This is a genomic window from Aldersonia sp. NBC_00410 (assembly GCF_026342035.1).
In the GTDB taxonomy this organism is placed as follows: domain Bacteria; phylum Actinomycetota; class Actinomycetes; order Mycobacteriales; family Mycobacteriaceae; genus Aldersonia.
In genome coordinates this window covers 455,695-513,365 of sequence record NZ_JAPENM010000001.1, presented here as the reverse complement: position 1 = coordinate 513,365, position 57,671 = coordinate 455,695, and the positions used below count along the sequence as shown (strand labels likewise).

51 protein-coding genes and 1 pseudogene (1 of these 52 running past the window's edge) are annotated in these 57,671 nt (G+C 67.0%); 25 read left to right on the top strand and 27 right to left on the bottom strand.

Annotation, left to right across the window (positions count from 1 at the left end; translation table 11 throughout):
* Nucleotides 1-385, top strand: the final stretch of a protein-coding gene (locus OG921_RS02395; RefSeq protein ID WP_266110730.1) for an Hsp70 family protein. It extends 968 nt beyond the left edge of the window; the window shows 385 of its 1,353 coding nt (coding positions 969-1,353); its start codon lies off the left edge, out of view; it ends in the stop codon at nucleotides 383-385.
* 13 nt (nucleotides 386-398) lie between these two features.
* On the opposite strand, the gene OG921_RS02390 is transcribed toward OG921_RS02395, so the two are convergent.
* Nucleotides 399-1,709 carry a YibE/F family protein gene (locus OG921_RS02390; protein WP_266110729.1) on the bottom strand — a complete coding sequence of 437 codons (1,311 nt, stop codon included), beginning with the start codon at nucleotides 1,707-1,709 and terminating at the stop codon, nucleotides 399-401.
* Nucleotides 1,710-2,145: 436 nt separating this feature from the next.
* Between OG921_RS02390 and OG921_RS02385 the strand changes: the two genes are divergently transcribed.
* On the top strand, nucleotides 2,146-3,162 hold the full coding sequence (locus OG921_RS02385) for a beta-mannosidase (protein ID WP_266111034.1): 1,017 nt from the start codon (nucleotides 2,146-2,148) through the stop codon (nucleotides 3,160-3,162).
* Between the two features lie 31 nt (nucleotides 3,163-3,193).
* On the opposite strand, the gene OG921_RS02380 is transcribed toward OG921_RS02385, so the two are convergent.
* From OG921_RS02380 to OG921_RS02350, 7 genes are all read right to left on the bottom strand, one after another.
* On the bottom strand, nucleotides 3,194-4,828 hold the full coding sequence (locus OG921_RS02380) for a glycosyltransferase family 39 protein (RefSeq protein WP_266110728.1): 1,635 nt from the start codon (nucleotides 4,826-4,828) through the stop codon (nucleotides 3,194-3,196).
* 13 nt (nucleotides 4,829-4,841) lie between these two features.
* Complete coding sequence (locus tag OG921_RS02375; protein ID WP_266110727.1) at nucleotides 4,842-6,299, bottom strand: glycosyltransferase family 2 protein; 1,458 nt, start codon at nucleotides 6,297-6,299, stop codon at nucleotides 4,842-4,844.
* The gene (locus OG921_RS02370) at nucleotides 6,296-7,741 is read right to left on the bottom strand and encodes a hypothetical protein (RefSeq protein ID WP_266110726.1); all 1,446 of its coding nucleotides are present in this window, start codon (nucleotides 7,739-7,741) and stop codon (nucleotides 6,296-6,298) included. The genes OG921_RS02375 and OG921_RS02370 overlap by 4 nt, the downstream gene beginning before the upstream one ends.
* A gap of 4 nt (nucleotides 7,742-7,745) precedes the next feature.
* Nucleotides 7,746-9,719: a cellulose biosynthesis cyclic di-GMP-binding regulatory protein BcsB gene (locus tag OG921_RS02365; RefSeq protein ID WP_266110725.1), complete on the bottom strand. Its 1,974-nt coding sequence runs from the start codon at nucleotides 9,717-9,719 to the stop codon at nucleotides 7,746-7,748.
* A 102-nt stretch (nucleotides 9,720-9,821) separates the two neighbouring features.
* Nucleotides 9,822-11,081, bottom strand: coding sequence for a pyridoxal phosphate-dependent aminotransferase (locus tag OG921_RS02360; protein WP_266111033.1), 1,260 nt, complete (start codon nucleotides 11,079-11,081; stop codon nucleotides 9,822-9,824).
* Nucleotides 11,082-11,122: 41 nt separating this feature from the next.
* A complete protein-coding gene (locus tag OG921_RS02355; RefSeq protein ID WP_266110724.1) occupies nucleotides 11,123-11,596 on the bottom strand; it encodes a DUF2231 domain-containing protein in 474 nt (157 codons plus the stop codon).
* 96 nt (nucleotides 11,597-11,692) lie between these two features.
* Nucleotides 11,693-12,631: an intradiol ring-cleavage dioxygenase gene (locus OG921_RS02350; RefSeq protein WP_266110723.1), complete on the bottom strand. Its 939-nt coding sequence runs from the start codon at nucleotides 12,629-12,631 to the stop codon at nucleotides 11,693-11,695.
* Nucleotides 12,632-12,809: 178 nt separating this feature from the next.
* On the opposite strand from OG921_RS02350, the gene OG921_RS02345 reads away from it, so the two are divergent.
* Nucleotides 12,810-14,174, top strand: a complete 1,365-nt coding sequence (locus tag OG921_RS02345) for an HNH endonuclease signature motif containing protein (protein ID WP_266110722.1) — start codon at nucleotides 12,810-12,812, stop codon at nucleotides 14,172-14,174.
* Between the two features lie 5 nt (nucleotides 14,175-14,179).
* Here the strand turns inward: OG921_RS02345 and OG921_RS02340 are convergent, their stop codons facing one another.
* From OG921_RS02340 to OG921_RS02330, 3 genes are all read right to left on the bottom strand, one after another.
* Entirely contained in the window at nucleotides 14,180-14,968 is a 789-nt protein-coding gene (locus OG921_RS02340) for an ABC transporter permease subunit (protein WP_266110721.1), read from the bottom strand.
* On the bottom strand, nucleotides 14,958-15,872 hold the full coding sequence (locus OG921_RS02335; RefSeq protein WP_266110720.1) for an ABC transporter ATP-binding protein: 915 nt from the start codon (nucleotides 15,870-15,872) through the stop codon (nucleotides 14,958-14,960). The genes OG921_RS02340 and OG921_RS02335 overlap by 11 nt, the downstream gene beginning before the upstream one ends.
* A 96-nt stretch (nucleotides 15,873-15,968) precedes the next feature.
* The gene (locus OG921_RS02330; RefSeq protein ID WP_266110719.1) at nucleotides 15,969-19,790 is read right to left on the bottom strand and encodes a heterodisulfide reductase-related iron-sulfur binding cluster; all 3,822 of its coding nucleotides are present in this window, start codon (nucleotides 19,788-19,790) and stop codon (nucleotides 15,969-15,971) included.
* 351 nt (nucleotides 19,791-20,141) lie between these two features.
* On the opposite strand from OG921_RS02330, the gene OG921_RS02325 reads away from it, so the two are divergent.
* Together OG921_RS02325 and OG921_RS02320 are read left to right on the top strand one after the other, a co-directional pair.
* On the top strand, nucleotides 20,142-20,816 hold the full coding sequence (locus OG921_RS02325; protein WP_266110718.1) for an ammonium transporter: 675 nt from the start codon (nucleotides 20,142-20,144) through the stop codon (nucleotides 20,814-20,816).
* A gap of 274 nt (nucleotides 20,817-21,090) precedes the next feature.
* Nucleotides 21,091-21,786: an ammonium transporter gene (locus OG921_RS02320; protein ID WP_266110717.1), complete on the top strand. Its 696-nt coding sequence runs from the start codon at nucleotides 21,091-21,093 to the stop codon at nucleotides 21,784-21,786.
* A gap of 136 nt (nucleotides 21,787-21,922) precedes the next feature.
* Here OG921_RS02320 and OG921_RS02315 read toward each other — a convergent pair whose 3' ends face one another.
* From OG921_RS02315 to OG921_RS02305, 3 genes are all read right to left on the bottom strand, one after another.
* Nucleotides 21,923-23,233, bottom strand: a complete 1,311-nt coding sequence (locus OG921_RS02315; RefSeq protein ID WP_266110716.1) for a S1 family peptidase — start codon at nucleotides 23,231-23,233, stop codon at nucleotides 21,923-21,925.
* Nucleotides 23,234-23,428: 195 nt separating this feature from the next.
* Entirely contained in the window at nucleotides 23,429-24,778 is a 1,350-nt protein-coding gene (locus OG921_RS02310; protein WP_266110715.1) for a S1 family peptidase, read from the bottom strand.
* Between the two features lie 79 nt (nucleotides 24,779-24,857).
* Entirely contained in the window at nucleotides 24,858-26,150 is a 1,293-nt protein-coding gene (locus OG921_RS02305; protein ID WP_266110714.1) for a hypothetical protein, read from the bottom strand.
* Nucleotides 26,151-26,586: 436 nt separating this feature from the next.
* On the opposite strand from OG921_RS02305, the gene dnaK reads away from it, so the two are divergent.
* From dnaK to OG921_RS02285, 4 genes are read left to right on the top strand one after another with little or no spacing between them, the layout of a single operon-like run.
* On the top strand, nucleotides 26,587-28,434 hold the full coding sequence (dnaK, locus tag OG921_RS02300) for a molecular chaperone DnaK (protein WP_266110713.1): 1,848 nt from the start codon (nucleotides 26,587-26,589) through the stop codon (nucleotides 28,432-28,434).
* Nucleotides 28,431-29,144, top strand: coding sequence for a nucleotide exchange factor GrpE (gene grpE, locus OG921_RS02295; RefSeq protein ID WP_266110712.1), 714 nt, complete (start codon nucleotides 28,431-28,433; stop codon nucleotides 29,142-29,144). The genes dnaK and grpE overlap by 4 nt, the downstream gene beginning before the upstream one ends.
* 27 nt (nucleotides 29,145-29,171) lie before the next feature.
* Nucleotides 29,172-30,329: a molecular chaperone DnaJ gene (gene dnaJ / locus OG921_RS02290; protein WP_266110711.1), complete on the top strand. Its 1,158-nt coding sequence runs from the start codon at nucleotides 29,172-29,174 to the stop codon at nucleotides 30,327-30,329.
* Complete coding sequence (locus OG921_RS02285; RefSeq protein WP_266110710.1) at nucleotides 30,316-30,762, top strand: helix-turn-helix domain-containing protein; 447 nt, start codon at nucleotides 30,316-30,318, stop codon at nucleotides 30,760-30,762. The genes dnaJ and OG921_RS02285 overlap by 14 nt, the downstream gene beginning before the upstream one ends.
* Before the next feature lie 6 nt (nucleotides 30,763-30,768).
* Here the strand turns inward: OG921_RS02285 and OG921_RS02280 are convergent, their stop codons facing one another.
* From OG921_RS02280 to OG921_RS02245, 8 genes are all read right to left on the bottom strand, one after another.
* The gene (locus OG921_RS02280) at nucleotides 30,769-31,332 is read right to left on the bottom strand and encodes a hypothetical protein (protein ID WP_266110709.1); all 564 of its coding nucleotides are present in this window, start codon (nucleotides 31,330-31,332) and stop codon (nucleotides 30,769-30,771) included.
* Nucleotides 31,329-31,877 (bottom strand): DUF6286 domain-containing protein, encoded by a 549-nt coding sequence (locus OG921_RS02275; protein ID WP_266110708.1) that lies wholly within the window; start codon nucleotides 31,875-31,877, stop codon nucleotides 31,329-31,331. Before OG921_RS02275 ends, OG921_RS02280 begins: the two co-directional genes overlap by 4 nt.
* Nucleotides 31,874-32,281 (bottom strand): hypothetical protein, encoded by a 408-nt coding sequence (locus OG921_RS02270; RefSeq protein ID WP_266110707.1) that lies wholly within the window; start codon nucleotides 32,279-32,281, stop codon nucleotides 31,874-31,876. The genes OG921_RS02275 and OG921_RS02270 overlap by 4 nt, the downstream gene beginning before the upstream one ends.
* A complete protein-coding gene (locus OG921_RS02265; RefSeq protein ID WP_266110706.1) occupies nucleotides 32,274-32,453 on the bottom strand; it encodes a DUF2273 domain-containing protein in 180 nt (59 codons plus the stop codon). Before OG921_RS02265 ends, OG921_RS02270 begins: the two co-directional genes overlap by 8 nt.
* Complete coding sequence (locus tag OG921_RS02260; RefSeq protein ID WP_266110705.1) at nucleotides 32,450-32,797, bottom strand: Asp23/Gls24 family envelope stress response protein; 348 nt, start codon at nucleotides 32,795-32,797, stop codon at nucleotides 32,450-32,452. The genes OG921_RS02265 and OG921_RS02260 overlap by 4 nt, the downstream gene beginning before the upstream one ends.
* A complete protein-coding gene (locus OG921_RS02255) occupies nucleotides 32,794-33,270 on the bottom strand; it encodes an Asp23/Gls24 family envelope stress response protein (protein ID WP_266110704.1) in 477 nt (158 codons plus the stop codon). The genes OG921_RS02260 and OG921_RS02255 overlap by 4 nt, the downstream gene beginning before the upstream one ends.
* A 132-nt stretch (nucleotides 33,271-33,402) precedes the next feature.
* Nucleotides 33,403-34,137: an FAD-binding oxidoreductase gene (locus tag OG921_RS02250; protein ID WP_266110703.1), complete on the bottom strand. Its 735-nt coding sequence runs from the start codon at nucleotides 34,135-34,137 to the stop codon at nucleotides 33,403-33,405.
* A gap of 51 nt (nucleotides 34,138-34,188) precedes the next feature.
* A complete protein-coding gene (locus OG921_RS02245; RefSeq protein ID WP_266110702.1) occupies nucleotides 34,189-35,352 on the bottom strand; it encodes a globin domain-containing protein in 1,164 nt (387 codons plus the stop codon).
* A gap of 280 nt (nucleotides 35,353-35,632) precedes the next feature.
* Between OG921_RS02245 and OG921_RS02240 the strand changes: the two genes are divergently transcribed.
* From OG921_RS02240 to pyrE, 6 genes are all read left to right on the top strand, one after another.
* Nucleotides 35,633-36,364, top strand: coding sequence for a hypothetical protein (locus tag OG921_RS02240; protein WP_266110701.1), 732 nt, complete (start codon nucleotides 35,633-35,635; stop codon nucleotides 36,362-36,364).
* A gap of 73 nt (nucleotides 36,365-36,437) precedes the next feature.
* Entirely contained in the window at nucleotides 36,438-39,026 is a 2,589-nt protein-coding gene (gene clpB, locus OG921_RS02235; protein WP_266110700.1) for an ATP-dependent chaperone ClpB, read from the top strand.
* An 84-nt stretch (nucleotides 39,027-39,110) separates the two neighbouring features.
* Nucleotides 39,111-40,043 carry a DUF5666 domain-containing protein gene (locus OG921_RS02230; protein ID WP_266110699.1) on the top strand — a complete coding sequence of 311 codons (933 nt, stop codon included), beginning with the start codon at nucleotides 39,111-39,113 and terminating at the stop codon, nucleotides 40,041-40,043.
* Between the two features lie 63 nt (nucleotides 40,044-40,106).
* Entirely contained in the window at nucleotides 40,107-40,907 is an 801-nt protein-coding gene (locus tag OG921_RS02225) for a hypothetical protein (RefSeq protein ID WP_266111032.1), read from the top strand.
* 18 nt (nucleotides 40,908-40,925) lie between these two features.
* Nucleotides 40,926-41,714 (top strand): SDR family oxidoreductase, encoded by a 789-nt coding sequence (locus OG921_RS02220; protein ID WP_266110698.1) that lies wholly within the window; start codon nucleotides 40,926-40,928, stop codon nucleotides 41,712-41,714.
* 109 nt (nucleotides 41,715-41,823) lie between these two features.
* Entirely contained in the window at nucleotides 41,824-42,357 is a 534-nt protein-coding gene (gene pyrE, locus OG921_RS02215; protein ID WP_266110697.1) for an orotate phosphoribosyltransferase, read from the top strand.
* Between the two features lie 8 nt (nucleotides 42,358-42,365).
* Here the strand turns inward: pyrE and OG921_RS02210 are convergent, their stop codons facing one another.
* Nucleotides 42,366-43,913, bottom strand: coding sequence for a metallophosphatase (locus tag OG921_RS02210; protein ID WP_266110696.1), 1,548 nt, complete (start codon nucleotides 43,911-43,913; stop codon nucleotides 42,366-42,368).
* Between the two features lie 176 nt (nucleotides 43,914-44,089).
* Here OG921_RS02210 and OG921_RS02205 point away from each other — a divergent pair, with 176 nt between their 5' ends.
* From OG921_RS02205 to OG921_RS02195, 3 genes are read left to right on the top strand one after another with little or no spacing between them, the layout of a single operon-like run.
* A complete protein-coding gene (locus OG921_RS02205; protein ID WP_323182640.1) occupies nucleotides 44,090-45,376 on the top strand; it encodes an ABC transporter substrate-binding protein in 1,287 nt (428 codons plus the stop codon).
* Between the two features lie 12 nt (nucleotides 45,377-45,388).
* Nucleotides 45,389-48,166 carry a branched-chain amino acid ABC transporter permease/ATP-binding protein gene (locus OG921_RS02200; protein WP_266110695.1) on the top strand — a complete coding sequence of 926 codons (2,778 nt, stop codon included), beginning with the start codon at nucleotides 45,389-45,391 and terminating at the stop codon, nucleotides 48,164-48,166.
* Nucleotides 48,163-48,888 carry an ABC transporter ATP-binding protein gene (locus OG921_RS02195; protein ID WP_266110694.1) on the top strand — a complete coding sequence of 242 codons (726 nt, stop codon included), beginning with the start codon at nucleotides 48,163-48,165 and terminating at the stop codon, nucleotides 48,886-48,888. Before OG921_RS02200 ends, OG921_RS02195 begins: the two co-directional genes overlap by 4 nt.
* A 113-nt stretch (nucleotides 48,889-49,001) precedes the next feature.
* Here OG921_RS02195 and OG921_RS02190 read toward each other — a convergent pair whose 3' ends face one another.
* Both OG921_RS02190 and OG921_RS02185 read right to left on the bottom strand, forming a co-directional pair.
* Nucleotides 49,002-49,511, bottom strand: a complete 510-nt coding sequence (locus OG921_RS02190; protein WP_266110693.1) for a hypothetical protein — start codon at nucleotides 49,509-49,511, stop codon at nucleotides 49,002-49,004.
* A 94-nt stretch (nucleotides 49,512-49,605) separates the two neighbouring features.
* Nucleotides 49,606-50,104: pseudogene (locus tag OG921_RS02185) on the bottom strand (hypothetical protein); the annotation flags it as partial.
* Between the two features lie 78 nt (nucleotides 50,105-50,182).
* Here OG921_RS02185 and OG921_RS02180 point away from each other — a divergent pair.
* Genes OG921_RS02180 through OG921_RS02165 form a run of 4 tightly spaced genes read left to right on the top strand, consistent with a single transcriptional unit; the run spans nucleotide 50,183 to nucleotide 53,475 of the window.
* Nucleotides 50,183-50,908: a lysoplasmalogenase gene (locus tag OG921_RS02180; protein WP_266110692.1), complete on the top strand. Its 726-nt coding sequence runs from the start codon at nucleotides 50,183-50,185 to the stop codon at nucleotides 50,906-50,908.
* Between the two features lie 23 nt (nucleotides 50,909-50,931).
* On the top strand, nucleotides 50,932-51,717 hold the full coding sequence (locus OG921_RS02175; RefSeq protein ID WP_266110691.1) for an SDR family oxidoreductase: 786 nt from the start codon (nucleotides 50,932-50,934) through the stop codon (nucleotides 51,715-51,717).
* 1 nt (nucleotide 51,718) lies between these two features.
* Nucleotides 51,719-52,381 carry a TrmH family RNA methyltransferase gene (locus tag OG921_RS02170; protein ID WP_266110690.1) on the top strand — a complete coding sequence of 221 codons (663 nt, stop codon included), beginning with the start codon at nucleotides 51,719-51,721 and terminating at the stop codon, nucleotides 52,379-52,381.
* Nucleotides 52,382-52,389: 8 nt separating this feature from the next.
* Nucleotides 52,390-53,475 carry a glycoside hydrolase family 76 protein gene (locus OG921_RS02165; RefSeq protein WP_266110689.1) on the top strand — a complete coding sequence of 362 codons (1,086 nt, stop codon included), beginning with the start codon at nucleotides 52,390-52,392 and terminating at the stop codon, nucleotides 53,473-53,475.
* Here OG921_RS02165 and OG921_RS02160 read toward each other — a convergent pair.
* On the bottom strand, nucleotides 53,472-54,221 hold the full coding sequence (locus OG921_RS02160) for a DedA family protein (RefSeq protein WP_266110688.1): 750 nt from the start codon (nucleotides 54,219-54,221) through the stop codon (nucleotides 53,472-53,474). The two genes, OG921_RS02165 and OG921_RS02160, sit on opposite strands and share 4 nt — an antisense overlap.
* A gap of 133 nt (nucleotides 54,222-54,354) precedes the next feature.
* Here OG921_RS02160 and fbaA point away from each other — a divergent pair, with 133 nt between their 5' ends.
* Nucleotides 54,355-55,395, top strand: a complete 1,041-nt coding sequence (gene fbaA, locus OG921_RS02155; RefSeq protein WP_266110687.1) for a class II fructose-bisphosphate aldolase — start codon at nucleotides 54,355-54,357, stop codon at nucleotides 55,393-55,395.
* An 81-nt stretch (nucleotides 55,396-55,476) separates the two neighbouring features.
* Here fbaA and OG921_RS02150 read toward each other — a convergent pair whose 3' ends face one another.
* A complete protein-coding gene (locus OG921_RS02150) occupies nucleotides 55,477-56,013 on the bottom strand; it encodes a hypothetical protein (protein ID WP_266110686.1) in 537 nt (178 codons plus the stop codon).
* Between the two features lie 118 nt (nucleotides 56,014-56,131).
* On the opposite strand from OG921_RS02150, the gene OG921_RS02145 reads away from it, so the two are divergent.
* Together OG921_RS02145 and OG921_RS02140 are read left to right on the top strand one after the other, a co-directional pair.
* On the top strand, nucleotides 56,132-56,551 hold the full coding sequence (locus OG921_RS02145; protein ID WP_266110685.1) for a DUF3151 domain-containing protein: 420 nt from the start codon (nucleotides 56,132-56,134) through the stop codon (nucleotides 56,549-56,551).
* A complete protein-coding gene (locus OG921_RS02140) occupies nucleotides 56,535-57,671 on the top strand; it encodes an aromatic acid exporter family protein (protein ID WP_266110684.1) in 1,137 nt (378 codons plus the stop codon). Before OG921_RS02145 ends, OG921_RS02140 begins: the two co-directional genes overlap by 17 nt.

The following is a 57,671-nucleotide window of genomic DNA, read 5'->3' as shown; positions in this document are numbered from 1 at the left end:
CGCCGTTCTCGGATTCGGGCTGACGAAATCGACCGACCTGTTCAACGGTACGGCCGGCAGCAGCGGCACCCTGCAGACAACCAGCCCGCAGGGGACCGATGCGGCGGGGGCGCCGGGGAGCGCGACGCCTGGCGGCGGCTCGTTCAATGGCTTGCCGGGCGGGCAGCCGTTACCTGTCGTGGCACCGCCCCCGGTCACGCTGCCGCCGCCGCCCCCGCCCGCGGAGGCGCCGCCAACGTGGGACGAGGACTCCTACCAGGCACCCGCACCGGCACCGGCACCCGGACCGAACACCTTTTCCGTGCCCGGTCTGCCGCCGATCGTGGTTCCGACGATTCCGCCGCAGTACATTCCGCCGTTGCCCCGGCTACCGCGCTTCCCCTGAGCCGGCGGAGCGGTCACGACCGGGAGCGGTGCGCTCCGCCCGACCGTTTCGGTGCCGCGTTCGACTTGGGCGCCCGGGTCGTGTCTGCTGTGGCCGTGCGCCCGTTGCCGAACGGGCGGGCGAGGGCGACCGCGATCCCAGTCGTCAGCGGGACGGACAGCGCCAGCGCAATCCCACCTACTGATGAGCGGACGATCTCGATCGCGACCGCGTCGCCGGTCAACACGTCGTTGACCGATCGGCCGGCCACGCTGAACAGCAGGAGCAGTGGTAGCGCGCCGCCCGCATAGGCGAACACCAGGGTGTACACCGTGCTTGCGATGTGATCACGACCCACTCGCATAGCCGCGGCGAAGACGTTGCGCCGCGACGAGTCCGGGTCGAGCGAGGCCAGTTCGAACGCCGCCGACGCTTGCGTGATCGTCACGTCGTTGAGCACACCGAGCGAGCCGATGATGAATCCGGCGAGCAGCAAACCGGTGATACTGACGTGCTCGAGGTAGGTCGCGACGTTCGTGTTCTGTTCCTCCGACAGTCCGGTGAGCTGGGTCATGCGGATGGTGACATAGGACAGCACCGCGGCGAGCAGCATCGCGGCGAGCGTGCCGAGCAACGCCGAACTTGTCCGCAGGCTCACGCCGTGCGCCAGATAGAGCACGACATAGAGGATCATTCCACCGGCGACGAGTGCCACCGGTATCGCGGGTTGGCCGTCGAGCAGCGCGGGCAACAGGAACTTGACCACAACGGCGAACGTGAACAGCAGACCGAGCAGCGCGCGTAGCCCGCGCCACCGCGCGACCGCGATCACCACGACCGCGAACACGACGACGATCGCGAGAAGGGGAAACCCACGCGCATAGTCGTCGAATGCATACAACGTCGCGCCGGTCGGGTCGGTCTGGCGCACGACCCGGATGTGGTCGCCCGCCTGCAGATCGGGTTGGCCTGGCCCCGGTGCGATCTCGAACAACGTCTTGGTGCCTGCGTTCGGGCCGGTCTCGATTTTGATCACGCTGCGCGTGCAGTCGTAGGACGAGATCGGGGGCGGCGTCGGTGCGCCACCGAATACTCGACCGGTCGACGGACTGCCACACGGGCCGATGCTCTGTTCGACGACCGTTCCCGCTTCGGTGGTGACCGCGCCGCCTGCGGCGTTCTGGAAAGGCAACGGAATGTCGACGGTCTGCTTGCTCGGCCACAGCACGATCAGTCCGGCGAGCACCAGCACACCGAGTGCGACCACCGTGCCGACGACGATCCGGGCGGCGTTCGGGCCGATCTCGATCGGGCCCGTGTGGCCATGGCCGTGGTGGCTACTCATACGAGGGAATCCGGCGGAGTGAGGTGCACCGGAGCGAGCATAGCGAGTGCTCGCAGGTGTACGAGCGATGTGCAGCTACCCCGGAATGTGCGGAGGGTGGCGGAGAGCAAGGGGGGATAGTCTCCGCCACCCCTATCCGGACGACCAGGGGGGTGGTGGCCCGGACGGGCACAAGGTGCCTGTGACAGGCTAACCGGGACATCCCAAATCTTCCAATCGGTACGGTTTTTCGGCGAGTAGCGGGATCGTGTGCTGTTTTGTGCGCAAGCGCACATATCCGGCCGGCGTCCGCGGGGATCGAGTTGCAGCGGCGGCGGTGTCCTAGGCTGAACCAATGCCGGGCTGGCACGGATGGCGAACCATGCTGGTCTGTGCGCTGATCCTCGCTGTGCTCGCCGCTTCGGGATGCCAGGCCGGCTCGCAACAGCCCACCCCGATGACGACGTCGTCCGCTCGGGTCACGGTGTCGCCGGGCGGTTTACGGCTCGACGGCAGACCGTGGTGGCCCGCCGGACTCAATGCCTACCAACTCGGCACGAACTACTCGGTGAACCGTGGCTGTGGTGCGGAGGTGGACCTCGATGCCTACTTCGGGGCGTTGCCACCGAGATCGCTGACTCGCTTCGACGCGTTCCAAGCGCTCGCGACGAACAAGGCGACCGGACAGCTCGACTTCACCGCGCTCGACGCAGTATTCGCTGCCGCCGAGCGACACGGACAACTACTCGTACCCGTCCTCGTCGCGCAGGACGGCGCCTGCGAGGACGAGCAGTACAAGACTGCCGAATGGTTCCGCGGCGGGTGGCGACAACCGGGGGCGCAGGCGTTGAGCTACGAACAATGGGTGGGCACCGCTGTGCGGCGGTGGTCGGGGTCGGCGGTGGTCGCGGCATGGGACCTGATCGGCGAGCCGGAACCGGCGCGTTGCTCGTTCGCGCAGTGCGGATCGCAACCACAACAGCGTTGCCCGCCCGACGCCGCGAACGTCCTTCGCAGTTTCGTCGACGAGGTGGGGGCGTTGGTCCGTACGAGCAGCGACACGCTCACCACCGTCGGCTTTGCCGGCGGCGGTCAGTGCGGCACACAAGGCGACGAGTATGCCGCTGTCGCAGCCTCTCCCGGAATCGACATACTCCAATACCACGACTACAGCGAGGGCCCGAACCCCCTTCCCGGCAATGAGTGGGACGGACTGGCTCGCCGGCTCGAGCAGGCACGGCAGGTGGGTAAACCGCTGTTGGTTGCCGAGATCGGCGAGCATGCGGGGTCGTGCCGCAGCGAAGCCGTGCGTGCTTCGGACATCTCTGCGCGCATGACCGGACAGCGCGAGGCCGGATCTGCCGGCGCTCTCGTGTGGGCGTTCGTCCCCGATCCGCGGCCGCAGGAATGCACCTTCGACGTCGGGATCGCCGATCCCATCTACGCCGAATTGCGGCGCTTGAACACAGGCTGACCGGCGCGGGCCGACCGGGCATGCGCCGCGATCAGGTGGTGACGCGGTACAGCCGCCAGGTGGGCAGGTCGGCACCGTCGTTGGGGATCTCGAGTTCCAGTGCGGCGACATCCGACCCGTTGTCGTAAATGGTCGGATAACGGAGATTGACCGCATCCGACGTGCCTCGGTCCGTGTTCGGCACGGCGAGAATGTATTTCACGCCGTTGGCCGCAGGGTCGTCGAGAATCGTCACGAAATCCTGGTCGGAGGGCACCACGTACCGGTCGGGGTCCGCCGACGCGGCGGCCACCGCGAAGCCGTAGACGGTGTCCATCAAAACCGATCCACGGGGCAGGTCCAATTGGTCGAGGTAGTCGTTGAGCCGCCGCTCGGTGGAGAACGAGGCGTTGATCCGGCGCGCGTCCGCGATGCGTTGGGAGGTGTCGTCGTCATCGGCAAACAATGCGGCGAGCGAATATTGCTGCACCGACAGGCTCGGTACGGCCAATCCGACGACGGTGATCGGAAAGCCGAGCAGCACAACGGCAGCCGCGGCAACGCCGGCCAGCGGCGACTGCGGCCCGCTGCCGAGCCGCGTATTCGCGAACCGGCCGGGGCGTGGGCTGACGGCTTGTCCGCGCGCGGGATAGAGCTGAATCACCAGAATGACGAGGAGCGGTATGGCACAGATATAGAACCGCAGGAACCCGAAGGTCAACCCTCGCGCGTAGCTCAGCGTCTGGAAAGCCAGCACCGTGCCCAGGATCAACGGTGCGACGACCACTTCGAGATCGCGCCGCTGTACCGCAAGCACGGTCGCCAGCGGCGCGAGCAGCGGCAGTGCGGGCGCGAGCACGAGAACCTCCACAGCCGAGAACGCGAGCGATGCCGGAATCGACTGTGCAACGTACTGGGACTGTTCCAGGATCGCGCTGTTGCCGTAGCTCGAGGAGAACTGTGCGAACGCATCTCCGGTGAGCAGCCACCCGGCCGCGGCCCAGACCACGAACGCCAGCGCGCCCGGCAGCGCAACGATGGTGAGATCGACTCCGCCGCGATACCAGTCGAACGGTCTTGTCCGAACGGCGGATCGCAGGGCGACGAACACGGCGGCGACGAATATGACCAGCGCGGCGTCGTAGCGGACCAGATAGGCCAGCCCGAGCGCCGAGCCGAGCGCAACCAGATCGTGCACGTCATCGGTGTGGGTCCAGCGGATGCCTCGGCGCACGGCCCAGCACACACAGAACAGGAACGGCGCCTCACTCATCCCGTTCGCCCCGTAGATCACGATCATCGGGTGCAGTGCGAACAGCGCCGTGGCCGCCACGCACAGCCACCGCGGGACACCGCGATCGCCGGCAATGCCCCAGATCTGTACCGCCGCACCGCCCATGAACAGTGCCGACATCAGCACACCGGCCACGCCGTAGCGGGTGAGGGCCGGAATCCACGGACTCAGCGCTACTGCAGGCAATTCTGCGATCGCGGTGAGCGGCGAGAAGACGAAACCGATCGCCGCGACATGTGGATCCCGGCTGAACAACACCGATTGCGCGGCTTGCACCCGGCTCAGCGCATCACCCATCAGGATCCCGTGGCCCACCGACAACACCACGCCGACGAGCGCGTAGCCGGCGAAGGTGGTCCAGAAGATCGTTCGGCGTGGGTGGCGCGCCGTCACGACCCGCCCCTACTCATGACTCGGGTTCGCCGAGGTTGTGCTGGGTCTTCTCCCAGTAGGACGGGTTGACCAGCAACTGCCAGCAGGCCTTTACCGCGGCTATGCCCATCAGCAGCCAGTACGCGGGGACCAGGAATCCCGCGAGTGCCAAGTGCTCCTGGTGGTTCTCTCGGCAACCGATGACATTGATGTAGATCGTGATCGCGTTTCCGAGTATCAGGCAGAACAGCGACGGGAAGTAGATCGGCGGGAGGAACACGGCGTGCATGACGTCGGGTCGTCCGAGCAGCCAGGTCCACGTCAACGACCAGAACACGATATTGAGCGCCGCGATCAACGGCGTCCCGGCCAGCAGGACGGTGAAGCGGATGAAGCCGACCGGGCCCAGGGTCCGCCACAACCGCACGGGGTGCCGGGTGTGTACCAGCCAGGTCTGCAGGTAGCCCTTGTACCAGCGCGAGCGCTGCCGAATCCAATTGATCGCATCGATATTGGCTTCCTCGATGGTCGTCGAGTCGATGACCATGGTCCGGTAGCCGCGTGCCGCGATCCGGACACCGAGATCGGCGTCCTCGGTGACATTGAACGGATCCCAGGCGCCGATCTTGTCGAACAGTGTGCGCCTGATGTGATTCGACGTGCCGCCCAACGGGATCGGTGAATTGCTCGCCATCAGGCCGGGGAGGAGGAAGCTGAACAGCACGCCGTATTCGACGGTGAACCAGCGGGTCAGCATGTTCTGCCGGTCGTTGTAGAAACCCAGCTTCGCCTGGAGGCAGGCCACGGTTTCCGGTAATTCGGCGAACGCGACCGCGACGCGGCGCAGTTGGAGTGGATCCGGAGTGTCCTCCGCATCGTAAATCGTCACGATCTCGCCGGTCGCGTAGTGCAAGCCGAAATTGCACGCCTTCGGTTTCGTCCGAGGGTCGGCCGGTGGCACCAGTAACGTCGTGACGAAATCGCCCAGTTCCGAATTGGCGACGGCGGAGTCGCGCATCGCCGAAATGGTGACCTCGTCGTCGCCCTCGAGCAGGAGCAGGATCTGCAGCTTGTCGCGCGGATAGTCGAGCGCGGCCATCCCGCGGACAAGGTTGTGCACCACCTTGGGCTCGTCGTATGCGGGCAGCAGAATCGTGTATGAGGGCAGCTCGGAATCGGGTACCGCGCGTGCTCGTTCGTCGGAGACCCGCAGTATCGCGTCGGCGCGCAATCCGCGCCGGAACACGATGACGCGGTCGATTACGGTCGCGGTATAGGCGATCGTGCACAACGCAATCACCACGATGAGCGTGGGAACAACGGCGAATACGAAGCCTGCGATCATGAGTGCTGCGATCGCCAGAAACACGACGCGCTGCCATGGCACGAACGGCACGGCGGCCGAGGCGTCCGGGTCACGTTCGCGAAGTCCGTCCACCGCATCGCGCAGTGCATGTGCACGGAATTCGGCATCGTCGAGGGACGTGGTCACGATCGCACCTCATCGAGTTGGTAGTCCACCAAGTCGTTCCCCAACACGGTCATCAGGTCGCGATCCTTGTACTGCGAGTTGAAGTCCGACACCACCTCCTTGCCACGTAACATCACGTTGATTGCAAGAAGTGCCCGATTCTCGACCGACATCCGCAGGTCCGGAAACGGCGCATCCGGGTTGTGGTTGTCGACTGTGAGCACTGTGACCCGCTCGTATGCACCCGCCCGTATCCAGATAAACCGCAGATTCGTCCAGGTGACCAGTAAGTCGTCATCGATGACCGTGCACAGATCTGCCGAAACGCCGGCACCGAGATCGAGTGGCACCTTCGGGCTTTGCCGACCATTGGTGACGTCGTACATGGCCTCGACCGGATATACTCGAAGCGACTGTGGCTCGAACGTGCGCAAAGTGTCGATTACGGCATATCGTCTGCGCCCCTTGTCATCCCAATCCGGATTCACGTCGGTGGTGACGATCCGCTGTCGGGTCAGTGTGCACCCGTCGCCGAAATACGGTTTGCACCAGTCATATTGCTCGGTCTTGTACAATTTCCACCCCGGCGGGATGTCCTGGCCGAACAACGGTCCCGCCGCGCTGGGCCCGTCGGACGGCGTGAAATCGACGACGGGCGGGTCCGCGACCACGATGAGGAGGAAGGTCGCGGCGACCACGAGCAGCGCCGACTTGTACGGTCGTTGCACGATCGGCGGACGAGTGGGTCGCAGCACGGTGTTTACCGGCGTCACCCACACGGTCCGCACCACCAGAACGGCGCCGACGACCGCGCCGGAGACGATCGCTGGAACGAGCTGCATCACCTGCCCGGATATGTCGGCCGCGTCGAAAAAGAGAATGATGACCCCGCCGATGAGAAGCGTTGCCGTGAAGCCGACGAGGCCCCACCAGATCGTCCTGGCGGCGGCGATACCGAGCGCCGTGGCAGCAAAGAGCAGCAGCACGATACCGGCGGCCAGCCAGCCGCCACCGAGCAGCGTCACCGCGGTTCGGTACGGTCCCGGCCACAGCGCCATCACCATCAGCCAGATGGGCCAGTAGCGGCCGGTCGAACGTAGCCCGAACAGCAGCGTGCAGGCGCCGAAGACGAACACCCAGAAGCCGAGCATGTCCACCCGGAGCAGTTCGAAATTGACCCCGGTCCGGGGGACGAGCAGCCACGACACCGCGACCGCAACCGCCATCGTGAGTGCGCCGACGATTGTGTCCGATTCACGGTCGTGGACATGGACTTTGTCGTCGCGCCTGCGCGCGATACCGATGGCGGCGGCTATCGCCATCAGTGGCTTGAGAAACATGTAGCCGAGCAGTCCACCGGCGGCAAAATCGTCGAAGGTGCGGTCGATCCCGGGCCAGAAGGCGATGACCGAACAGACCGAGATCGCCGTCCAGCGGATGGTCAGAGTCGCCGCCGGCCCCATCACGTCACCCCATGGTCGAGGGATCGGCCGGTGTGGAGTCGCGACCCGCATGCCGGCGGCGGAACACGACCGCGAGCGCGATGACGATTCCGACGACCAATGCGGCTGCACCGATGGCGATTACGATCTTCTCTGCGGTGCTCAGCCCGCCATCGTCGGCCGCCGGCGCTGCCGCAGCCTCGGCGCCGTATGCGAACGGCTCCTTGTCGGCGGTCTGCAGCACGACGTTGCCGTCGACGGTGCCCCAGCGCGAGGTATCCGCGGCGAACCAATCGAGGATCCGGTCCACGCTGCCGGGTGCATCGGCCGAGGTCGCGGCGACGAGCATCCGGCCCCGCCCGTCGTCCCAGGCCGCCTGCAGTGAACCGAAGCTCATGTCCGGGACGTCGATCGATTCGGTCTCGCCGTCCGCTCCGGTCACCTCGATGGTTGCTTCGCCGGTGGTGCGGATGGGCAGCGGAATATCCTGCGGGAGTTGCTGTTCGACGGCGATGACGACAGCGGGCAGGCTCGAGCCGAGTGCGGTGTCGTAGTCGACCAACTCGGGTCGCAGCGGCATGCTCGTCGTGCCCTGTAGCCCGAGTGTTATCTCGAATGCCCGGTTCAGATTCGCGAAGTCACCCGTGGACAAGCCGACCTGGAACTTGGGCATCAGCGCCTGGGGCAGCGCACGGAAACCGGCCGGGCTCGGCGGGGTCACCTGATCACTGGTCACGACGCTGTCGGGGTCGATCGTCAGTGTCACCGGCTGGGTCGTGCCGCATGTAGTGGCACCCACGGTATCGAGCGTGACGACCACTTCGGTATAGCGGTCGAGCAGCTCATCGGGCAGGTCGATCCAGCGATCGATAGTGCCCTCTGCCGTGGTGGGCCAATGGTCGATGACGTTGTCGCCGATCGAGACGGTGAGCTGACCGTTCTGTGTCTGGGGTAGTGGGGTGTAGTTGCCCGTCAAATGCAGCCGAACCGATCCGGACGGTCGGGCGAGCCGGGTCTGATCGATCCCGATGCGCACCCGTACTCGGCCGACGCCGGTCGCCGAGAGCGATGTTTGTCCGAGCGAAGACACGGTGGTGGTCTGTGGTCCGTAGATCGGTGCCGCGTCGAGGGTGCCCACCGATGCACTGGTTGCTACCGCGAGCGACGACAGATCGCTCGACAGCAGCCGCGCCTGGTCGAGTAGCGCGTCGCCACGGCCGGTGATCGTCAGCACGGGTCCGCCGGGCGCGTTTTCCAGCGTCACCGCCGCGTTGTCGGCCTCCCGGATCGCGATCCGCCGCTCGAGCAGGCCGGGTTGTTCGGCCGGCAATGTGCCGGGCGGCAACGTCGACAGGGTGACCGTCGGCTTGGCGTTCGTGTACTTCGCGTCCATGGCAGCGCCGAGTTCGAGTGCCGCGTCACTCTCGGGCCTGCTCGGCTGCGGCGGAACATAGATCCGCATGGCGCTCAGCGTGGGCGGCAGAAATTCGCTCACCGTGGTGGGCTGAATTTCCGCACCCGCGTAGTCGACGACCGGATCGAGCAGAGCAACGCCCTGGTCTTCCCAGTCGTCGGGGCACCAACCAGAGTCGATCGGCTGCATCGTCGAGCGGATTTGCACGCTCGCCGCACTGTCCACGACCGGGACGCCGCGCAAGGACAGCGATACCGGTACCGAGGCGACCCCGCGCGGCAGTTCGGCGCGGTCCAGAACGCGCCCGTTCGAGAGCACCTCGACGGTGGCGCGACCGACCTCGGCGGGGAGCTGGGCATTGGCGCGCAGGGTGATTGGCGTCAGGCCGTTCGGCACTGGGATCGCGACAGTCCTCGAGGCATCGGAGCCCAACACCGTCACGGTTGTCCCGAGTCCGAGCGACTGGAACGGCAGCGACACATCCCGGGGAATCGGACCGGGAGCGGCACCGGCCGATATGGTGTCCGACACCCAGAACAGGCCCGAGAGGACCGCGAGCACCGTCGCGATCCACACCGTACTCATTCGCCGCATTGACCGGTCCCATCCGAATCGCGAAGGCAATGAGGATCGGATCGAACCTACTCGATGCCGCGGCGATGCATGGCCGCTACGGGATTAGTAGTGCTATTGGGAGTACGACGAGAGAAAGTTGCCGAATCGCTCTATCGCTACGGCGAGATCACGTGCCCACGGGAGCGTGACGATGCGCAGATGATCGTGATGCGGCCAGTTGAACCCGGTGCCCTGCACGACCAGGATCTTCTCCTGCAGCAACAGATCCTGAACCAGCTTCTCGTCGTTGTGGATCTCGTACACGTTCGGATCGAGCCGGGGGAATGCGTAGAGTGCGCCGCGCGGCTTGACGCACGACACACCGGGAATCATGTTGAGCCGCTCCCAGGCGACATCGCGCTGCTCGAGCAGTCGCCCGCCGGGCAGGATCAAGTCCTCGATGCTCTGGTGCCCACCGAGTGCAACCTGAATTGCGTGCTGGGCAGGGACATTCGGGCACAGCCGCGACGAGGCAAGCAGGTCGATGCCTTCGATGAAGCCGGCCGCGTGCTCCTTCGGGCCGGTGATCGCCAGCCAACCCGCGCGGTAGCCCGCCACCCGGTAGGCCTTCGACAATCCATTGAAGGTGAGGCACAACAGATCCGGTGCGAGCGAGGCCAGTGAAATGTGCTTGGCGTCGTCGTAGAGGATCTTGTCGTAGATCTCATCGGCGAGCAGCAACAGCTGATGCTTGCGAGCGAGATCGACGATCTGCTGCAGTACCTCGGCCGAATACACCGCGCCGGTCGGGTTGTTCGGATTGATCACCAGCAGCGCCTTCGTGCGATCGGTGATCTTGGCTTCGATATCGGCGATATCGGGCTGCCAGTCGTTGGACTCGTCGCAGAGGTAGTGCACCGGGGTGCCGCCGGCCAGGGCCGTCATCGCGGTCCAGAGCGGATAGTCCGGCGCGGGGATCAGCACCTCGTCGCCGTTGTTCAGCAGCGCCTGCATGGTGATCGTGATCAGCTCGGAAACGCCGTTGCCGAGATAGACGCTGTCCACGTCGAGCTCCGGGAAGCCGGGCACCAACTCGTATCGGGTCACGATCGCGCGGCGCGCGGACAGAATGCCCCTGGACTCGGAGTAGCCCTGCGCGTACGGCAGCGCCGCAATCATGTCGCGCATGATCACGTCCGGCGCGTCGAATCCGAACGGGGCGGGATTGCCGATGTTGAGCTTGAGGATGCGGTGTCCCTCGGCCTCCAGCCGTGCTGCGTGTGCGTGTACCGGACCTCTGATCTCGTACACGACGTTCTGCAGCTTGGTGGATTGTTCCAGTACGCGCGGGGCGCGATGCTGGAACGGGTTCGGGTTACTCACGAGTTCAATGGTGCCATCCGTCGTCCAGCGGTTTTTCATTGCCTCGAAACTCACCGCGGTGGCGCGAGGCCCACGGTGTCGCTCCAAACGGCCTTCGAACCGCTGTCGCCGATGCGGTAGACCTGCACGCAACTGGCCACGCCGACCACGATGGCGAGCACCGCGACGATCGCGGTGAGCGCGGTACTACTGCCCGACCGGCGCTCGCGCCAATGCAGCACGGCGATCGCGACGGCCACGACGAGCAGCGCGATCGCGAACCAGATCGCCGTCGCGCCGAGGTCCGCGTGCTCCTTGATGAAAGGCGGATGGCCGAGTCGGTCCTGGAACCACTCCCCGGCGTCGATGGTGTACCGGACCAGCACGACGAGGCCGGCGGTCAACACCAGAGGGGCCCACCACAGCAGGTCGCGCAGTCGTCGCCATAGGGTCACGGCGATCTCGAGCACAACCGCGACGGGAATCAGGACCACGACGAAATGAACCAGCAGAACGTGCGCCGGAAGGCCGTTGATGGTCGACATTGCGCTCCTCGGAATTCGGCTGAAGCGGACACGCTCGATCCAGCATGAGGGTTCAACGGTCCGGGCGCCCGGAACGCGTCGATTCGCGGCGCGGCCTCATCTACCCGGCGGCGGGCCGCCCGGGCCCGGGCCCCGCCTGCCACCGGGGCCACCGCTCGGCGGCTGGCCGCCGGTCGGTTCGGTAGCCGTGTCGACGGCGGCCGTGAGCGAAACGGCGTAGCCGGAGCTGAGATCACCGCTGACCGTGCCGATCTGGCTGGCGCCGCCGTCGTCGCCGAAGACGTTGTCACTGGTCAGGCTGACCTGCGTGAGATTGGCGACCGAGGCCTCGTACCCACTGGTCGCGAACACCGCGTCGCAGGCGTTCTTCGGCAGCGCAACCTGTGAGGTGGCGATCGCGGCGGTGGCGTCGGTGATCGAGGACTGATCGGGGTAGACCTCGAAATGGATGTGCGGCCACCGCCCCGAATAACAGGCCGGGAAGATGCTGGTGAAGCGGACCTTCCCGGCCGCGTCGGCGATCTGGACGCCGCGCAGAAAGTTCTGGTCGGCGATGCCGTCGGAGTACATCGAGTAACCACCAGTGCGGTCGCAATGCCACACGTACACCGCCGCTCCGTCGAACGGAGCTCCTCCATTCGCGAGGTCGAGGATGGTCAGCTCGAGCGTCATCGGCACGCCCTCGGCGGTACCGGTGGCAGCACCGAAGCTCGACCGGATGTCGCTGCGGACGATGCCGCTCTGCTCGAGCACGTCCGGGCCGTTGGAACCATCGCCCGGGTACGGACCCGCGGTCTCGTCGGGAATCTCGGTCAGCGAGGTCGTCGCCGTCGCTGCGGAACTCGCGGTCGAGGACGCTGCGGACGTCGCGGTGGTCGACCTGTCGCAGGCAGCCAGGCCGACGGTGGCCGCGCCGATGCCGAACAAGCCGAGCATCCGACGGCGATTCATCAGTGTGCCGACATCGAAGCCGAGTCCTTGGTCGACGACCTCTTCGTCGGGGCGCGGCAGCCTGCGCCCCTGGTAGGTGGTCATGGAAGCGACCTGTCACGGTGTGCCATTGCCTCTCCTCGCATTCGGCTTCGGGTGCCGAGTTGGTTCGATTGCGAGTCTGCGCCCGGAACCGATGCTCGAGCTGGGAGCTGGCTGGGAGGTCGCTGTGTGCGCAATTCCGTGGACAGAACGTGTCGGACCAGCTCGATACCATCCGAACATGCATTCGACATCGGGTACCGCTCGGGCGTTGGAGTCGCTCCATGCTGCGGTGTCCGTTGTCTCGGATTTGGATTTCGGGGCGATGTCGAACGAGGAGCGTCTCGGGGTGTTGCGAGAACTCGAGAGTGTGGCTCGTAAGCAAGTAAGTGTCGTTCATGAGGTGCTGTATTTATTCGCGGAGCAGCGCATTCCGGGGGAGTTCGGCGGGGAGCATTCCCATCAGGTGGTCGCGGATGCGTTGCGGATCAACCGGACTGAGGCGAAGCGGCGGTTCGATACTGCCGAGCAGCTGGCGACTCGTTCGTCGTTCACCGGCGAGCCACTCGAACCCGAACTGCCGTCGACCGCGGCGGGGGCGCGGGACGGTGTGCTGGGGGATCCGCATGTGCAGGTGATCCGGTCGTTCCTGCGGCACCTGCCGTCGGCGGTGGATGCGGGGACGCGGGAGCAGGCGGAGGCGCAGCTGGCGGGGTTCGCGGCCACGATGCGCCCGGATGAATTGAAGAAGATCGCGGATCGGCTTGCGGCGTATCTGAACCCGGATGGGGAGTTCAGCGATGATGATCGTGCGCGGAAGCGTGGGATTTGGCTCGGCAGGCAGGGCCCGGATTTGATGAGCAGCATCAAAGGACTGATCGATCCGGAGTTGCGGGCGTATCTGGAGCCGATCCTGGCCAAGCTTGCCGCGCCGGGTATGTGCAATCCGGAGGACGAAACACCCACGGTTGAGGGTGAACCGAACGAGCATGAGGCCAAGCGCGATACCCGCTCGATGGGACAGCGGCAGCACGACGCGGTGAAAGCGATGTGCCGCGGACTGCTGGTGTCCGGGGAGTTGGGGCAGCATCGCGGTCTCCCGGTCACGGTGATCGTGTCGACCACATTGTGTGAGCTGACGGAAACGGCCGGTCCCGCTGCGACCGCGGGCGGGTCGCTACTCCCGATCCGCGACCTGGTTCGCCTCGCCGCCCACGCGAACCGCTACCTCGCGGTCTTCGATGACCTCGACGACCGTCCGCTCTACCTCGGCCGTGCAAAACGAATAGCGAATCCCGATCAGCGGATCGTGCTGCACGCCCGCGATGTCGGCTGCAGCTTTCCCGGCTGCAACGTGCCGGGCTACCTCACGGAGGCCCATCACGTCCGCGAATGGGTAGACAGCGGCGCGACCGATATCGACAACCTGACCCTGGTCTGCCCCGAGCACCACAAACTCGCCGGCCGGAGCGCGGACCAGTGGCGCACGACCGCTGGTCCGCGCTCGCGCACCCTCTGGCGCCCACCGGAACACGTGGACGCGCGACAACGCCCGCGTATCAACCGCTTCCACCACCCCGGTGAAATCCTCGTCGAGCCACCGTGACGCGATCAGCGAATATCGAGTCGGTCGAACGCGACCAGTGCGGCGGCCAGCAGCGCGGCGGTGACGGCGATCAGCACCAACAGCCACCACAGTGAGGAGCCGTCCTCGAGCTGATTGTCGCCGATCGCGTAGAAGAACGGCGAGAGGTATTTGGCCGGATGGAGCCAGTCCACGACGGGTGCAAGCGAATTGATCAGGTACCCGGCTGCGGCAAGGGTCGAGGCGACGCCGAGTGAGGTGCCGCGGCTGCCCGTTGCGGCACCAATCAGTATCGCGAGTGCCCCGTAAAGCAGTGCGAGCAAAAGCGTTCCGAGCGTAACTCCGAGGAGATCGCCGATGTCGACGGTCAAGTCGAATCCCCGGCCGACCAGCACGACGAGGGTTGTGACCACCAGGACCGGCAGCGTCAGCACGAACATTGCGCCGAACTTCTCCAGCGCGATACGGCGGCGGGACACCGGCAGGGTGGCGATCACGCCGAGGGTCTCTTCCTCGTCCTGGCCCGCGATGCACGACGCGCCATAGCCGATGGTGAGCAGCAGCAGGATCAGCGGCAGAAAGTTGTTGTACAGGTTCGCATTCAGCCAGCCGATGGGCGATGTCAGCGACCCGGTGATGCCGAACAGCGCCGCCATGGTCTGACTGTCCTCGGTGAACGAGTCGAGATTGCCCGCGTCCTTGAACGAGGGGTAGAGCGCGACGATCACGAGCGTGTAGAGCGCCATGCCGACCGCGTAGCCGAGCAGGGACCGGCGGCGCAGCAGGAGGTCGAGTCCGGCGATGTCAGTTCGCATCCGGCGCCTCCCGGTAGTAGGCCAGGAAGAGCTCGTCGAGATCGGCGCGACGGGCGTTGATGTCGATCGGATCGAGGTCTGCGGCGGCGCGCAGCACCGCCGCAATCGCACCCGTCACCGAAAGGGTCAGCAAGTCATCGGAATACCCACGCACGGTGACCCCGTCGATGGCGGCGAACCGGTCCGGGTCGATCGGTCCGTCGAAGGCGAACTCGATCGTCCGTGGTGCCGCCCGGCGCAGGTTCTCCACGGTGTCCGTGACAACGAGGCTGCCTTCCTTGATGATTGCCACGCGATGCGCGAGTCGCTGCACCTCGTCGAGCTCGTGCGAGGACAGGAACACCGTGCGCCCTTCGCCGGCCACTTCGCCGACCAGATGCGCGAACTCCTCCTGCAGCAACGGGTCCAGTCCCGACGTCGGCTCGTCCAGGACGAGCAGATCGGGCCGATGCATGAACGCCATGACCAGGCCGAGCTTCTGTCGATTTCCCTTCGACAGGGTGCGTAATGGGGTATCGAGCTCGGCGCCGAGCCGCTCGACCAGCTCGTCGCGCAGCCGGAGATCGGTCACTCCACGGATGTGTGCCACACGATCGAGATGCTGGCGTCCGGTGAGCCTGGTGAACAGTTTTACTTCACCGGGCAGGTACCCGATCCGGCGCAGCATTTCGGTCCGGTCCCGGGTGGGATCGTGGCCGAGCACGCGCATCGTGCCCGATGTCGGGCGATAGAGACCGAGTAGCAGGCGGATCGTGGTGGACTTCCCGGCACCGTTCGGTCCCAGGAAGCCGAAAATCTCACCCTCGGCGATGTTGAAACTCACCTCGGCGATACCCCGGCGCTCGCCGAAGGTGCGCGTGAGGCTTTCGACGTCCACGACCGGGGAGCCGGCAGCAGTGGTCACATTCGAGACTGTAAGGGACGGCCGGAAAGAAAACGCGGTGTGCGAGGGCGCGTCGTCACGCACTCGCACACCGCATTCGGGTGTGTGCTGCTCCGGCTAGGAGCGTCGGCCCGGCGCCTTCGCGCCCGACTTGAAGCCGAGTCCGCCCGGCTTGGCGGCCGGCGGCGCCGGAGCGTCGCTGCCGTTCGAAGACTCGGGCTGCTGCGGTTCCGGCTCGGCGGTAGCTTCCGGTTCCGGCGCTGCGGGTTCTGGCTCGGCGGGCGCTGTGGGTTCCGGCGCGGCGGGTGCGGCCGGTGCCGCTGCCGCCGGTCGAGCGCCGGGCTTCTTGAACCCGGACTTCATTGCCAGGCCCTTGGCCGCGACAGTCGGCTTGGATTCCGCTGCCGCGACAGTCGGCTTAAACTCCGCTGCGGCGACAGTCGGCTTGGACTCCGCCGGGGCCTCGGCGGGTGCGGACGCCTCGGCCGGCTGCTCGGCAGCCGCTTCGGGCTTCGCCGCTGGTGTGCTCGCCTTGGCGCCGGGTTTCTTGAACCCCGACTTCATGGCCAGGCCTTTCGCCGCGACAGTCGGCTTGGATTCCGCTGCCGCGACAGTCGGCTTGGATTCCGCTGCCGCGACAGTCGGCTTGGATTCCGCTGCCGCGTCAGTCGGCTTGGACTCCGCCGGGGCCTCGGCGGGTGCGGACGCCTCGGCCGGCTGCTCGGCAGCCGCTTCGGGATTCGCCGCTGGTGCGCTCGCCTTGGCGCCGGGTTTCTTGAACCCCGACTTCATGGCCAGGCCTTTCGCCGCGACAGTCGGCTTGGATTCCGCTGCCGCGACAGTCGGCTTGGATTCCGCTGCCGCGACAGTCGGCTTGGATTCCGCTGCCGCGACAGTCGGCTTGGATTCCGCTGCGGCGACAGTCGGCTTGGACTCCGCCGGGGCGTCGGCGGGTGCGGACGCCTCGGCCGGCTGCTCGGCAGCCGCTTCGGGCTTCGCCGCTGGTGGGCTCGCCTTGGCGCCGGGTTTCTTGAACCCCGACTTCATGGCCAGGCCTTTCGCCGCGACAGTCGGCTTGGATTCCGCTGCAGCTACCGTCGGCTTCGACTCCGTCGCTTGGACGGGGACGGCCGCCTCCGCTGCCTCGGGCCGCTCGGCAGTTGCGCCCGATTCCGCCTCGGCGGGTGCCTTCGCACCGGGTGCTTTGGCGGCACCCTTCATCTGCAGGCCCTTGCCGGGTGCCTTCGCGGCACCCTTCATGGCCAGCCCCTTGGGCTTCGGTGCTTCCGCGGCAGGGGCCGCCTCATCGGTCGCGGGCTCGGGTACGGCGGGCTTGCCCGGGGCCTTCGCTCCGGGTGCCTTCGGGCCCGGCGCCTTGGCCAGGCCCTTCATTGCCAGTCCCTTGGGCTTGGGAGCCTCGGCGGCCGGCGCTTCGTCAACGGCCTCCGCGGGCTGCTTCGCGCCGCCTGGTGCCTTGGCTCCGGGTGCTTTGGCCAGGCCCTTCATCGCCAGTCCCTTGCCGGCGGGGGCGGCCTTCGCGGCGGGTGTCGATGCCGCGGCCTCGACCTCCTCCGTCCGCTCGGCTTCCTCCGCCTCGGCAGCGTCTTCTGCAGCAATGTCGGACTTCTGCGGTACGGGCTCTGCCTGTGTTGAGGGGGCCTGCGCAGGCTCGGCCCGCGGCCGCGGGATGACCTTGATGTTCTCGCCGAGCTGCGCCGGATCGAGGCGGGTGATCGAATCCAGCATCAGCTGCGCGACATCGACGACCTCGACCTTGTCGCCCTCGATGTTGTCCTGACGGGCCGTCGCGCCGTCGCTGAGCATGACACGGCAGAACGGGCACCCGGTCGCGATCTTGCCCGGGCCCGCACCGTTGCTCGAGGCGCTCAACGTGTCGAGCGCCTCGTCGACCCGGTCGACGTTGATCCGCTTGCCGAGCTGCTCCTCCATCCACATCCGCGCACCACCCGCACCGCAGCACATCGACCGCTCGCCGTGGCGCGGCATCTCGGTCAACGTCGAACCCGACGCGGCCATCAGCTCACGCGGCGCGTCGTAGACCTTGTTGTGCCGGCCCAGGTAGCACGGATCGTGGTAGGTGACGTTCTGGCCACCGATGGGTGCGACCGGAACCAGCTTCTTCGCCCGCACCAGCCGGTTGAGCAACTGGGTGTGGTGCACCACCTCGTAGTTGCCGCCGACCTGGGGGTATTCGTTGTTGAGCGCGTTGAAGCAGTGCGCACACGTCACGACGATCTTGCGCTTGCTGTCCGCGACGCCCTCGAACACCGAGTCGAGCAATTCGATGTTCTGCATCGCCAACTGCTGGAACAGGAACTCGTTGCCCGCGCGGCGCGCCGAGTCGCCGGTGCAGGTCTCGTCGGCACCGAGCACCAGGAACTTCGTGCCCGCGGTCGCGAGCAGTTCCGCGACCGCCTTGGTGGTCTTCTTCGCGCGGTCCTCGTAGGCACCGGCACAACCGACCCAGAACAGGTACTCGTAATCGGCGAAGGAATCCGCATCCTGGCCGAACACCGGGATCTCGAAGTCCATCTCGTTGATCCAGTTGAGCCGGTCCTTGGCGTTCTGCCCCCAGGGGTTGCCCTTGTTCTCCAGGTTCTTGAACAGCCCGGCCAGCTCGGACGGGAACTCCGACTCGATGAGCACCTGGTAGCGACGCATATCGATGATGTGATCGACATGCTCGATGTCCACCGGGCACTGCTCCACACACGCGCCGCAGGTGGTGCAGCTCCACAACACCTCGGGATCGATGATGCCGCCCGCCTCCGCGTCGCCGACCAGGGGACGCTCGGCCTCGGTACGCGCGGCCTGCGAGATGCCGTTCAGCTTGTCCTCGCGCAGGTTGCCCTCGGCGTCGACCAGACCGATCTCCTCACCGCCGCCATCCTTGCGCCCGCCCGCCAACAGATACGGCGCCTTGGCGTAGCCATGGTCGCGCAGCGACATGATCAGCAGCTTCGGCGAGAGCGGCTTACCGGTATTCCACGCCGGGCACTGCGACTGGCACCGACCACACTCGGTGCACGTGGTGAAATCCAGCCAACCCTTCCAACTGAAATCCTCGATCGCGCCCGCGCCGAGGGTGTCGGTATCGGGGTCGACATTCTCCATGTCCAAGGCGCGGCCCTTGGACATCATCGGCTTCAGAGCACCGAGCGCGACCCCACCATCGTCCTCACGCTTGAAGAAAATGTTCGGGAACGCACTGAACCGGTGCCACGCAACACCCCACGTGATGTTGCGGCCGACCAAGAGCAGCCAGATCATGCCGGACATCAGTTTGATGAACGCGAAGATCGACACCATCACGACGCTGGCCGGAAGCAGCTTCGCGAGGTTCATCGTGAAGAAATCGGTCCACGGATTGCTGTGCTCGTAGGTCGCGATCTTGCCGGCCTTCACGAAGATCATGCCCAGGCCCTCGATGAGCACGACGTACTCGACGAAGTAGGCGGGGCCGAACTTGGAGCCGCTGAACCGGGACAGTCGCTCCGGCAGACGCGGGTGGTTGAGTTGGCGGATGGCAATCAACGTGAGAATGCCGACCACCGTGCCGATGCCGAGGATCTCGTCCATCAGGTGGTAGACGGCCCAGTCGCCGAAGATCGGCCAGTGGAACTCGGGGTTGAACGTCTGTCCGTACGCCTCGAACCACAGAATCGCGCCGGCGAGGAAGCCGATCATGACGAGCCAGTGCGCCCAGCCGACGGTGCGGAACTTCGCCATCCGCGTGTGCACGATGAACTCGACGATCATCTGCTTGAAGCGCGGGAAGAACGGCCGCCAGCGATCGGGGGCAGGTTGGCCGACTGCGACGGTGCGGCCCATCCGAACCGCGCCGTCGAGGAATGACGCCCAACACAGCAGGCTTAGTAGTGCACCAATCGTGCCCAACGTGATCGTCAGGGCATTCATGTCGCGACCTCTCGTTTCTCATGCATGCCTACCGATGTGGAGGTAGGGAAGCAGTCTAATGTCCACTAAGTTACCGGCGAGTAGCGAACGAGGCAAAGGATCGTTGGTGAGTCTCCGTAACGGTAGGTGAACGTGCAGGCCGAGCGCAGCGAAGGTCAGGCTAACTTCGAGTGAGTTGGCGATTCCCATTCGCTTCGGGATGTGATTCAGCTAACATTCAGCTTGCGTATGGCGTCGACATAAGAGTGCTCGGGGGGCAATCGATCGGCCTGCTAGGCGGAGCCGAACTACCTGGTGTTCGGCATACCTCGGCGCTGCGTGTCGGCTACTCGCAGTAAAGGTGTGGCAACTATGAGACTGATTCGAACGACGACGCTCGCTGTCATGACAGTCGCGGCGCTGTCGGTAGGAGCGGGAACGGCGAACGCGCACCCGGTGCCGGTTCCGATCGGCTATGAAACCATGCTGGTCGACAGGACCGTAGTTACCACCCTCGACGGAGGATTCTTTCAAGTTCAGGGCGACGGAAAGACGGTCGATATCAAGGACTTGGCGGGCAACACGGTGGTGAATCTTCCCCTTGCCGTCCATGTGAACGGCGTCCTGTTTCCGTTGAATCAAGTCGTGAAGGACAACGGCAAGATCCTGGAGCTGACGCCGAACGGGATGCCGGAGCTAGGTCGGTCCCTCGTCCGGCCGGTCGCCTCGCCCGAGGAAAACACTCGCGCACAGCAGAACTTCCAGTCCCAACTCGGGATCGCCACGGCGATCGGTAGCCTCGTCGGCCTTGGCGTAGGCGTGGTTGCCGGTGCGGTCATCGGCTGCATCCTCGGCTCACCGTTCTTCGGACTCGGTTGCCTTCCGGCTGCGGCAGTCGGAGCCACCCTCGGCGGAATTCTGGGGACGCTCGCGGTCGGCGGTCCGACTGCGATCATCGCGGGGGTCGACCTGATCCAGACACTCACCGCTCCGCCCGGCACGACGAAGTGGAATTACCCGGAGCCGCCGCCTGCGCCCGCACGGTAGCGGGCGCGCCGACCGAATCGGGCCGGGCGGTCGCGCGACTCTGTCGGGCGACTCCGATGCACAAATTGAACCTTGGGCAAGTGTTAGGTTAAATGGTGACGTTTTAGACGTGATTAACTACACATTTGCCTCGCCATCCGATATGGTTCGACGTCAAGTGCGCTAGGCCACAAAAGCTTCGAGGCGGGCTTGTCCCGTTGCGAGGGAGTTTTCTTGTACTTGCCTGGGGCTCTGTGCGTGCGGTTTCGCAAGACGACGGAAAGACAGAACCCCTATGAAGTTCACTCGCATCGTGGCGATCGCTTCGCTGGTTGTCGCCTCGGTGGTTGGCGGCGTGGGTACCAGTCAGGCAGCACCTGCCCAAGACATTCGCTACCACACCAACCTGGTCGACAAGACGGTCGTGACAACCCTTGAAGGCGGCACCTTCAAGATTGCCGCGGACCGGCGCACCGTCGACATCGTCGACACCACCGGCGCAGCGGTGCTACGAGTCCCGCTCTCGTTCACGCTCGACAGCATCGCGCATCCGGTCGCCGCCACCGTGGCGAACAACGGCACGGAGATCAGGATGACGCCGGACATGAGCGTGCTGAACGCACGCCCGGTGCTGGTACGACCGGTTGCCTCGCCGCAAGAGGATCAGCGTGCGCTCAGCATGTTCTCGTCGATGTTCAGTGTCGGGACCGCCATCGGCACGTTCCTCGGTACCGCGGCGGGAGTCGTCGTCGGCGGCGTGATCGGCTGTGTACTCGGCTCGCCGTTCTTCGGGCTCGGCTGCTTGCCTGCGGCGACGGTCGGAGCGTCGCTCGGCGGAATCATCGGCATGGTCGCGGTCGGCGGGCCGGTGCTCGTCTACTCGGCAATCGATCTGGTTTCGACGCTGATGGCGAAGCCCGGCACTACCAAGTACAACTACACGACCCCCGTCCCGGCGCCCCCCAAGGCGACCGAGGCGCCCACCAGGTAACCAGTCCAACCGGCCCAAGCGAAACGGCCCGATCTCCCACGGGAGGCCGGGCCGTTTCGCTGTGTCGCTCAGGTGTTGCCCGGACAGGAACTGGCGCGTCGCTCGCCTGGGTGCCAGTGCGCTGCGGCGCCGCGGATTAGCTGGTGCGCACCCGCAGGCCGGGGTTGTCGGCGAGGATCGTGTTGATCGGCGTCGAGAACAGCAGCGGCCCGTCGCCGGTCAGCATGCCGAGCAGGTTCGGTATCTCGCAGATCGGATAATCGGCCACCGATGATGCGCTCGACACTCCGAGCGCGCGCGTCCCGGTCACCACTGCGCCGCCGCTGTCGCCGGGCAGGGCGCAGATGCTGGAGGCGAATGAACCGGTCAGCCGATGGTCGCCGACGGCGATGTCCTGATCGACCGCGAGCACCGTGCCGCAGCTGAACCCGGTCCGCGATCCAGACTTGCACACCGGAGCGCCGACCACGGGTTGGGCGGTGCCGTCGATGGCCAGCGGTGCGGCGCCCGGAACTCGGACCCCGTTGTTCGCAAACCGGGCCTGGGCGGCCGGCGTGATCGCGACTATCGACCAGTCGTGGCCGTCCAGGCGGGACCGAACGAAGGTGCCGAGCCGGGCACCGGCGCGGTCGTACTCGAGCAGTTCGTACATTCCGGCCGCGGTGGCCGTGCCTGCCGACGCGAGATCCGGGTTGCAGTGACCCGCGGTGATGGTGACAGCCTGCCCGCGCGCATCGATGCCGTTGAAGCCGAGCGAGCAACGGGCCGCGGACTCGTCGGTCGCGGCGATGTACCCGTCGCCGCCGGCCAGCGCACCGGGCGGGATTGCCGCGGCGTTCGTGCGCGGTACCGGCACGGGCTGGGGCGCGGACAGTGACGGGATCACGACCACCTGCGCCGGATCGACGAAACTCGGCAGTCGCAGGCCGCCCGGTAGTTCGGTGACCTGCACGGCGAGCGTGTTGTTGATGGTGTCGATGGCGATACCACGCATCAGCGACGCGATCGGCGCGGGCTGACCCGCGAACCAGTCGCTCAGCATGGATTTCTCATTGCGCAATGTCGCCGAACTCTTTGCGACGTCTTTGACCGCGAAGCCGTTCGCGGTGATTTCGGCGCGGGCCGCGGCCGTCTGCGCGCCCGGCGCGAGTCCGATAATCGGCTGCCCGTCTTGGTCGAGCCAGGACCCCGCGAAGACGTCCGGGTACAGCTGCTCGGCGATCGTGGCGAACTCGGCGAGCTGCTGGGCGACCTCGGAGCGCTGCAGGTACTCGGCGGGGCTCAGTTTCAGATCGTGCTGGATGGCCTGCACGAGCTCGACGGGCAGCAGTGGTGCCTGGTCGGACACCCCTGAGTCGGGTGCGGCGTGCGCGACGGCACCGGCGGTGAGCGGGAGGAGAGCCGCGGCACCGACCGTCAGAATTTGTCGAGCGATCGATCGTGCCATTGGCGTCTCCTCGGCAGGCTCGTGGCGGCGAGTGCGGGTGGGGCAGTAGTGCGGTACGGAAGTCTGCCTACCGGCGCGACCGGTGAAGACAAGTGAGCCATCCGACTATATTGCGTGGCCCGGGCGAATACATACCCATCCAGGCAAACTACGGAATCGTCGACGATCGGTGGCGACACGACCCACGGCGACGCCTCAGCCGGTCCGCACCTGGATGCCGGAGCCGATACCGCCGCCGGACTGCGAGTCGATATCGGCCACGATGTCGCGGATCGGGATGCCCAGGCTTGCGGTACCGCCGCCCGGTGCGAGAGAAATGTTGGCTTCGGTGCACGACGGAGCACTGGCAGAGTTGGATCCGCTGCTGATCCCCACCGCAAGCGTGCCGCTCACGATGGCACCGCCGCTGTCGCCGGCGAGCGTGCATGCGGAGCTGGCGAACCCGTGCACGATCAGCGGGTCACCCTCGCCGCTGAACAGGTGCGTCGCGACACTGTCGGCGACGATCACGCCGCAGGTGAAGGTCGAGGTCTGCCCGGACTTGCACACCGGCGCCCCGGTGACCGGGTCGGCTGTCCCGGTGACAGTCAGTGTGGTGCCGTTACCGCCGCGGACGACCGGCCGAACGAGCGGGCTGTTGCCGACGCTGTCATTGAACTGAATCAGCGAGTAGTCGAGGTTTCGATGTGCGGGGTCGCCGATGGTCGCCCGCGCGAACGACCCCACCTGGGGACTCTGCCGCACGTCGCGCAGATTGGGGAGGTACACCGCGCCGCCGTCGGTCGCGGTACCGCCGGTCAAATTCGGATCGCAGTGTCCGGCACTGATGTTGTACGCCCGACCCTGCGCGTCGACGCTGTTGAACCCGAACGAGCACACGCCGATCTCGGTGACCGCGCCATCGGTGAGCGGTGCCTTGGCACTGATGTAGGTGTCGCCGCCCATGGGGCCGGGGTCGACGGGACCGCCGCCGCCGGGAGCCAGCACAACCTTGACGTTCCCGATCACCGTCGGCAGGTTGAGCAATCGCCCGGTCGGGCTGTTCGCGATGTCGACCACCAGTTGGCTGTTGAGCACGTCGATCAGGACCGAATTGATCTGCGCCAAGACGGAATCGGGCAGGGTGGCGATGAACGAGTTCATTTGGCCCGCGGCGAACTCGAGGTCGTTCGCCGATACTGCCGTGAGCTGCGTGCGGAAGCCATCCCGTGCGGCGTGCTCCGCGGCGCCCGGGGAGGTGACCGCGACGACCGCCTCGCCATCGTTGTTCAGCCATGCGCCGCTGAACTCGGTCGGCCGCGCCGTGCGGAAGCCGGCGGCGTAGCCGCCCAGCTGCTGTGCCCGCGCGGCCCTTTCGAGATACTGCTCGGGAGTGATGTGCAGGTCGCGGCCGATCGCCTCGACGAGTTCCGCGGGAAGCGCCGTAGCAGCGGAGGGTGCCGCGCCGGCGGTGGGCGCGAGTTCGGAAACGGAAACTGCTGAGGAACCGGCGAGAATTAGGGCCGCCACGGCGACCGCGGCGCGCAGCGCCGTCCACTTGCGCATGGAGTTCCTTCGGAATGGGTCCGGATCGAACTGGCAGAGGTTCACATTAGGTCACAGCTGCGACCCGGATCCCGCGGGATCACGGGTTGCCCAGATTGTCCGTGTCTCCGAAGTAGTAGTCGTAGTCTCGCCCGGTGTCGAACGGGTACCACGGGCTCCGGTTGCGCGAATCGTCCGCCTCGGCGGGTATCCCGTTCCGGTTGGGTTGCGCGCCTTCCGGCGTCTCGAATGAGGAGTCTTTTTCCTGCTCCGCGGTCGACTCGGTGGGTTCCGGCGGTGCCGGTTCTTCGTCTTCGGTCGTAGTCGGCGGGGTGGTGGTCGTAGTCGGCGTGGTGGTTGTCGCCGGGGGCAGTGTCGGGGTCGGGGTCGGGCTCGGCGACTCGACGGGCGGCACGGACGCGGCGACCTCGATGACCGGCGCGGGCGGCGGCGTCCAGACCGCCGTTGGCGGCGGCGCCTCCACCGACGTGACGGTGGGGAACGAGATCGGTTCGGCGGCAGCGGGAAGCACCGGTGCAGGGGCGAGTGCCGGTGGGGTCGTGGTGGGAGCCGGTCCGATGGCGGTGATCGCCGGAATTTCCGACGACGTGTCGGTGCGCAGGGCGAACGCGATGGTGGCGCCGGTAAGGACCATTGCCACGGCGAAACCTGCCGCGACGAGCAGTGGGGTGCGGGTGGTGCGGACGTGAGCGGTCGGCGCGGTCGGTGCGACCCGGAGCGGGGCGGCGATCGGTGGAAGCAGCACCGTGTTCGCGGCGGCCACTACCGGCAGCACCGCCGAGTAAGCCTGTTCGTCGACCATTGCAGCGCGGAGGACCGGAAGCTCTTCGGTCGGCGGTTCGTCGGCCGCGGCGGCGACAGCGGCAACGGCGGCAACGGCGGCGGCCCGTGCGGGCTCGGCCGGTGTACGCGCGGTCCCGTTCGAAACCGGGGCGTACTGCAGCCGGACGTGCCGCAATCCGAGGTAGTCGAGCGAATCCCGGACCGCGGTGCGGACATCGGCCGGCCACTCCGGCGGATACGCCGCGATGACCTCCGTGTCGCCGGTGAGGTCGGCCGAGGCAACATCGAGTAGACAGAACAGGGCAGTCGCGTACAGGTCCTCGGCTCGATATGCCGCGCCGTCGTCCAGGGGAACACCCTCCGGGTCGCCGACGAGGTCGACAAAATCCGTGACCGTGACCGTGGCCGCATCGTCGGTTGCCGGCCCACCGAGCGTGGTGCCCTCCGCGGACATGTGCAGCACGGTGTCGCGCACTATGGTCTCGGTGAGTGGCCCGGTTCCGTCCGCGGTGACGCTCGCATCTCCATCGCGGACGATCACGGCGGTGCTCTGCGCCGCGCCGATCCAGAGGCCGACCCCGTTGGCCATGCTCCGACCCCTCTCGTACACGAGATCCGCGCATCGGCGAGCGGCCGATGCCGTCTTGGCACCGTACCCACACTGATCTCAGGGCGGGAACGCCCTTTGTCAGGTTGTCGCCATAACTGTGTCCAGGGTTACACGATTGTGGCCAACTGGTTGCGGCGTGTCGTTTGCGGTTCGGCGCCGGGCGCTCGGCGACCCCGGGAACAAACTCCAACCCCACTCCGTTGTCTCGATAGCAACATTGAGTGCAGTAGGCTCAAGTATGGAATTGACTCGGCGCGAGATGTCGAGGCAAGATTGAGCGGACCCCGCTCAGTGTTGCTGGGTTGGATGTCAGGCATCCGGCCTGAATATTGAGCAGACCACGCTCAGCAAGCCTGGGCGCAACGTTCGGCCGGCGTAAAGATGCCGGTGGGACAGAACCACAAGGAGGAACAAAATGGCTCGTGCGGTCGGTATCGACCTCGGGACCACGAACTCGGTCGTCTCCGTTCTCGAGGGTGGCGAACCCGTGGTGGTCGCCAACTCGGAGGGGTCGCGCACCACACCGTCGGTCGTCGCATTCGCGAAGAACGGCGAGGTACTCGTCGGTCAGCCTGCGAAGAACCAGGCGGTCACCAACGTCGACCGCACGATTCGCTCGGTCAAGCGCCATGTCGGCACGGACTGGGCCGTCGAGATCGACGACAAGAAGTACACCTCACAGGAGATCAGCGCGCGCACGCTCATGAAGCTGAAGCGCGACGCCGAGGCCTACCTGGGTGAAACGATCACCGATGCGGTGATCACGGTCCCCGCCTACTTCGAGGACGCGCAGCGCCAGGCCACCAAGGAGGCCGGCCAGATCGCGGGTCTCAACGTCCTGCGCATCGTCAACGAGCCCACGGCGGCCGCGCTTGCCTACGGCCTCGACAAGGGCGACAAGGAGCAGACCATCCTGGTCTTCGACCTCGGTGGTGGCACGTTCGACGTGTCCCTGCTCGAGATCGGTGAGGGAGTCGTCGAGGTCCGCGCGACCTCCGGCGACAACCACCTCGGTGGCGACGACTGGGATCAGCGGATCGTCGACTGGCTCGTGGAGAAGTTCAAGAGCCAGAATGGCATCGACCTGACCAAGGACAAGATGGCGCTGCAGCGCCTGCGTGAGGCAGCGGAGAAGGCCAAGATCGAGCTGAGCTCGAGCCAGAGCACCTCCATCAACCTGCCCTACATCACCGTCGACGCGGACAAGAACCCGTTGTTCCTCGACGAGCAGCTGTCCCGCGCCGAGTTCCAGAAGATCACCTCCGATCTGCTCGACCGGACCCGTGCGCCGTTCCAGTCGGTGATCAAGGACGCCGGCATCGCGGTCAAGGACATCGACCACGTCGTGCTGGTCGGCGGCTCCACCCGGATGCCCGCCGTGTCCGAGCTGGTGAAGGAACTCACCGGTGGCCGCGAGCCGAACAAGGGCGTCAACCCGGACGAGGTTGTCGCCGTCGGCGCGGCGCTGCAGGCCGGTGTGCTCAAGGGCGAGGTCAAGGACGTCCTGCTGCTCGACGTCACCCCGCTTTCCCTCGGCATCGAGACCAAGGGTGGCGTGATGACCAAGCTCATCGAGCGCAACACCACCATTCCGACCAAGCGGTCGGAGACCTTCACGACGGCGGACGACAACCAGCCGTCGGTGCAGATCCAGGTGTTCCAGGGTGAGCGCGAGATCGCCTCGCACAACAAGCTGCTCGGCTCCTTCGAGCTGACCGGCATCCCGCCGGCTCCGCGCGGCGTCCCGCAGATCGAGGTCACCTTCGACATCGATGCCAACGGCATCGTGCACGTGACCGCGAAGGACAAGGGCACCGGCAAGGAGAACACGATCAAGATCCAGGACGGCTCCGGCCTGTCCAAGGAAGAGATCGACCGGATGGTCAAGGACGCCGAGGCGCATGCCGAGGAGGACAAGGTCCGTCGCGAAGAGGCCGAAACCCGCAACCAGGCCGAGTCGCTCGTCCACCAGACCGAGAAATTCATCGCCGACAACACCGACAAGGTGCCCGGCGACGTGAAGGACAAGGTCGAGGCAGCGATCAAGGAGACCAAGGATGCGCTAGCCGGGTCCGACATCTCGGCCGTGAAGTCCGCGGTGGAGAAGCTGGCGACCGAATCGCAGGCGCTCGGCCAGGCGATCTACGACGCACAGGCCGCCGACGCTGCGGCGTCCGGTGACGGTGCGTCGGCCGGGGGTGGCGACGATCAGGTCGTCGACGCCGAGGTGGTCGACGAGCCGAGCGACGCGGAGCGCAAGTGAGCGCAGGTAACACCGAGCAGGAGCCGGTCACTTTCGTGGACAAGCGAAAGATCGACCCGGAGACCGGCGAGGTACGGGACGCGGAGCCGGTAGCAGAGCCTCTAGCGGGCACTGGTACGGCGCGGCAGGAGCGGAGCCTGCGGAGCGACCAATCCGTACCGCCCGGTTCGGTGGACATCGACGGGGTCGAAGAGGTTGTGGACGGGGCCGTTGAAGAAACGGCCGACGACCGCGACGTCAAGATCAACGAACTCACCGACAGCCTGCAGCGACTGCAGGCCGAGTACACCAACTATCGGCGACGCCAGGACCGCGAGCGGCAGTCGACCATCGACACCGCCAAGGCGTCGGTGCTCGGCGCGCTGCTCCCGGTGCTAGACGATCTCGACCGGGCCCGCGCGCACGGCGATCTCGAATCCGGGCCGCTGAAGGCGGTGGCGGACAAGCTCGCCGGTGTGTTCGACGGACTCGGTGTCAAGCCGTTCGGCGTCGAGGGCGAGCCTTTCGACCCGGCCGTGCACGAGGCCGTACAGCACGAGGGCGACGGGTCCAACCCGGTGCTCGGCGTGGTGATGCGGCAGGGATACCGGTTCGGTGAGAAAGTGCTTCGTACCGCAATGGTCGGGGTCGTGGATGCGGTGCCGGAGGCACCCGCCGCCGCGGCCGCACCGGACGAGGCCGATCCGGCGAGTGTGCCGGACCAGCAGTAGCGACAGCGCGAAAGGAGGAGACGCCCAGTGAGCCAACGGGAGTGGATCGAGAAGGACTTCTACAAGGAGCTGGGCGTCGCCTCCGACGCGTCTGCCGACGAGATCAAGAAGGCCTACCGCAAGCTCGCCTCGAGCCTGCACCCCGACAAGAACCCCGGTGACAACAAAGCCGAGGAGCGGTTCAAGGCGGTCAGCGAGGCGAACGCCGTGCTGTCGGACCCGGCCAAGCGCAAGGAGTACGACGACACCCGGCGGATGTTCGCCTCGGGTGGCGGATTCGGCCGCGGCGGCTTCAACCCGGGCGGCGGCGGCGAGTTCAACGTCAACGATCTGTTCGGCGGTGGCGCGGGCGATGGCGGTCTCGGCGATATCTTCGGCGGACTGTTCAACCGTGGCGGCGCTCGCGCCGGCGCCGGTAACCGACCGCGTCGTGGCGCCGACGTGGAAACCGAGACGACGCTCGGATTCCGGGAGGCGACGCAGGGCGTGACCCTGCCACTGCGGATGACCAGCCCGTCCTCGTGTACCACCTGCCATGGCAGCGGAGCGAAGCCGGGCACCAGCCCGCGCGTCTGCCCACGCTGCAACGGCACGGGGATCGTGAGCCGCAACCAGGGCGCGTTCGGGTTCAGCGAGCCCTGCGACGACTGCCGCGGGACGGGCTCGATCATCGACGAGCCGTGCACGGACTGTGCCGGTTCGGGCGTGCAGAACCGCACGCGCACGGTCACCGTGCGCATCCCGCCCGGAGTTGCCGACGGACAACGCATCCGCGCGGCCGGTCTCGGCGAGGCGGGCCTGCGTGGCGCGCCATCGGGCGATCTGTACGTCACCGTGCACGTCAAGAGCGACGATGTGTTCGGCCGAAGCGGGGACAACCTCACGGTCGTCGTCCCGGTCGCCTACGACGAATTGGTGCTCGGCACCACGCTTTCGGTGCCGACCCTCGACGGCCGAGTCGGCGTCAAGGTGCCGCCCGGCACCGCGGACGGCCGCATCCTGCGTGTGAAGGGCCGCGGTGTGCAGCGCCGCGACGGCACCGCGGGCGATCTGCTCGTCACGGTGAAGGTCGCCGTTCCGCCAAAGCTGGACGACAATGCCATCGAGGCGTTGCGCAGATACGTCGAGGCCGAACGGGCCAGCGGATTCTCGCCACGGGAAGGTTGGGCGGGTGGCGATGCATGAGTCACGCAAGCAGCCCGGCCTGGGCCCGACCGATCCCAGGGTCGGCGACGGCGGCCCGCAGTACGAGACGGAAACGCAGTATTTCGTCATCTCGGTAGCCGCGCAGCTGTCCGGCATGCACGCGCAGACGTTGCGCACCTACGACCGGCTCGGGCTCGTCACGCCGCACCGCACCACCGGTGGCGGACGGCGTTATTCGGCCCGCGACGTGGCCCTGCTCCGTGAGGTGCAGCGCCTGTCGCAGGACGAGGGCGTCAACCTCGCCGGCATCAAACGGATCATCGAGCTGACCAACCAGGTCGAGGCGTTGCAGTCGCGGATCGAGGAAATGGCCGAGGAGATCAGCCGGATCCAGCAGAGCCACCGCCGGGATTTGGTGCCGGTGCCGCGCAGCACCGCACTCGTGGTGTGGCAGCCCAAGCACCGCCGCTGAAACAGTTCAGTCCGGTTCGTCGACCGGCAGGTAATGCACGAAGAACTGCGTTGCCAGCTCATCGGTTTCGATTGCCCGCGCGATATCGGCGCGGGCGTCTTCGGCCAATCGACGAAGATGTTCCAGCGGCACATCAGGTTTCGCCGTGACTGTGATCCGTACCGTCCGCCCGCCGCGATCGTCGACGGCGGTTCCGTTGGCTTCCACCACCTCCGGCGCCCGGCTCAGCGTCGCGGCGATGGCGCCGGCCAGTTGGCCGGTGTCGACGGTGGCGGTACCGATGGCGACCCCCGTCGTCAGTTCCAACTCACCCGCCCGATTGGGCCGCACATTCGCCACCAGCAGCCAACCGCCGAGGGCGATGCCGCCGACCATTGCCGCGGCCAGCGCCCAACCCCACCAGTCCTGTTCCGGTGCACTGGAATACCACTCTTGGTCGGCACGCTCGAACAGGTCGCGGACGAAGGCGATCTCGGCGCACCAGCCGATGACGAGCAACCCTCCCACGACGAGGGCGAGTCCGAGGATCGCACTGACGAACCGGTCGAGACCGGCGACGGTCCGTTTCATCGACTGCCGGGCCGATCGACGGACACCCGCACTATCGGCGACGGGTCGAGCTCGCCGAGGGCCCGCTGTACTCGGTGCGTCACGCTGTCGATGACGTCCGGAGCCGTCTCGTCGCTGACGATATGCACGCGCACGGTGCGCCGATCGGCGGTGGTGTGCGCCCGGACGACGCCCTCGACGTGCAGCGCCGCTGCCGTGGATGCGCGCGCGGTGTCGGTGGTCGTGAGCCACAGCGTCGGCGATGTCACGGTCCCGACGTGCGTGCGGGCGCGCGGTTTCATGGCCGCGGCCACGAAACAAAGCCCGACCAGCACCGCGCCGATCGCAGCCGGCAGCATCCAGGTCTGCCAGGTCAGCCTGCTGATCCAGCCGAATGTGTTGGCGACCCATGGGGCTTCGTCGATGATGTCATTCTCGATGAGCAGTTCCCGGCCTGCGATGACACCTGCGGCGATCAGTGCGATCGCGGCTACGATCGCGATGGGAGCGGCGGCAGGAGTGCGGCGTGGACGCTGCCCCGGTGCCACGGGATCGGTGGAACTCACCGGGCGGGCTCCGGTTCGGCGTCGGCGGGGAAGGTCTCCTCGGCGATCAATTCGGTGACCGCGATGTCGATACGGGACGGGGCACGACCGATTATGCGGGTCACCTCGACATCGATCCGGGCGCGGATGTCGCGACACAGCTCGGCAACCGGGCTGGGCCAGGTGAGTGCGACATCGACGCGGATGTTCGGGTGCGGTGTGCTCATGTCCACCACTGCGCGGGGTAGTTCGCGGCGGGTGATCGGCCCGATGCGACTCGAACTGCGCAGCACGCCGGGAACATCGAGCACGGCCCGCTCCACGATCCGAGATACCGCACGCCCCCGGATGACCAGCTCGCCCCGGCTGCTCGGGTCGGTCGGCGGGGCGCTGCCGGGAACCGCGTCGGCACCGGGCTCAGCCACGTCCCTTGCCCCGCAGCAGCGCGCCGAGGTCGACGGTGCCGTCGCGATGCGCGCCGAGCGCGAGTCCGAGGCCGCCGAGCGCCACGGCGAACAGGAAGCCGCCGAACCCGCCGGCCGCGCCGGCGATGGCCAGCAGCAATCCCGCGAACAGCCCGAGCGTCGCGTTGTTCATCGTTCCTCCATCTGTGCACTGCCTTTATTCTGTGCACTGCCCTTATCGTCGGGAAGATCGATGCGGACATCGGCCACCGTTACGACGAAGGGCAGTCCGGTCAGTGACTCCGCCGCCGCCCGCACTTCCTCGGCGACCGTGCGCAGGTTTCGCCGCAGGTCGGTGACGATATGCAGTTCGCCGAATTCCGAGCTGAGCCGGACGCCGGAAACCCGTTCGCCGGGAACATATGTCGCGATCTCACCGAATGGCCCGCCGTCGAGCGCGACAACGCCGTCGACCGAGTGCGCCGCTGCGGCGACGCGGCGGGCGATGTCGGCGGTCGGGTCCGCGTATTCGGTCACTGCACCCGCGGCCGCGCATCCGGGTCGGTCTCGTCGTCGTCGTCGAACCAGACGTCGTGCACGGTGACGTTGACTTCGGTCACCTCGAGTCCGGTCATCCGCTCGATGGCGGCAATGACGTTGCGCCGGATCGCCGCAGCGAGTTCGTGCAGGGCGACGCCGTAATAGGCGACGATCCCGATGTCGACCGCGGCCTGCCGGGCGCCGACCTCGACGGAGACACCCTGTCCGGTGTTCGGGGCAGCGAACGCGCCGGGAACCGTCTCGCGCAGCCGCCCGACCATCCGCGACGCACCGCCGGACACCTCGCGCACACCGCCGATCTCGCGTGCCGCGATGCCGGCGATCTTTGCGACCACTGTGTCGGCAATCACGGTGCGGCCCTGGGTGTTCGGGGCTTCCGACGAGTCGTACTCCTCGGTGCGCAGCGGGTGCGGCACCGCAGTCGGTCGAGCGGGATTGGGGTCGGTCATCGGTTCGACGCTTTCGTTTCGATCACGGGCGGTTGTCGTCGTGCGGGTCGCTACCCGCGATCGTGCCACGAATCGCGCCCGGCGTGCGTTCGTCCGACGATTCGATCCGGCATCGGTTACACCCCCGACCGCTCAGATCGGGTCGTGCCGGATGTTGCCCGCCGGTGTGCCGCCCGCGGTCAGCCGCTCGATCGCCACCGCGGTCATTCCCGGCGAGCCGCACACCAGCACCTGATGGTCGCGGAACGGCCCGTGCTCGGCGACTACATCGGGCAGGCGGCCGAGCAGCAGATCGTCCTCGGTGAACCCGATATCGACGCGTGTCCGTTCGTGCCAGTCGTCGGTCCAGCCGGGGTTGTCTATGCGTTCGACCACCGGAATCACGGTGAGCCAAGGCAACTCGGCGGCTAGCAGGGCGAGCATGTCGCCGGCGTAGAGGTCGCGCGGGTTGCGTCCACCGACGAAGAGGAACACCCGCGGGGGGTGCGGCTGGTAGGTGAGATCGACGATCAGCGCCCGCAGCGGGGCCAGACCGGTTCCGCCGGCGACCAGCACCACGTCTCGGCCGGAGTCGTCGATGTGCAGATCGCCGCCCGCCGGCGCATCCAGTTGCCAGACGTCGCCGGGGCGGGTGTCGGTGACGATCGGTCCGCTCACCCAGCCACCGGGAACGGCGCGCACGTGGAATTCCAGCTTGCCGTCGAGCGAGGGCGGCAACGCCGGGGACAGTCGACGTGCGTGTGGTGCATTCGGGACGGTGACGGTCAGGAACTGGCCGGTAGTGAAGGGGACCGCATCACCGATCAACCGCACCACGGCGATGTCCTCGCGGAGCCGATGGTGCTCGACGACGGTCGATTTCCACACGACGGCAACACTACCGACCTGCGGTCGGGAACCGACTCCACTTGCGGGCGGTCACCACAGCGGATCGTGCGAGATTCGTTCCTCGGGAACGCCGGCCGCGATCAGCGTCTGCGTCGTGGTGTAGACCATCTCGGGCGACCCGGCGAGCTGCACCTGATGTTCGGCCCACGAGCCGAAGCTCGTGACGATATGCCCGATCGAACCGGTCAGCCTGCGGTGCATGCCCGGTGGTGTTTCCGGCGGCGGCTCGGGATGCCACCACGGGTTGTTCTGGTGTTCGGCGACCGGGATCACCGACAGCCACGGATTGATCAGCGAGAGCCGCCACATGTTCTCCAGGTCGTAGAGATCACGCGGATACACGCCACCGAGGAACAGGTGGACCTGGGGGTTCACTCCGCGCCGGGCCATTTCCATGACCTGGGCGCGCAGCGGCGCGATTCCGGTGCCCGAGCCGATCATCAGCACGTTGCGGCCGCATTCGTAGTCGACGTGCAGCCCGCCGAGCGGGGCGCCGATCAGCCAGCGGTCGCCCGGCTTGGTGTCGTTGACGATCGACGGACTCACCCAGCCGCCGCGCACCTTGCGGACGTGGAACTCGAGTTCGCCCCCATCATTGGCGGGAATCGCGGGTGACAGGTAGCGCCACATGTTCGGCGTCTGCGGTATCCGGATCGGCAGGTATTGGCCGGATTCGTAGGGGATCGGGGCGTCGGCCCGCAGCCGGACCAGCGCGAGATCGTCGAGCAGCTGATGCTGACCGACCACCGTCGCCTCCCAGTGTGCGGGCAGGTCGTCGGCTTCGGCGCCGGCGATCATCGAGTTCGCGATCAGGTCGGTAAACCTGGTCCAGGCCGTATCGAGCGGGTCCGTCCACAGCGCTTCACCGGTGTGCGCCCGCAGTGCAATGAGCAGCGCGTCCGCGGCGGACCGGTAGTGCTTGGCGTCGACCCCGTATTTGCGGTGGTCACGAGCGAGCTGTTCGAGGAATTCCTCGGCGGCGCCGGGGGTGTCCAGCGAGTCGAGAATGAACTGCAGCGCAAGGATGAACCGGTGCCGGGTGACGTCCATTGCCGGCGGGAAGAGCTGCCGCAGGGCAGGGTCGCGGCCGAACAGTTGGCCGTAGAACGCATTGGTCAGCTTCCCGCGGCTGTGCGCGGAGTACGAGACCGTCCGGAAGTTGGCGCGAACCAGCGCAATATCACGCGAGTCCACGATCGAGCTCCCTCCGGTGCGTCCAGGCGATGACGCACCCCCCTGACGCAGGTTAGTCGCGTTCGCGGGAACGGGCCAAGCCACCGGCGCGGCGTGCGCGTGCGCGGTCCGCGGAGAGTTATCTCCATAGCGCTGCTCTCCCGGCCGTTCGTGAGCACTGTGAGGGTGAAGATCGCGGGCATGGAGTTGATAAACCGGTCGGATGCGCTCGCGAAGGGCTTCACCGACGGCGAGGTGCGCCGGCAATGTCGCACCGGCGGCCTGCGTCGGTTGCGGCCAGGTGTCTTCGTGTCGACGGCCGAGGGCGATCTCGACCACCGGGCGCCATCTGCACACGGCTCCGCTGCGCGAGGACGACGTCGTCGTCGTGGACGGCCTTCGGGTCACCAACGCAGCGCGGACGATCGCCGACTTCGCGCGATGCGCGCCGGTCGAGCAGGCCGTGGTGATCGGTGATGCTCTCCTGCGCCACGGCGCGGCCGATGCGCAGCCCGCCGTCGCGTTGGAACGTATGCCGCGCTGGCCGGGCGTGCCGGCGGCGCGGCGTGCCATGGCGTGGATGGACGCTCGCAGCGAGAGTGTCGGCGAATCGCGCAGCAGGGTTAGGTTGCGCGCGGCGGGGTTGCCGGTGTTCGAACTCCAGTACGAGGTGGCTGCGTCGGACGGTCGGTTCCTCGGGCGGGCGGACTTCGCGTTGCCCGAGCATGGCGTCATCGGCGAGTTCGATGGAAAGGTGAAGTACGGCCGGTTGCTGCGGCCCGGGCAGACTGCCGGTGACGCGGTTTTCCGGGAGAAGGTTCGCGAGGACGCACTGCGCGATGCGGGCTGGCAGCTGGTCCGGTGGACATTGGGTGAGCTCGACAACTTCGCGGCGGTTGCTGGCGCGATTCGAACGGGCGATCGCGCGCGGTCGACCGGTTCGATGACCGCACATCCCGGCTGTGACCCGCACACCGGAGATCGCGGGTGCGCGGTGGAGACTCGGAGTGTGCGGTCGCGTCGATCTGGCTAAACTTGAGCGGAACAGACTCAACCTTTGCTGCGTTGTAGCGAGTAACAGAACTCGACCCCAGAAAGGGTGACACGTGGAATCGTTCAATCCCACCACCAAGACCCAGGCCGCGCTGACGGCTGCCCTGCAGTCGGCATCGTCGCAAGGCAACCCGGATATTCGGCCCGCGCACTTGCTGGTGGCGCTGCTCGAACAGGCCGACGGCATCGCCGCGCCGCTGCTCAAAGCGGTCGGCGTGGACCCGGTGACGGTCCGCAACGAGGCTCAGGTCCTCGTCGACCGCCTGCCACGCGCGACGGGCGCCACCACCACGCCGCAGTTGGGCCGCGAAGCACTCGCGGCGCTTACCGCCGCGCAGCGATTGGCCACCGACCTGGACGATGAATACGTTTCCACCGAGCACCTGCTCGTCGGTCTCGCGGGGTATGAGGGTCGCTCCGCAGGCTCCGCTCCTGCCGGCGACTCGGATGTCGCCAAGCTGCTCACCGGCCACGGTGCCACCCCGGCCGCACTGCGCGAGGCGTTCACCACGGTGCGTGGCAGCGCGCGGGTGACCAGTCCCGACCCCGAAGGCACGTACCAGGCGCTGGAGAAGTACTCCACCGATCTGACGGCCGCTGCGCGCGAGGGCAAGCTCGACCCGGTCATCGGCCGGGACACCGAGATCCGCCGCGTCGTCCAGGTGCTGAGCCGCCGCACCAAGAACAATCCCGTGCTGATCGGCGAACCCGGCGTCGGCAAGACCGCCATCGTCGAGGGCCTAGCCCAGCGCATCATTGCCGGTGACGTGCCGGAGTCGCTTCGCGGCAAGAGCGTCATCTCGCTCGACCTCGGTTCGATGGTCGCCGGAGCGAAGTACCGCGGCGAATTCGAGGAGCGGCTCAAGGCCGTGCTCGATGACATCAAGAACAGCGCGGGCCAGGTCATCACGTTCATCGACGAGTTGCACACCATCGTCGGCGCCGGCGCCACCGGCGAGTCCGCGATGGACGCAGGCAACATGATCAAGCCCATGCTCGCCCGCGGCGAGTTGCGCATGGTCGGTGCCACCACGCTCGAGGAGTACCGCAAGTACATCGAGAAGGACGCCGCGCTCGAGCGGCGCTTCCAGCAGGTGCTGGTCGGCGAGCCGTCGGTGGAGGACACCGTCGGCATCCTGCGTGGCCTCAAGGAGCGCTACGAGGTGCACCACGGCGTGCGCATCACCGACTCTGCGCTGGTCGCGGCGGCGACCCTGTCGGACCGCTACATCACCTCGCGTTTCCTGCCGGACAAGGCCATCGACCTCGTCGACGAGGCCGCGTCCCGGCTGCGCATGGAAATCGACTCGCGCCCCGTCGAGATCGACGAGGTCGAGCGTGCCGTGCGCCGGCTCGAGATCGAGGAGATGGCGCTCGAGAAGGAGACCGACGAGGCGTCCAAGCAGCGACTCGAGAAGCTGCGCGCCGAACTCGCGGACGATCGGGAGAAGCTGTCCCAGCTCACCACCCGGTGGCAGAACGAGAAGCAGGCCATCGACTCGGTGCGCGTCATCAAGGAAGAGCTCGAGGCACTGCGCGGCGAATCGGAGCGCGCCGAACGTGACGGCGATCTGGGCAAGGCCGCCGAGCTGCGTTACGGCCGGATCCCGGCGCTGGAAAAGCAATTGGCCGAGGCCGAGCGGGCCTCGGGCACGGCGGGCGACGGCGACGTGATGCTCAAGGAGGAGGTCGGCCCCGACGACGTCGCGGACGTGGTGGCGGCGTGGACCGGGATCCCCGCGGGCCGGATGCTGGAAGGCGAGTCCGCCAAGCTCCTTCGCATGGAGGACGAGCTGGGCAAGCGCGTCGTCGGTCAGTCCGAGGCGGTCACTGCGGTGTCGGACGCGGTCCGTCGCGCCCGCGCCGGCGTCGCCGACCCGAATCGGCCCACCGGCTCGTTCCTATTCCTCGGCCCGACCGGTGTAGGCAAGACCGAGCTCGCAAAGGCGTTGGCGGACTTCTTGTTCGACGATGAGCGTGCGATGGTCCGGATCGACATGAGCGAGTACAGCGAGAAGCATTCGGTGGCTCGCCTCGTCGGTGCACCTCCCGGTTATGTCGGTTACGACCAGGGCGGTCAACTCACCGAGGCGGTGCGGCGCCGGCCGTACACCGTGGTGTTGTTCGACGAGGTGGAGAAGGCCCATCCGGACGTCTTCGACATCCTGCTCGCCGTTCTCGACGAGGGCAGGCTGACCGACGGGCAGGGCCGCACGGTCGATTTCCGCAACACCATCCTGATCCTCACCTCGAACCTCGGTGCCGGGGGTGACAAGGACCAGGTGATGGCGGCGGTGCGATCGGCATTCAAGCCGGAGTTCATCAACCGCCTCGACGACGTCGTGGTCTTCCACCCGCTGTCCGAGGAGCAGCTCGAGTCGATCGTCGACATCCAGCTCGCGCAGCTGCAGAAGCGACTCGCGCAGCGTCGGCTCACCCTCGACATCGCCGACGGCGCCCGGTTCTGGCTGGCCGTGCGCGGCTACGACCCGGTCTACGGTGCGCGTCCGCTGCGCCGGTTGATCCAGCAGGCCATCGGCGATCAGCTCGCCAAGGCGCTGCTGGCCGGTGAGGTGCACGACGGTGACACGGTCAAGGTCGACGTCTCGCCGGATGGGGACGGCTTGATCGTCGGCGCATAAGAGTCGGCCGGTGCGCGGTTTGCGGTTGCGAATTCCCGCAAACCGCGCACCGCTGTGTCCGGCAACGGTGCGTACCCTCGTGGCATGCCGAATCCGAACGATCCGTGGTCGCAGCGCCCCGAGGAGCAGCCGGACCAGCCGACCGAGGAATTCGGCGCGCCGACCGAATCGTATGGCGCCGGCTCCGCGCCGACCGAATCGTATGGCGGCGGCTCCGCGCCGACCGAGCAGCAGCAGCAGTACACCGCGGACCCGTATCAGGCGTACGGCGATCACGCGCCCACCGAGGCGTACGGCGCGTACCCCGGGTACGGCTACACCGGCCAGGGCGACCCGAACCAGGCGTACTCCCAGCAGGGCTATCCGAACCAGGGTTACTACCAGCAGGGCGGATACCCGCCGCCTTCGAACCCGACGATGGCTTATCCGACCTACGAGGGCCAGCCGTACCCCGGCGAGGTCCCACCCCTCGAGGAGCAGCCGGGCGGGCCGAAGAAGAACAAGACCGGTCTCATCGTCGCGGGCATTGTCGTGGTCGCCTTGGCTGCGGTCACGGGTATCGCGCTCCTCCTGGCCGGCGGCGATTCCGATGATTCCGCGACACAGGCCGCCAACGGTGCCGCGCCGACCCAGGTGCTGCCCCCGTCGGCGACCGGACGCCCATCGCCGAGCGCCTCGCCCAGCGAGCCGTCCGCGCCGTCCGGATTCCCCGCGATCCCCGGCCTCGGTGACGCGTTCGGCGAAGTCGGCTTCGCGATGGGCACCATCAAGCAGAACAACGGGTCGACGCTCGAAATCGAGGACATGATCGACGGCGGGAGCACCACGATCCATACCGATTCCAGCACCGAGGTAATCACCACCTCCGGCAACCAGGTCTCGGATTTGAAGGTCGGCGACCAGGTCGCCGCCCAGGGCGATCGCAACAGCGACGGAACGTTCCAGGCGAAGGTGCTCGTCTCGATGGCGCTGCCGGGGCTCGGTGACTTCGGCGACTTCGGTGGATTCGGTCGCTGATTTCGGCGCCTGACGCGTGCACGAGAGTTGGCCCAACTGGTTAGGGTGGCTTCGATGACCGGAATGTGGTTCGGGCTTGCCGCCATTGCGCTCGCCGGCGCGGCCGCCCTGCTGTATATCGACCAGCTCCAGCGGCGGCGCACCGGTCGCGTCCGCGCGCAGTGGGCGAAGTCGCACGGTGATGCCTACACAGCACACGACGATCACCTGCCCGCCACCTGGAATCGCGCGACGATGGCCAAGCAGGACTATCTGCCGGCGATCGACATTGTGAACGGTGTCCGGCGTGGCGAGCAGTTCGTGATGTTCGATCTGGAGGAGAACGCGACGATCATCGCGGTGCGCCGCGAGTCCGCCTCCGCCGTCGATCTGGATCTGCGGCTGAAGACCATGGCCCCGCCGCGGGAACCAGACCTGGAACTCCTCGGCGCGATCGGGTCGCGGCTGATTTTCGCAACCGATCTCGAGGTCGCCCGGCGGGTCTGCGATCAGCGCATGGTGCGGTTCGCCGAAGGGCTGCCCGATTGGGTACAGGTGCTGTGGACCGAGGGACAGTGGACGCTCGGCTCGATCCCGGTGACCGTCACGAGCAAGGACTGGTACGAGGCGATCGAGGCAGTGACGCGGTTGTCCGCGATTCTGCACGCCCTCCCGCCGGTCATCGAGCCCGAGTTTCTCGACACCTACGATCACGACCCGGGGCGGCCGTATCCTCATTTCGTGCCCGGCGAGGAGACTGCACCCAAGGATCCGGATTCGGAGGATCCGACGGTGGCGTTCGGGGAGGTCTCCGCGGGCGCCGGTCCGGTGTCGGAACCACGTCGGCAGCGCCACCCCGAGCAAGGTCCACCGCCCCAGCTCTGAGCCGATAGGCTGACCGCCATGGCATCGCGTTCGCTTCGTCCGGTCGCCCTGGTCACAGGCCCCACCTCCGGTCTCGGAGCCGGATTCGCCGAGCGGCTCGCGCGCCGCGGCTACGACCTCGTCCTCGTCGCGCGGGACAAGCAGCGCCTGGCCGATCTCGCCGCCGACCTGGAGCAGCAGTTCGACGCGCGCTCGGAGATCATCGCCGCCGATCTCGGCACCGACGAGGGCCGGGCGGCCGCAGTGGAACGCCTGCACCAGGGGGTGGACTTTCTCGTCAACAACGCCGGCTTCGGCTTGAGCGGGGAGTTCTGGACGGCGGCACCGGCGGCGTTGCAGGCGCAACTCGACGTGAACGTCACCGCCGTCACCCAACTGACCAGGGCTGCGCTCCCGAGCATGCTCGGCAATGCCAAGGGCAGCATCGTCAACGTCGCCAGTGTCGCCGGCCTGGTGCCGGGCCGCGGCTCGACCTACTCCGGGACCAAGTCCTACGTCGTCGCCTTCACCGAGGGTCTCTCGAACGGTCTCGTCGGCACGGGAGTGCAGATTCAGGCCCTCTGCCCGGGCTTCATCCACACCGAGTTCCATGAGCGCGCCGGCATTCCGATGGAGTCCATCCCCGAGTTCATGTGGCTTTCGGTGGACCAGGTCGTGACCGCGTCGTTCGAGGATCTGGAGAAGGGGAAGGTAATCAGCATCCCCGGCTGGCAGTACAAGGTCATCACCTCGGCGAGCAGGCTCGTACCGCGCGGCCTGGCGCGGCGCGTCACCAAGCTTGTCGGACGGGGTCGCGGGCGCACCTGAGCGTGCGAAACGTAGGGTTGGACGCGCTTCGCCGCGGGCGGGTTGGACGCGCTTCGCCGCGGCCGGCGATTATGGATCTGGAATCAACGATCGACGCGGGAGTCCTGGGATGAGCGAGCGGGAGCGGCTGGCCGAATTGGTGCGCGAGCTGGCGGTTGTGCACGGCAAGGTGACACTGTCCTCGGGCAAGGAAGCCGACTATTACGTCGATCTGCGCCGCGCCACGCTGCACCACGAGGCCGCGCCGTTGATCGGCAAGTTGCTACGAGAGTCGGTGGCCGACTGGGACTTCGACGCTGTCGGTGGACTGACGATGGGGGCGGATCCGGTTGCCATGGCGATGATGCACGCGACGGGCAGGCCGATCGACGCGTTCGTGGTGCGCAAGGCGGCGAAGGCGCACGGCATGCAGCGCCAGGTCGAGGGTCCCGATGTCGTCGGCAAGCGTGTGCTGGTGGTGGAGGACACCACCACGACCGGCAATTCGCCGCTCACCGCGGTCAAGGCCCTGCGCGACATCGGTGCCACGGTGGTCGGTGTGGCTACCGTGGTCGACCGGGATACCGGCGCGGACAAGATCATTGCCGCGGAGGGGCTCGAGTACCGGCCGCTGCTCGGTCTGGCGGATCTCGGTCTGGCGTAGCGCCGCGGTCAGCCTGCGCCGACGGCACGGGGCACGTCGGCCCGCAGCGAGATGTCGGTGACGAACTGCCCGTCCTCGGGACGGAACCGCCTGCGCGGGTCGTGATCTTCGACCCGGAACGAATTCAGCACCGGGGAGTGTGTGTCGACGGCGATGGTGCTCGCGTCCAGGTCGAATTGGAGCAATCGCTGGAAGCCGTTGCTGCGCTTGCCGTTCACGGTGAAATATTGATAGTCGGCGAGCATTTGCACCACGGTCCGGTCGGTTGATCCGACGTTCCGGTCGACGACGGTGGCCTGTCCGTCGGCGTGGCCGGATAGCACGAGGAACACCGATTCGTACGGCAATACCAGTCGGTTCCAGATAATCTCACCTGCGCTGGCTTGAATATCGTTGAACCCCATCATATTACGATTGCCAACCTCGTCCAGATAGTAGTGCGTACCGATGACGACGTTGTGGTCGGGGTGTGCGTCGAGCACGTTCTCGGCCCAGCGCAGCACCTTTCCGGGTGGGTTGTACCCGATGCAGAGCATCAGGAATTTCGCGCCGGCGATGTCGAGCACGTCGTAGTGGGCGGAGTTGTCGCCGTCGCTGATCGAGCCGCCCCAGTACGGCCGGTCGCGGTAGCGCTGCGGCCCGAAGAACTCGTTGTAGAGCGCGTGGTTCTCCTCGTGCGTACCGGGCACCAGTCGAGCACCGACATTCCACAGGTTGTCGTGATTGCCGGGCAGTACGCCGTTCGGCATCCCCGCCTCGTCGAGGGTGCGCATGGCGTCACTCGCCGCCTCGAACTCCGCACGGGCCCCGGCATCCGGTGCACCCGGGCGGATCCAGCTCTGGATCAGGTCGCCGGTGTGCATGGTGTAGGCGATCTTTCGCGACTCGGCGTTGTCGACGATCCATCGGGTCTGGGCTCGGTACACATCCGGATCGTCGCGCGAGACGTACTGGGTATCGCTGAAATGTTCCAGCGCGAAGTCGTAGGTGGCGGGATCGGCGAACGCGTCGTCGGGCATGGCGTTGCGCGTGGCGAAGCTCCGGTCGGCGCGTGGCCCGTCGATGACGAGCAGGTCGACGCCGCCGTCGGCGGTGATCGGGACGTCCGCCATTAGCACGACCGGGCCGCCGGGAGCGGCGGGTCGGGCGGTGGCCAGCGCGCTGCCCCAACTGCCCGACGGTCCGTCCCAGACGTGCAGCGCGAGATCGTTGGTGTTCACCGAACTGCCGTGCCAGGTCACGGTTGCGGCACGGGTGCCGGGTGGGAATGTCGCGGTGTAGCGCAGGTACGGGTACTCGTCCCAGCCGCTGGTTTGTACCGCGGGGCCATCGAACTCCGTTGTGCTGTCCCGACTTCCGGGGACGGGATCGGACGATATGCCAGCGGTCATTGCGGCGGAGAGCGCAACGGGAGTGGCGCTCAGTCCGACCGGCTCCTGGGCGATCGTATGCTGCGCCCCCGGAACCTGGCGGGCGCGGTCGGCGGCGGCATCCGCGGCCACGAAGCTCGCGACCAGGCATGTCACGAGCAGGCCCACGCCAGCCGATGCCCGCATGCCTTCAGCCTAGGCCGCACGTCCATATCTGCCTTTCGTCGCGCGGCGTTACATGTCGATTCCGGAGAAACTGACCCGCCCAAACCCATGTACATCACGGTGTGATGTTCGTTACAGTTCGCCTCACGATTGTCACGTCGCCGTGTCGGGCGGTGACGCGCGGTCGAACTCAGAATGTGAGCCTGACCAGTCAGGTTCCGGGCCAGAAGGGCAAGAATTTGATGAGGGCGATCTGGCAGCACCGGCGCGGTGTTCGTTCCGCATTGGCCGTCGGCGCATCGGCGGTGATCGTGTTCGCGGGCGCGACTGCGTGCAGTAGCGACTCGGACAGCAGCGAGAGCTCGTCGGCCGAATCAACGACGACCCTGCCGTCGGATCCGGCGACGGGCACTCCGATCCGGTTGGGCTTCATCACGCTGGAAGGTGGTCCGGCGTCGCTGCCGATGACCCGCGAGGGTGCCGAGGCGGCGGTGCGTTACGTCAACGAGAACGCCGGCGGCGTCGCCGGGCATCCGATCGAACTCGTGGTGTGCAAGCAGCAGGAGGACCCGGCGTCGGCGACCAAGTGCGCCAACGACATGGTCGAGCAGAACGTCAGTGCGGTGCTGATGGGGGCCGGTGCGCAGGGTGCGGTGATGCTTCCGATCATCGCCGGGGCCGGGCTGCCCTACATCGGATCGACGGGCGTTTCCGCGCCGGAGATGATGTCTAAGGAGTCGTTCATGCTGACCGGCGGTATCCCCGCCGTGCTCTCCGCGCAGGCGCAGGTGGCCAAGGAGCGGGGCATGAAGAAGGTGTCGATCATCATCGGTGACAGCGGCGGTGCGATACCCGCGATCCGGGCGATCGGCGATCCGGTCTTCAAGCAGGCCGGCGTCGAACTCGGCATCATCACCATCCCGCTCGGCACCCCGGACCCGACGCCGCAGATCACCGCCGGTCTCGCCGACAACCCGGACGCGGTCACCATCCTCGGCGACCCGTCGATGTGTATCTCGGCGCTGACCGCCTTGCAGGCGACGCCACAGGTGCAGGATTTCTTCGTCGCGTCCTGCCTGGACTCCAGCGTCGTGGACGCCGTGGGAACCGATGCGGTCGCCGGCGGTACGTCGTTCGGTGCGACCGACGTCAACTCCGACGATCCCGATTCGGTGCTGTATCGCACCGTGCTCGAGCAGTACGCGCCGGATACCGAACCCAACGGTTTCGCCTCGACGGGCTACCAGTTGGTGCTCGGGTTCGCCCGCGCCACCGAGGGGATCACCGGTGAGTTCACGCCGGAGGCGATCATGACGGCGATGCACCAGGCCAAGGACGTGCCGTTGCCCGCGGGTGGCGGTATCACGTTCACCTGCGATGGCAAGGCCATCCCGATGCTGGTCTCGGTCTGCAGCAAGGAGATTCTCGTCGGCGCCGTCGACGACGAAGCCCACGTGCAGGACTTCACCGTCTACAACCGCTAGGCGGGGTGTTCGATGACCGATCATGTGGCGTTCCTGTTGCTGGGCCTTGGCAACGGCGCGGTGTACGCCGCGCTGGCGCTGGCGTTGGTGATGACGTACAAGAGTTCGGGCGTGGTGAATTTCGCCAGCGGCTCGATCGCGTTGTACGCCGCCTACACCTACGCGTTCCTGCGACGGGGTGAGCTGCTCAACCCGATTCCCGGATTCCCGGCCACCATCGATGTGGGTGGGAAGTGGGACGTCCTGCCTGCGATGGCGCTTTCGCTGGTGATGGCTGCGGTCGTCGGTGCGCTGTTGTACGCGTTGGTGTTTCGCCCGATGCGGGCGGCCCCGGCATTGGCGAAGGCAGTGGCGTCGATCGGTCTGATGCTGGTGCTGCAGGCGCTGATCGCGTTGCGGATCGGGTCGAGCCTGGTGGCGGTGGCGCCGATTTTCCCGAAGGGGTCGGTCACGATCGGTGACAAGGTGGTGCCGACGGATCGGATCTGGCTTGCGCTGTTGGTGATCGCGATCGGTGTCTGCGCGGGGTTGGTGTTCCGCTACACCCGGTTCGGCATCGCGACCGAGGCGGCGGCCGAGTCGGAGAAGGGTGCTTATGTCACCGGGCTTTCGCCCGACCGTATCGCGCTGAGCAACTGGGCTTTGTCGTCGGTCATCGCCGGGCTCAGCGGGATCCTGATCGCGCCGATCGTGCCGCTGAATCCGATCGCGTACTCGATGTTCATCGTCCCGGCACTGGCGGCGGCGCTGGTCGCCAACTTCACCGGCCTGGCCGCCGCGGTGTTCGCGGGTTTGGCGATCGGGATGCTGCAGGCCGAAGCGACCAATCTGCAGGCGAACTGGGACTGGTTGCCCGATATGGGTGTGGCGGAGGCCATTCCGCTGGTCCTGATGCTCGTAGTGCTGCTGGTGCGGGGTAAGTCGCTACCGAGTCGCGGCACCCTGGTTCGTCAGGATCTCGGGCGCTCGCCGCGTCCGCGGCGGCTCACGCTCGCCACGGTGGCGGGTGCACTCGTCGGGATCGTCGCGCTCACTGCGACATCGGGCAGTTACCGGGCCGCGGTGATCGCGACGATGATCTTCGCCATCCTCGGCCTGTCCCAGGTTGTGATCACCGGTTTCGCCGGCCAGGTGTCACTGGCGCAACTCACTCTTGCCGGTGTCGGCGCATTCAGTCTGAGCCGCTTCACCAGTGACCTGGGGCTGCCGTTCCCGATCGCACCGATTGCTGCCGCGTTGGCGGCCACCGTGATCGGTGTCGTGGTCGGCCTGCCCTCGCTGCGGGTGCGCGGGCTGCCGCTGATGGTGGTGACGTTGGCGCTCGCGGTCTTCATGGAGGCATTCTGGTTCCGCAACCAGAGCCTCAATGGCGGCATGGAGGGCGCACCGATCGAAGCGCCGACACTGTTCGGCATCGACCTCGGCATTGGAGCCGGATCCGTTTACCCGAGAATAGCTTTCGGTGTGGTCTGTCTGGTCGCGGTGATCCTGGCCGCGCTCGCGGTGGCCTGGCTGCGGCGCAGCCGGCTCGGTGCGGAGATGCTCGCCGTTCGTGCGAACGAGCGCTCGGCGGCCGCGAGTGGGATCGATGTGGGACGCACCAAGCTCACCGCGTTTGCGATCGGCTCGTTCCTGGCCGGCCTCGCCGGTGCCTTGATGGGTTATCAGCAGACACTGGCGACCGCGGGAAGTTACACCGTCTTCGCCGGGATCGCGTTGTTCGCGGTGCTCTATATCGCCGGCGTCACCTCGATCACCGGTGGTCTACTTGCCGGTGTGCTGGCCCCTGGCGGGGTGTTCTACCTGATCACCGACCGGTTCCTGAGCTTCGGTGACTACTACGCACTGGTCAGCGGCATCCTGCTGGTGCTGACGGTAGCGACGAGTCCCGACGGTATCGCCGGGCATCTGCACGCGCTGCGGTTGCCCGGACGCATCCGGACCGTGCCGCGCACGGACGTGACGCTCGGCGAAGCCGGGGACACGGCTCTCCCTGTGCCCCCGGCTCGTGCGGAGGCGGGCGCCGCCTCCGGCGAGGCTGTGCTCACCGTCGAGAACGTCACCGTGAAATACGGTGCGGTGACGGCGGTTGACGACGTCGGATTCGAGGTACGGCGCGGCGAGATCCTCGGCCTGATCGGCCCCAATGGTGCGGGGAAGACGACCCTGATCGACGCGATCAGTGGCTTCGCGCCCGCCACCGGGACACTGCGTCTGGGCGAGCACGACCTCAACGGGCTTGCGCCGCACCGCCGAAGCAGGCTGGGCCTGGGCCGCACCTTCCAGGATATGGAGCTCTACGACGACCTGAGCGTGATCGACAACGTGCGGGTCGGAACGACGAGCGATACCGACGGTGATGCCGACGCCGTCGAGCGGGTCCTGCGACTGTTGGGTATCGACGCGATCGGTCAGGCGACGGTGGCCGAATTGTCGGTCGGGCATCGACAGCTCGTGTCGCTGGCTCGCGTGCTCGCGGGCAATCCGGAGGTGGCACTGCTCGACGAGCCGTCCGCGGGCTTGGACAGCACCGAAAGCCGTTGGCTGGGCGAACGATTGCAGGCCGCGCGCAATAGTGGTGTGACGATGCTGCTCGTCGACCACGACATGGATCTGGTGCTGAGCATCTGCGACCGGGTCGTGGTGCTCGACCTCGGCAAGGTGATCGCCAGCGGTACCACGCAGATGATCCGGGAGAACGAGGACGTCATTCGCGCATACTTGGGAACGGGACCGACGGCGGCGATCGAAACACCCGCGCCGGCAGCACGATCGGAGGTGGCGCCGTGACCGCGCTGCAATGCACCGGCCTGTCCACGGGCTATTTCAAGGGCCGCCCGTGTGTACGCAACCTCGATCTGAACGTCGCTGCGGGGGAGATGGTGTGCCTGCTCGGTCCGAACGGATCGGGTAAGACCACCACGCTGATGACCATCGCCGGCCTGCTTCCCCGTTTCGGCGGCGAGGTGCGTGTCGGTGGGCACGTCGTGCCCGGTGGCAATCCGCGCGCGGCCGTCCGGGCCGGCGCGGTACTCGTGCCCGATGACCGTGCGTTGTTCCGAAAGCTGTCCACCGAGAAGAACCTTCGGCTGGCGGTCCGCGGCCGGGTGCACGCCAAGGGTGCGATCGACGATGCGCTCGAACTGTTCCCCGCGTTGGTGCCGCGGCTCGGCGTCGAGGCCGGGCAACTCTCCGGCGGCGAGCAGCAGATGCTCGCGATCGGGCGCGCCCTGCTGCAGCGTCCGAGCGTCTTGCTGATCGACGAACTCAGTACCGGCCTCGCGCCGACCATTGTCGAATCGATCCTGACCGCGTTACGCGATGTCGCGCAGAAGCGGGGTACCGCAATGCTTCTCGTCGAGCAGCATGTGCACCTGGCGCTCGAGTCGTGCGACCGCGCGGTGGTGCTGGTGCACGGCGCGGTGCAACTCGAAGAGCCGGCAGCAGTGCTGCGCGCCGACCCCCGCCGGATCGAGCAGGCGTACCTGGGATCCGGCGGGGTGGCGGCCTGAGCGGGCTCAGCGTCGGTTCGACCGCAGTTCGCCGCACACTTCCTGTTGCCCCGCATACGAATTCGTTGGCGAGTCGTTATGCGGGGCGTCAGTTGGTGTGCGGCAAAGGGGTGCTACGGAACGATCGCGAAGGCGAAGCCGCCGAGGTAGGAAACCTGCGGGATCAACTGCTGTGTCTCAGGGTCGAGGAAGGTCGCGCCGATCGTGAACCCGGTGAAGCCGCTGCCGACCCAGAACTCCTTGCGGACGGACTCGGGTTGCTCGCCGAATTCCGTTCGGATCGCCATCGGCGGCGTCTTGGAAAAGAGCCCGTTGTCGGCCCTGAACACCCATGTGACCTTGCAGTGCGGATTCTGCGCCCATTCCGGCCCGACGCCGTGCATCCCGCGTGACGAAAGAACCGCCGTCACGAAACCCGGCTTCGCCGGGTCGGTCTCGATGCCGCTGTCCACGATGCCGTTGCACCAGGCATTCTGGCCGAGCGTCAGGTTGATCGGTGAATACGGCCAGAACGTTGGCAGTGGCACGGTCTCCGCCGACGCCGCACTCGCCGCGCCCATCGTGGCCGCCGCCGCAACCGCCACCGCACATACTGCGCGCATGGCGAACTGACGAACCTTCATGTGTTTCCCCCTCGGTTGAAAAAACGAACCCCCCGGACCGCGGCATGAGACGCCGCGATTGCGGGGGTAACGCTAGCAAACGGGAGAGACAGGCTCAGTCGTCGCCGAGGGTGATGGCTTCCGCTTCTTCGAGGCTGTGTGCGCCCGGGCGGTGCTCGCTGTGAATTGTCTTGCGCCCGATGAAGAGCACGACGACTGCCAGGAACGTGCAGATGGCGCCGACCCAGAACGGGAGGTGCAGGTTGTGCTCGCCCATCTTGCCGGCCAGGTACGGGGGCAGCGGCGCCACGGAGAGGGCAGAGTGGGGCTACTGCCTTCGGGCCCGACGGCAGCATGACGGCGATGAGGCAGAAGGCCACAGCCATCAGCACGGCCACGCCGAAGAAGGGACCGCGCCAGCTGATGTTGCCGGGCCACCCGGCGCGGAAGCCGACGATCTGGTTGATCGTGTCGGACATGCCCGCGCAGGCCGAGAAGACCACAATCAGGGCGAGTCCGGCGAGCAGGGTCTTCCTGGCGCCGAATCGACTCGACGCGGCCCCGGTGATGAGCATGGCGACACCGGTGACGAGCATGTAGGAGGTGAACAGCAGCTCACGATGATCCTTTGCTAACTATCTGATGTAAACCTACGACATAGTGATTTCCTCCAACGGACGCGAGGAGGGCGGATGGGTACACGGATTGCCCGTGATCGGGCGGTGTTTTCTGCGGCAGTGGCACTGACGGTGACCGGGGCACTCACCGAGCGCAAAGCACTGCAATGGATTGCCAAACCGCTGATCGCGCCCACCCTCGCGGCGCAGGTGTGGCGGGCCCGTGAGCGCACCGCCCCGGTCGACACCGCGCTGCTCCTCGGCGGCCTGACCGCGGCCACTGTGGGTGACGTGCTGCTGATCGAGCCCGACGACGACCGGCGCCTCGTCGCCGGTGCCACGGCCTTCGCGGCGATGCAACTCGGGTATGCGGCGCTGTTGCATCGCGCCGGTGCGCGACCGACCGCACCGGCCGCCTTGCCGCGCGTGACCGGCGCGATCGCGGCCGCCGGCCTGCTCGGCGCGCGCGCCCGCCATCTCGCGGCACCGCTGACCGCCTACGGACTGACGCTCGGCACCGCAACCACGCTGGCCTCCGATCCCGCTCTCGTGCCGGACGCGCGCGCCGTCGCCGGACTGGTCGTCCCCGGGCGTCGCCCGGCCAGCAGGCTCGGCCTCGGCGCGTTGCTGTTCACGCTCTCCGACGGACTTATCGTGGTGCGGCGCACCCTGCTGCGCGGGTCGACATCGCGCCGCGTCGCGGAGGGCGCGATCCTTGCCTCCTACGCTGCCGCGCAGGCGCTCCTCGTCGAAGGCATGCTCGATATCGCCGAAATGCCGGGACCGATCGGCATCGAGTAGCGCGCGGCATAACCTCTACATTCATGAGCAGACCAACGGTGTTCATCAGCGGCGCCGCGGCCGGTATCGGTCGGGCGACCGCGCACGCCTTCGCCCGGCTCGGTTACCACGTAGGCGCGTTCGATATCGATGAACCCGGACTCGGACTGTTGCGCGACGAGATCGAAGCCATCGGTGGCAGTGTCCGGGTCGGCCTGCTCAACGTCACCGACGCGGCGCAGTGGGACTCCGCGCTCGCGCAGTTTCACGCCGACGAGCAGCGACTCGACGTGCTGATCAACAACGCCGGCGTGCTCGCCTCGGGTCGATTCGAGGAGATGGATATCGCCACCCATCGGCGCATGGTCGACATCAACGTCAACGGCGTGGTCAACGGGAGCAGAGCGGCCTTCGGCTACCTGCGCGAGACCCCAAGCGCTCAATTGGTGAATCTGTGCTCCGCGTCGGCGATCTACGGTCAGCCCGAACTCGCGACGTACTCGGCGACGAAGTTCGCGGTGCGAGGGCTCACCGAGGCGCTCGACCTCGAATGGCGACCGTACGACATCCGGGTAATTGCGGTGTGGCCGATGTTCGTTCGGACGGCGATGGTCGACGGGATGGATACCGGCACCACGCGCTCGCTCGGAATTCACCTCACCGCCGAAGATGTCGCCGACGGAATCGTCGACGCTGTCGGTCACCGTCCCCGCCTGCTGCGCAAGGTGCACTACCCAATCGGCAGGCAGGCCAAGGCTTTCGCCAACCTCGCCAAATTCTCGCCGGACTGGGCCACCCGGCTGACCAACAAGCGGATGAGCCACACCTGACGTGTCCGAGGAACATGCCGGCCCCACCGAATGGGGCGAGAACCCGAACGGTGTCGGCCCATGGGACCCCGACCGCGACGGCCCGACGCCGACCGGACCGGGCTTCGACCCGGACCTGCTCACGCACGGTGACCGCCGCAATGTCGTCGACGCCTACCGTTATTGGACGCGCGAGGCGATCGTCGCCGATATCGACGCACGCCGGCACCCGTTCCACGTTGCGATCGAGAACTTCGCACACGACGCGAACATCGGCACCGTGGTCCGCACCGCGAACGCCTTTGCCGCCGCTGCCGTGCACATCGTCGGACGCCGACGCTGGAATCGCCGCGGTGCCATGGTCACCGACCGCTACCAGCACGTGCGGCATCACTCGGACATGGCCGGACTGCTCGAATTCGCCGATGAGCAAGGCCTGGTCGTCGTGGCGGTCGACAACGTGCCCGGTTCGGTGCCGCTGGAGACCGCCGAACTGCCGCGCGACTGTGTGCTGTTGTTCGGCCAGGAAGGCCCCGGAGTCACCGATCATGCGAAAGATGCTGCTGCCCTGACGGTTTCGATTGCACAGTTCGGTTCGACGCGCAGCATCAACGCGGGTGTGGCCGCCGGCATCGCGATGCACGCCTGGATCAGGCAGCATGCCGACCTCGGGCGGGCGTGGTGAACGCGACGGTGAGCGCCTCCGAGTGGGCCTGGCGGGCCGGCCTCGCGGAATCGGCTGTGCACGAACGTAACCTGCGTCGCCTCTGGCTGATTCCCGGCACCTCGCTCGGCGTCGTCGCCGCTCCCGCCACCCGGCACGAACGCATGTTTCTGGTGTGGCATTACTGGTGGCAGGCACACCTGCTCGACGTCACCGTCGACGCCGAGGTGCGCGCGCCGAGCGAGGTCCGGCGTCGCCGGATCGCCGATATCGCCCGCGGTATCCGACGCCGCAACTTCGGGCGCTGGAGCAACTCCTACTACGACGACATGGCCTGGCTCGCGATCGCGCTCGAACGTGCGCAGCGGTTGGTCGGCATCGACTTCGGGGTGCCGCTCGCAACTCTGACCGACCCGCTTTACGACGCGTGGGCACCCGAGCGCGGCGGTGGCATTCCCTGGCGGATCCACTCGGACTTCTTCAACACGCCGGCGAACGGTCCGGCCGGTATCGTGCTCGCCCGCGTGAACCGGCTCGACCGCGCGGTGGCGATGGCCGACTGGCTCGACGCGACGCTGCGCGATCCCGACACGGGCCTGATCTTCGACGGGATTCACCAGCCGGGCGACCGGCTCGAGGAAAACATGTACACCTACTGTCAGGGCGTCGCGCTTGGGTTGGAGACCGAGTTGGCGCTGCGGACCCCCGACTCGGTACACGCCGAACGGGTCCATCGTCTGGTCGACGCCGTGGCACACCGGCTCACCAGCAGCGACGTGATCGTGGGCGCAGGCGGGGGAGATGGGGGCCTGTTCGCCGGTATTCTCGCGCGCTACCTGGCGATGGTCGCGGTGCAACTGCCGGGGGATTCGAGCGTAGACGGACGCGCCCGCGCGAGTGCCGCGGCGATTGTGCTCGCCTCCGCAGCGGCGGCCTGGGACAACCGCATCGAGATCGAGGGCCGGCCGGTATTCGGTCCGGACTGGTCGGTGCAGGCACGCGGACCGGGCACAGGTGCGCCCGAGCGGGACCTGTCGGTGCAGCTCGCCGGTTGGTTGTTGTTGGAAGCCGCGCACCGGGTCGCGGCGGCACCCGGTCCCGAGGGTGAGCTCTAGTCGGCCTTAGCCCGGCCGGACACGGTGTCCTCGTCGGGCGCCGAGTCTGCAACGGTGACCGAACTGCCGGCCGGAGCTGCGTTCTTCGTCGCGCGCCTGCGCTTGTACCACTCCCACGCGATCGGCAGCACCGAGACGAGCACGATCACGATGAAGATCGGCTCGATCAGCTTCTGGATGATTTCGAACTGGCCGAGCCAGTAACCGAGCAGCGTGATACCGCAGCCCCACACGATCGCGCCGAGCACGTTGTAGAACAAGAAGACCGAGAACTTCATCCGCGCGGCGCCGGCGACGATGGGCGCAAGGGTGCGCACGATCGGCACGAACCGGGCCAGGAAGATCGTGACCGGCCCGTGCTTGTCGAAGAACTCGTGTGCCTCGACGAGGTAGCGCTCCTTGAGGAAACGGGCGTCCGGCTTGAACATGCTCGTACCGGCGTAGCGGCCGATCCAGTAGCCGATCTGCCCGCCGACGATCGCCGCGACCGGGATGAGGACGAGCAGTTGCCAGAGCGAGGCGAACTTCTCCACCTCGGTGGTCTCGCCGGCCACGACCATGCCCGCGACAAACAACAGCGAATCACCCGGCAGCACGGGGAACAGCACGCCGGATTCGATGAGGATGACCGCGAGCAGTCCGACCAGCGCCCAACTCCCGAAGTACCCGAGCAGCGTGATCGGGTCGAGAAAGCCCGGCAGCAGGGCCTGCGTGGTGGTCGTTTGAACAGCAATGGTCTCGATCACGTCTGCCAGGGTACCGGTGGTGTTCCGGCGATCCGGGCAGCGCCGGCCCTGAGACCAACGTTACGTCCGCCCGACCTTTGTCATAGGGTGAGCAGCACGAATAGCCCAGAACACGACTTGGAGGTCGGTTTCAGTGCCCATCGCAACCCCTGAGGTCTACGCCGAGATGCTCAGCCGGGCCAAGGAACACTCCTTCGCCTTCCCGGCCATCAACTGCACGTCCTCGAACACCATCAACGCCGCGATCAAGGGCTTTGCCGATGCGGGCAGCGACGGCATCATCCAGTTCTCCACCGGCGGCGCGGAGTTCGGGTCCGGTCTCGGTGTGAAGGACATGGTCGTCGGCGCCGTCGCGCTCGCCGAGTTCGCGCACGTGATCGCCGCGAAGTACGACGTCACCATCGCGCTGCACACCGATCACTGCCCCAAGGACAAGCTCGACACCTACGTCCGGCCGCTGCTTGCCATCTCGCAGGAGCGGGTGAACGCCGGACGCAACCCGTTGTTCCAGTCGCATATGTGGGACGGCTCGGCGGTGCCGATCGACGAGAACCTGTCGATCGCCCAGGAGCTGCTGCAGGCCGCCGCCGCCGCGAAGATCATTCTCGAGATCGAGATCGGTGTGGTCGGCGGCGAGGAAGATGGCGTCGAGGCGGAGATCAACGACAAGCTCTACACCACCTCCGACGATTTCGCGAAGACCATCGACGCGCTCGGCGACGGCGAAAAAGGCCGCTACCTGCTCGCCGCGACGTTCGGCAATGTGCACGGTGTGTACAAGCCGGGCAACGTGGTGCTCAAACCCGAGGTGCTGGCCGAGGGGCAGCGGGTCGCGTCGGAGAAGCTCGGCCTGGCTGCCGGCTCGAAGCCGTTCGACTTCGTCTTCCACGGCGGCTCGGGTTCGCTGAAGAGCGAGATCGACGATTCGCTCCAGTACGGCGTGGTGAAGATGAACGTCGACACCGACACCCAGTACGCCTACACCCGCCCGGTCGCCGGGCACATGTTCGCCAACTACGACGGTGTGCTGAAGATCGACGGTGAGGTCGGCAACAAGAAGGCCTACGACCCGCGGGTGTGGCTGAAGAAGGCCGAAGCATCGATGAGCGAGCGCGTCGTGCAGGCCTGTAACGACCTGGCGTCCGCCGGACGGTCCGTCAGCTCGACAGGCTGACCGGCACCATTCGTTCGACAGCGCACCCCCACCGCGAACGTGCGGTGGGGGTGCGCTTTTTCGTATCCGGGCTCGGACGCTTCAGAGCGGCGGTTCGCAGACCTGCCAACCCGCCGGCGTGTTGAGCAGGTTGAACGTGCGGACCGAGCGGTTCGCCGGATCGGCCGGCCGGTACGCGGTGATCTGCGCGATCGCCGAGGTGTCGTCGGTGACCTGGATCGCGTCCACGCTCGCCACGACCGGGATGCTGCCCTGTTCGACGGTCGCCCGGTGCACCTGCGCGAACTCGTCGGGCGGCACCGTGCGGTAGTAGTCGCCGAGCGGCCCGCACGTGACGCTCTGTAGGGCGGCGAGGTCGCCGCTACCGAGCGCGGTGCCGAAGTCGTCGATCGCGGTGCGGATCTGATCTTCGGTGCTCGGGCCGGGTTCGGGTCGCGCGATGAACCAGGTCAAGCCCGCGGCGAGCGCGACAATGAGCACCAGCGCGGCAACAACCGTGGCCAGCCATCGACGACGCTTGCGCTTCGGCTTTGCCGGTGGCGCCGTCGGCTCGATGCGTTGTGGACGGGCGGCGGGTCCCGGTGGCGCGGCGATCGGCCGATCGTGTTCGTCGGGCACGCATGACCTCCTCCTCGTCGCCACGAGCAGCGTCGGCAGTTGCCGGAACCTCTGCGGCTGTCGGGCAGCCTATCCGCCCGCGCCGTCAGCAACGAGCAGACCTGCCAGAATGTAGGCCATGACATCCTTCGGTGACCTGCTCGGTCCTCAGCCAACTTTGCTGCCCGGTGACGACGATGCCGAGTCGGAACTGCTCGACAAGCGGGACCCCGCTGCGGTTGCCGCCGACCATCCCACTGCGTCGATCGCCTGGGCGTACCTGGCCGAACAGGCGTTCGCCGACGGCGCGACCATCACCGCGTACGCCTACGCCCGCACGGGCTACCACCGCGGTCTCGATCAGCTGCGCCGCAACGGCTGGAAGGGCTTCGGGCCGGTCCCGTTCGGTCACGAGCCGAATCAGGGGTTCCTGCGTTGCGTCGCAACGCTGGCCCGCGCTGCGAAGGAAATCGGCGAGACGGACGAGTACGCCCGCTGCCTCGACTTGTTGGAGGACTGCGATCCGCGCGCCGCCGAACAACTTGGCCTCGATCACTAACCTCGCCCGACGACCGCGCAACCGGCTCCGCAAGTCCGCAGCCCGGTTGCGCGTGTCCGCGCTGCCGATCGCGCAATGCGCACTGGCCGCGGGCCTGTCCTGGTGGGTCGCGTTCGATCTGCTGGGTCACTCCCGGCCGTTCTTCGCGCCCATCGCCGCGGTGGTGTCGCTCGGCGTTTCGCTGGGGGCGCGGCTGCGCCGCTCGGTCGAGCTGGTCGTCGGGGTGACCGTGGGGATCGGGGTCGGCGACCTGATCATCACGGCGATCGGCACCGGGCCGTGGCAGATCGCCGTCGTCGTGATGCTCGCGATGGCGGCGGCGGTGTTCCTCGACGGTGGTCCGATCATCGCCATGCAGGCGGCGAGCTCGGCGGTGCTGGTCGCGACCCTGATCCCGCCGGGTGATGCGGGTGGCTACGAGCGGATGCTCGACGCGCTGGTCGGTGGGCTGGTGGGTGTCGCGGTGGTTGCCGTGGTGCCGACTCATCCGGTGCGGCGTGCCCGAACCCAGGCCGCGAATGTGCTCGCGACCGCGGCCGATGTGTTGCGCAAAACGGCGGACGGGCTGACCGAACAGAATCCGGCGCCCATCCGCGAGGCGCTCGACCGTGCCCGGGCGACGCAGGCGCAGATCGACAGCATGCGCGCCGACCTCAAGGGTGGCCACGAGATCACCCGGATCTCCCCGATGTACTGGAACTCCCGGGAACGACACGACCGGTTGCAGGCGACGGCGGACCCGCTCGACAACGCGGTCCGCAATATTCGCGTCCTGGTGCGCCGCTCGCTGAGCGTCGTTCGCGACGACGAGATTCTCGATCCGCGCCTCGTCGACGAGATCGAGAAGCTCTCGCATGCGGTGGATGTGCTGCGCGAGATGATGCTCGCCGAGCCGGGGGAGCAGCCCGATCAGGCGGAGGCCGCCCGGGTGCTGCGGTCGGTCGCAATCGATGCGAAACCGGAATTGGTCGAGAAAGCAGGTCTTTCCGCGCACGTGGTGTTCGGCCAGTTGCGTTCCACCCTGGTCGATCTGATGCAAGTCGCCGGGATGCAACGCATCTCGGCGATGGCACTGCTGCCGCCGACCGTCGCGAACCCCGGTGTGCCGCCTGAAGTTTAG

What these genes read in the sequence shown, in the direction of transcription:
- OG921_RS02265 (WP_266110706.1), bottom strand. Translation starts at nt 32,453, where the DNA reads ATGAACAACGCGACGCTCGGGCTGTTCGCGGGATTGCTGCTGGCCATC.
- OG921_RS02180 (WP_266110692.1), top strand. Translation starts at nt 50,183, where the DNA reads ATGGGTACACGGATTGCCCGTGATCGGGCGGTGTTTTCTGCGGCAGTG.
- OG921_RS02340 (WP_266110721.1), bottom strand. Translation starts at nt 14,968, where the DNA reads ATGCGAACTGACATCGCCGGACTCGACCTCCTGCTGCGCCGCCGGTCC.
- OG921_RS02330 (WP_266110719.1), bottom strand. Translation starts at nt 19,790, where the DNA reads ATGAATGCCCTGACGATCACGTTGGGCACGATTGGTGCACTACTAAGC.
- OG921_RS02355 (WP_266110724.1), bottom strand. Translation starts at nt 11,596, where the DNA reads ATGTCGACCATCAACGGCCTTCCGGCGCACGTTCTGCTGGTTCATTTC.
- OG921_RS02225 (WP_266111032.1), top strand. Translation starts at nt 40,107, where the DNA reads ATGTGGTTCGGGCTTGCCGCCATTGCGCTCGCCGGCGCGGCCGCCCTG.
- OG921_RS02315 (WP_266110716.1), bottom strand. Translation starts at nt 23,233, where the DNA reads ATGGCACGATCGATCGCTCGACAAATTCTGACGGTCGGTGCCGCGGCT.
- OG921_RS02345 (WP_266110722.1), top strand. Translation starts at nt 12,810, where the DNA reads ATGCATTCGACATCGGGTACCGCTCGGGCGTTGGAGTCGCTCCATGCT.
- OG921_RS02220 (WP_266110698.1), top strand. Translation starts at nt 40,926, where the DNA reads ATGGCATCGCGTTCGCTTCGTCCGGTCGCCCTGGTCACAGGCCCCACC.
- OG921_RS02305 (WP_266110714.1), bottom strand. Translation starts at nt 26,150, where the DNA reads ATGGCCAACGGGGTCGGCCTCTGGATCGGCGCGGCGCAGAGCACCGCC.
- OG921_RS02325 (WP_266110718.1), top strand. Translation starts at nt 20,142, where the DNA reads ATGAGACTGATTCGAACGACGACGCTCGCTGTCATGACAGTCGCGGCG.
- OG921_RS02390 (WP_266110729.1), bottom strand. Translation starts at nt 1,709, where the DNA reads ATGAGTAGCCACCACGGCCATGGCCACACGGGCCCGATCGAGATCGGC.
- OG921_RS02210 (WP_266110696.1), bottom strand. Translation starts at nt 43,913, where the DNA reads ATGCGGGCATCGGCTGGCGTGGGCCTGCTCGTGACATGCCTGGTCGCG.
- OG921_RS02175 (WP_266110691.1), top strand. Translation starts at nt 50,932, where the DNA reads ATGAGCAGACCAACGGTGTTCATCAGCGGCGCCGCGGCCGGTATCGGT.
- OG921_RS02310 (WP_266110715.1), bottom strand. Translation starts at nt 24,778, where the DNA reads ATGCGCAAGTGGACGGCGCTGCGCGCCGCGGTCGCCGTGGCGGCCCTA.
- OG921_RS02385 (WP_266111034.1), top strand. Translation starts at nt 2,146, where the DNA reads ATGACGACGTCGTCCGCTCGGGTCACGGTGTCGCCGGGCGGTTTACGG.
- pyrE (WP_266110697.1), top strand. Translation starts at nt 41,824, where the DNA reads ATGAGCGAGCGGGAGCGGCTGGCCGAATTGGTGCGCGAGCTGGCGGTT.
- dnaK (WP_266110713.1), top strand. Translation starts at nt 26,587, where the DNA reads ATGGCTCGTGCGGTCGGTATCGACCTCGGGACCACGAACTCGGTCGTC.
- OG921_RS02320 (WP_266110717.1), top strand. Translation starts at nt 21,091, where the DNA reads ATGAAGTTCACTCGCATCGTGGCGATCGCTTCGCTGGTTGTCGCCTCG.
- OG921_RS02350 (WP_266110723.1), bottom strand. Translation starts at nt 12,631, where the DNA reads ATGACCACCTACCAGGGGCGCAGGCTGCCGCGCCCCGACGAAGAGGTC.
- OG921_RS02280 (WP_266110709.1), bottom strand. Translation starts at nt 31,332, where the DNA reads ATGAAACGGACCGTCGCCGGTCTCGACCGGTTCGTCAGTGCGATCCTC.
- OG921_RS02200 (WP_266110695.1), top strand. Translation starts at nt 45,389, where the DNA reads ATGACCGATCATGTGGCGTTCCTGTTGCTGGGCCTTGGCAACGGCGCG.
- OG921_RS02230 (WP_266110699.1), top strand. Translation starts at nt 39,111, where the DNA reads ATGCCGAATCCGAACGATCCGTGGTCGCAGCGCCCCGAGGAGCAGCCG.
- OG921_RS02365 (WP_266110725.1), bottom strand. Translation starts at nt 9,719, where the DNA reads ATGAGTACGGTGTGGATCGCGACGGTGCTCGCGGTCCTCTCGGGCCTG.
- OG921_RS02190 (WP_266110693.1), bottom strand. Translation starts at nt 49,511, where the DNA reads ATGAAGGTTCGTCAGTTCGCCATGCGCGCAGTATGTGCGGTGGCGGTT.
- OG921_RS02370 (WP_266110726.1), bottom strand. Translation starts at nt 7,741, where the DNA reads ATGGGGCCGGCGGCGACTCTGACCATCCGCTGGACGGCGATCTCGGTC.
- OG921_RS02255 (WP_266110704.1), bottom strand. Translation starts at nt 33,270, where the DNA reads ATGACCGACCCCAATCCCGCTCGACCGACTGCGGTGCCGCACCCGCTG.
- OG921_RS02145 (WP_266110685.1), top strand. Translation starts at nt 56,132, where the DNA reads ATGACATCCTTCGGTGACCTGCTCGGTCCTCAGCCAACTTTGCTGCCC.